The sequence below is a fragment of the Escherichia sp. E14V7 genome (assembly GCF_004212225.1).
In the GTDB taxonomy this organism is placed as follows: domain Bacteria; phylum Pseudomonadota; class Gammaproteobacteria; order Enterobacterales; family Enterobacteriaceae; genus Escherichia.
The window spans coordinates 90,263-140,830 of the sequence record NZ_RHJJ01000012.1 but is presented as its reverse complement, the minus strand read 5'-3'; the positions used below and the strand labels follow the sequence as shown (position 1 = coordinate 140,830).

37 protein-coding genes are annotated in these 50,568 nt (G+C 50.4%); 16 read left to right on the top strand and 21 right to left on the bottom strand.

Going from position 1 to position 50,568, the window contains the following annotated elements:
- The 3 genes from D9741_RS14195 to D9741_RS14185 form a co-directional block, all read right to left on the bottom strand.
- A partial coding sequence (locus D9741_RS14195) for an autotransporter-associated beta strand repeat-containing protein (RefSeq protein ID WP_205712979.1) occupies positions 1-3,036 on the bottom strand: 3,036 nt, incomplete at its 3' end.
- Positions 3,037-3,299: 263 nt separating this feature from the next.
- Positions 3,300-3,782, bottom strand: coding sequence for an ESPR-type extended signal peptide-containing protein (locus tag D9741_RS23790; RefSeq protein WP_130214569.1), 483 nt, complete (start codon positions 3,780-3,782; stop codon positions 3,300-3,302).
- 3 nt (positions 3,783-3,785) lie between these two features.
- Entirely contained in the window at positions 3,786-4,979 is a 1,194-nt protein-coding gene (locus D9741_RS14185; RefSeq protein WP_276319952.1) for an autotransporter strand-loop-strand O-heptosyltransferase, read from the bottom strand.
- A gap of 1,466 nt (positions 4,980-6,445) precedes the next feature.
- Between D9741_RS14185 and acrD the strand changes: the two genes are divergently transcribed.
- Positions 6,446-9,559: a multidrug efflux RND transporter permease AcrD gene (gene acrD, locus D9741_RS14180; protein WP_064526280.1), complete on the top strand. Its 3,114-nt coding sequence runs from the start codon at positions 6,446-6,448 to the stop codon at positions 9,557-9,559.
- A 92-nt stretch (positions 9,560-9,651) separates the two neighbouring features.
- Here the strand turns inward: acrD and ypfM are convergent, their stop codons facing one another.
- On the bottom strand, positions 9,652-9,711 hold the full coding sequence (gene ypfM, locus D9741_RS14175; RefSeq protein WP_001386977.1) for a protein YpfM: 60 nt from the start codon (positions 9,709-9,711) through the stop codon (positions 9,652-9,654).
- Between the two features lie 378 nt (positions 9,712-10,089).
- Here ypfM and D9741_RS14170 point away from each other — a divergent pair, with 378 nt between their 5' ends.
- The 3 genes from D9741_RS14170 to D9741_RS14160 are packed head-to-tail and all read left to right on the top strand — an operon-like array spanning position 10,090 to position 11,805.
- Positions 10,090-10,446, top strand: coding sequence for an ArsC family reductase (locus D9741_RS14170; protein WP_130207437.1), 357 nt, complete (start codon positions 10,090-10,092; stop codon positions 10,444-10,446).
- Positions 10,447-10,449: 3 nt separating this feature from the next.
- Entirely contained in the window at positions 10,450-11,577 is a 1,128-nt protein-coding gene (gene dapE / locus D9741_RS14165; protein ID WP_130214573.1) for a succinyl-diaminopimelate desuccinylase, read from the top strand.
- 27 nt (positions 11,578-11,604) lie between these two features.
- The gene (locus D9741_RS14160; protein WP_000383836.1) at positions 11,605-11,805 is read left to right on the top strand and encodes a YpfN family protein; all 201 of its coding nucleotides are present in this window, start codon (positions 11,605-11,607) and stop codon (positions 11,803-11,805) included.
- A gap of 97 nt (positions 11,806-11,902) precedes the next feature.
- Here the strand turns inward: D9741_RS14160 and ypfH are convergent, their stop codons facing one another.
- The 6 genes from ypfH to dapA form a co-directional block, all read right to left on the bottom strand.
- A complete protein-coding gene (gene ypfH / locus D9741_RS14155; protein ID WP_130214575.1) occupies positions 11,903-12,601 on the bottom strand; it encodes an esterase in 699 nt (232 codons plus the stop codon).
- Between the two features lie 73 nt (positions 12,602-12,674).
- A complete protein-coding gene (tmcA, locus tag D9741_RS14150; RefSeq protein ID WP_130214577.1) occupies positions 12,675-14,690 on the bottom strand; it encodes a tRNA cytosine(34) acetyltransferase TmcA in 2,016 nt (671 codons plus the stop codon).
- Positions 14,691-14,704: 14 nt separating this feature from the next.
- Positions 14,705-15,568, bottom strand: a complete 864-nt coding sequence (locus D9741_RS14145; protein WP_130214579.1) for a neutral zinc metallopeptidase — start codon at positions 15,566-15,568, stop codon at positions 14,705-14,707.
- 167 nt (positions 15,569-15,735) lie between these two features.
- The gene (gene purC, locus D9741_RS14140) at positions 15,736-16,449 is read right to left on the bottom strand and encodes a phosphoribosylaminoimidazolesuccinocarboxamide synthase (protein ID WP_001295467.1); all 714 of its coding nucleotides are present in this window, start codon (positions 16,447-16,449) and stop codon (positions 15,736-15,738) included.
- Between the two features lie 211 nt (positions 16,450-16,660).
- The gene (gene bamC, locus D9741_RS14135) at positions 16,661-17,695 is read right to left on the bottom strand and encodes an outer membrane protein assembly factor BamC (RefSeq protein WP_130207447.1); all 1,035 of its coding nucleotides are present in this window, start codon (positions 17,693-17,695) and stop codon (positions 16,661-16,663) included.
- Between the two features lie 16 nt (positions 17,696-17,711).
- Entirely contained in the window at positions 17,712-18,590 is an 879-nt protein-coding gene (gene dapA, locus D9741_RS14130) for a 4-hydroxy-tetrahydrodipicolinate synthase (protein WP_130214581.1), read from the bottom strand.
- A 146-nt stretch (positions 18,591-18,736) separates the two neighbouring features.
- Between dapA and D9741_RS14125 the strand changes: the two genes are divergently transcribed.
- Positions 18,737-19,309, top strand: coding sequence for a glycine cleavage system transcriptional repressor (locus D9741_RS14125; RefSeq protein ID WP_130207451.1), 573 nt, complete (start codon positions 18,737-18,739; stop codon positions 19,307-19,309).
- Positions 19,309-19,779: a thioredoxin-dependent thiol peroxidase gene (bcp, locus tag D9741_RS14120; protein WP_130207453.1), complete on the top strand. Its 471-nt coding sequence runs from the start codon at positions 19,309-19,311 to the stop codon at positions 19,777-19,779. Before D9741_RS14125 ends, bcp begins: the two co-directional genes overlap by 1 nt.
- 108 nt (positions 19,780-19,887) lie before the next feature.
- On the opposite strand, the gene D9741_RS14115 is transcribed toward bcp, so the two are convergent.
- Positions 19,888-20,949, bottom strand: coding sequence for an AI-2E family transporter (locus tag D9741_RS14115; protein ID WP_130214583.1), 1,062 nt, complete (start codon positions 20,947-20,949; stop codon positions 19,888-19,890).
- Positions 20,950-21,161: 212 nt separating this feature from the next.
- Between D9741_RS14115 and bepA the strand changes: the two genes are divergently transcribed.
- Positions 21,162-22,625 carry a beta-barrel assembly-enhancing protease gene (gene bepA / locus D9741_RS14110; RefSeq protein ID WP_130214585.1) on the top strand — a complete coding sequence of 488 codons (1,464 nt, stop codon included), beginning with the start codon at positions 21,162-21,164 and terminating at the stop codon, positions 22,623-22,625.
- 20 nt (positions 22,626-22,645) lie between these two features.
- Entirely contained in the window at positions 22,646-23,005 is a 360-nt protein-coding gene (arsC, locus tag D9741_RS14105; RefSeq protein WP_130214587.1) for an arsenate reductase (glutaredoxin), read from the top strand.
- A 137-nt stretch (positions 23,006-23,142) separates the two neighbouring features.
- On the opposite strand, the gene D9741_RS14100 is transcribed toward arsC, so the two are convergent.
- The 3 genes from D9741_RS14100 to upp all read right to left on the bottom strand — a co-directional run bounded on the left by D9741_RS14100 (position 23,143) and on the right by upp (position 25,944).
- A complete protein-coding gene (locus D9741_RS14100) occupies positions 23,143-23,844 on the bottom strand; it encodes a DnaA inactivator Hda (protein WP_074399451.1) in 702 nt (233 codons plus the stop codon).
- Between the two features lie 95 nt (positions 23,845-23,939).
- Entirely contained in the window at positions 23,940-25,229 is a 1,290-nt protein-coding gene (uraA, locus tag D9741_RS14095; RefSeq protein ID WP_130214589.1) for a uracil permease, read from the bottom strand.
- 88 nt (positions 25,230-25,317) lie between these two features.
- Entirely contained in the window at positions 25,318-25,944 is a 627-nt protein-coding gene (upp, locus tag D9741_RS14090; RefSeq protein WP_130207463.1) for a uracil phosphoribosyltransferase, read from the bottom strand.
- Between the two features lie 323 nt (positions 25,945-26,267).
- Between upp and purM the strand changes: the two genes are divergently transcribed.
- From purM to ppx, 4 genes are all read left to right on the top strand, one after another.
- Positions 26,268-27,305, top strand: coding sequence for a phosphoribosylformylglycinamidine cyclo-ligase (gene purM / locus D9741_RS14085; RefSeq protein ID WP_064526256.1), 1,038 nt, complete (start codon positions 26,268-26,270; stop codon positions 27,303-27,305).
- Positions 27,305-27,946 (top strand): phosphoribosylglycinamide formyltransferase, encoded by a 642-nt coding sequence (gene purN, locus D9741_RS14080; RefSeq protein WP_130214591.1) that lies wholly within the window; start codon positions 27,305-27,307, stop codon positions 27,944-27,946. Before purM ends, purN begins: the two co-directional genes overlap by 1 nt.
- 172 nt (positions 27,947-28,118) lie before the next feature.
- Positions 28,119-30,185 carry a polyphosphate kinase 1 gene (ppk1, locus tag D9741_RS14075; RefSeq protein WP_130207473.1) on the top strand — a complete coding sequence of 689 codons (2,067 nt, stop codon included), beginning with the start codon at positions 28,119-28,121 and terminating at the stop codon, positions 30,183-30,185.
- A gap of 3 nt (positions 30,186-30,188) precedes the next feature.
- Complete coding sequence (ppx, locus tag D9741_RS14070) at positions 30,189-31,730, top strand: exopolyphosphatase (RefSeq protein WP_130207475.1); 1,542 nt, start codon at positions 30,189-30,191, stop codon at positions 31,728-31,730.
- A gap of 44 nt (positions 31,731-31,774) precedes the next feature.
- Here the strand turns inward: ppx and D9741_RS14065 are convergent, their stop codons facing one another.
- On the bottom strand, positions 31,775-34,018 hold the full coding sequence (locus D9741_RS14065; protein ID WP_130214593.1) for a sensor domain-containing phosphodiesterase: 2,244 nt from the start codon (positions 34,016-34,018) through the stop codon (positions 31,775-31,777).
- 181 nt (positions 34,019-34,199) lie between these two features.
- Positions 34,200-34,340: a hypothetical protein gene (locus D9741_RS23370; protein WP_165383135.1), complete on the bottom strand. Its 141-nt coding sequence runs from the start codon at positions 34,338-34,340 to the stop codon at positions 34,200-34,202.
- Between the two features lie 28 nt (positions 34,341-34,368).
- Between D9741_RS23370 and D9741_RS14060 the strand changes: the two genes are divergently transcribed.
- From D9741_RS14060 to D9741_RS14050, 3 genes are all read left to right on the top strand, one after another.
- The gene (locus D9741_RS14060; RefSeq protein WP_165382789.1) at positions 34,369-34,560 is read left to right on the top strand and encodes a YfgG family protein; all 192 of its coding nucleotides are present in this window, start codon (positions 34,369-34,371) and stop codon (positions 34,558-34,560) included.
- 311 nt (positions 34,561-34,871) lie between these two features.
- On the top strand, positions 34,872-35,390 hold the full coding sequence (locus tag D9741_RS14055; protein ID WP_165383134.1) for a glycine zipper 2TM domain-containing protein: 519 nt from the start codon (positions 34,872-34,874) through the stop codon (positions 35,388-35,390).
- 15 nt (positions 35,391-35,405) lie between these two features.
- Complete coding sequence (locus tag D9741_RS14050; protein WP_130214597.1) at positions 35,406-35,945, top strand: DUF5384 family protein; 540 nt, start codon at positions 35,406-35,408, stop codon at positions 35,943-35,945.
- Positions 35,946-36,077: 132 nt separating this feature from the next.
- Here the strand turns inward: D9741_RS14050 and guaA are convergent, their stop codons facing one another.
- Together guaA and guaB are read right to left on the bottom strand one after the other, a co-directional pair.
- Positions 36,078-37,655 carry a glutamine-hydrolyzing GMP synthase gene (gene guaA, locus D9741_RS14045; RefSeq protein ID WP_000138266.1) on the bottom strand — a complete coding sequence of 526 codons (1,578 nt, stop codon included), beginning with the start codon at positions 37,653-37,655 and terminating at the stop codon, positions 36,078-36,080.
- 68 nt (positions 37,656-37,723) lie between these two features.
- Positions 37,724-39,190: an IMP dehydrogenase gene (guaB, locus tag D9741_RS14040; RefSeq protein WP_001296289.1), complete on the bottom strand. Its 1,467-nt coding sequence runs from the start codon at positions 39,188-39,190 to the stop codon at positions 37,724-37,726.
- A 161-nt stretch (positions 39,191-39,351) separates the two neighbouring features.
- Between guaB and xseA the strand changes: the two genes are divergently transcribed.
- Complete coding sequence (xseA, locus tag D9741_RS14035) at positions 39,352-40,728, top strand: exodeoxyribonuclease VII large subunit (RefSeq protein ID WP_130214599.1); 1,377 nt, start codon at positions 39,352-39,354, stop codon at positions 40,726-40,728.
- A gap of 119 nt (positions 40,729-40,847) precedes the next feature.
- Here xseA and D9741_RS14030 read toward each other — a convergent pair whose 3' ends face one another.
- From D9741_RS14030 to sinH, 3 genes are all read right to left on the bottom strand, one after another.
- Positions 40,848-47,324: a DUF823 domain-containing adhesin gene (locus D9741_RS14030; RefSeq protein ID WP_130214601.1), complete on the bottom strand. Its 6,477-nt coding sequence runs from the start codon at positions 47,322-47,324 to the stop codon at positions 40,848-40,850.
- A gap of 116 nt (positions 47,325-47,440) precedes the next feature.
- Positions 47,441-48,406, bottom strand: coding sequence for a SinI family autotransporter-associated protein (locus tag D9741_RS14025; RefSeq protein WP_130214603.1), 966 nt, complete (start codon positions 48,404-48,406; stop codon positions 47,441-47,443).
- A 36-nt stretch (positions 48,407-48,442) separates the two neighbouring features.
- A partial coding sequence (gene sinH / locus D9741_RS14020) for an intimin-like inverse autotransporter SinH (protein WP_130238356.1) occupies positions 48,443-50,568 on the bottom strand: 2,126 nt, incomplete at its 5' end.

Sequence of the window (50,568 nt, the reverse complement as noted above, 5' to 3'; positions counted from 1 at the left end):
GCGTCCGAGAACCAGTTCACCGCCATCAAGGTTCAGGGTGCTGCCAACATCGCTGCGCAGATAATCGGAACTCTGACTCATACCATTCAGGTCAAATGTCGCGCCTGACGCCAGCACCAGACCGCCATCTGTCCCCAGCGCATTATCGGCTCCGGCAACCAGCGTCCCGCCGTTTACGTAGGTGTCACCACTATAAGTGTTGGAGACGTTGAGGATCAGCGTACCGTCGCCTGCTTTGGTCAGTGTTTTACCATCCCAACCAGTGGAGCTGTTGGCATCCACATCCGTCAGCGCGGTATTCAGCGTGAAGCTACCATCCGGGTTGCTCAGGGTAAACGTGCCGTGCGCATCGGTAGCGGCGTTATCCACATCCGCATACCAGGAGAGTGAGGTCGTCAGTTCGTACTGTGTGTCATCCGCAGGGTTAATGCGGCTGTCAACCGTCAGGAAGTCGGTTTCTTTGGCCTCGATTCCGGCGACGGTCAGCTCTTCAAAATCACCGCTGATGGCGCTGTCGGCATCAATCAGAGTGAAGGTGTAGGGATCGTGAGTCAGTGGATCTTTAATATTGCCAATGCCGGTGATATTCAGCGTGCCGTCCAGCGAGGCACTGTCAGCGATGACCAGCGGGCTGGTCGCATCCGGCGCCAGGCTGATGTTCAGCGTACTGTCATCCTGTTGAACAAAGGCGTCAACTGCCAGCGTCGAGCCCGCCACCAGCGAGGTGGTACCAGCGCTGTATGTTGTAAAGTTCGCCAGCACGTACTGCCCGACTGCGTTCAGATTCAGCGTGGCATGATTATCCACATCGCCAGTGCCCAGAGCCGCGACATGATCAGCATTCAGCGTTCCCTTCTCAATCAGCGTACCGCCACTGTAGCTGTTAGCATTTGTAATAGTGATGGTGTTGGCATCCTGTTTCACCACTTTACCTGCGCTCGCGTCTACAAGGTTGTCGCCATCATACATGGCGTAGTCGCTAATCACGTTACCGCTGTTCAGCGCCCAGTTATCCGTACCGCCCAGATACAGGGCGCCGCCATCAACAACATTGCCTGTACCCAACGCCGGGGCGTTCATCACGGTGAGGCTGCTGTCCTTACGGATGGTCCAGGTGCCGCTAAAATCATCGTTGTCGCCGCTGACAGTGAGCGCACTCTCTGCCCAAATGCTGCCGCTGCCGCTGAGATTATTACTCAGTTCACCAGCTGGTGCGTTCATTTGTAACGTCCCGTCAACCACTATGTTCCCAGTGCCGAGAGCCGCATTCCAGCTATACACGTCGGCATACTGCTCGATATCAATTGTCGCACTCAGCCCGCTGAGATCGCTTTCCTCGTCAATATCCAGCGAGCCATAGATATCCAGCAAACCACTACCGGTAACTGTCCCTGATATTTCCGAAGTTTGATGAATGTTGCGTCCGAGAACCAGTTCACCACCATCAAGTTTCAGGGTGCTGCCAGCATCGCTGCGCAGATAATTGGAACTCTGACTCATACCATTCAGTTCAAAGGTCGCACCTGACGCCAGCACCAGACCGCCGTCTGTCCCCAGCGCGTTATCCGTTCCGGCAATCAGCGTCCCGCCGTTAACATAGGTATCGCCACTATAAGTGTTGGAGGCGTTGAGGATCAGGGTACCTTCACCTGCTTTGGTCAGTGTTTTACCGTCCCAGCCGGTGGTACTGTTGGGGACAACATCAGCCAGCGCAGTGTTCAGCTCAAAACGGTCCCCTGGACCACTGAGAGTAAAGGTGCCGTGGGCATCGGTGGAAAGATGACTGATATCCGCGTACCAGGTCAGCGTACTGGTCAGTACATACTGAGAATCATCAGTGGCGCTGATCTTTCCGCCGATCGTCATAAAATCGACCATCCCCGCATCCATCCCACCAATAGTAATATTGTCAAAATTACCGGTGATACTGTTGTCGGCATCAATCAGGGTGAAGGTATAGGGATCGTGTGACAGAGGAGCGGAGATATTGCCAATACCGGTGATATTCAGCGAACCGTCAATATTTACCGTGTCGGCGGTGATAACAGGGCTGGTGACTCCATTCCCCAGCGTGATATTCAGCGTGCTGCCATCCTGCTGGTTGAGAGAGGTTGCATCAAGCATGGTTCCGGCAGCCAGCGAGGTGACGCCACCGTTGTGTGTGGTGACATCTCCCGCCACATACGTACCGAAGGCGTTGAGGTTAAGCGTGGCGGAGTTATCAATATCACCCGAACCCAACGCTTTCAGGTCATTGGCATTGAGTGTACCGCCACTAATGACTGTGCCACCGCTGTACGTCCCTCCACGGGTCATCGTCAGCGAACCATCTCCGGTTTTCACCAGCGAACCGCTGCCCTGCAATGACCAATTCTGTGTTCCCTGCTCGCCATCCATCGTCAGGATCCCCTGATTGACCACCGCGCTATTTTGGCCCTTCAGCGTACCACCTTCGTTGATGAGTGTGTTCCCTGCCAGGACACCGCCACTGCTGACGCTAAGTGTACCCTTACGGTTTACCGTAGTGTTAGTGGCAGTCCCGCTATTATTAACGCTAAGAGAAGCACTATTTTCCAGTAACACATTACTGGCTGTGTGGCTGGCAGCGTCAATACTAAAAGCACCATTGACGTTAGTTCCCTTCACAGTGGCATCAGTACTGGTAATAAGTCCGGCCCCCACGGCCTGATTGACCTCTGTTGCGGTGCCTCCATCCAGAACAAGTAACATCCCTTTATTGGTCACCTTCGTGGCGGATCCACCTGAACTAACACGCAACTGACCACCGCTGTTATTCAGGGATTCAATTGCAATGCCACCGGCCAAAACCTGTTGATCACTGCCGTTGTTGATTGTGGTATTAATGGCGGTGCCGCCAGAGGAAACAAATTGTCTGGCATTATTTAGCGTGGTGTCTGTCGCGATACTATTTTCATAAATAAACTGAGAGCTATCCACACCATTTAACGTAGTGCCAGTTGCAGTCCCGCCATCAAAGAGATACTGATCACCACCATTTACCGTAGTATCTGCCACAGTTCCGGAAGAATACACATTCTGTTGACCGCCTTTGCTGATTGTCGTGCTTGTGGCGCTCCCCCCCGCGGCGAGATGTTGAGTTCCGCCGCTGTTTACCGTGGTATCCGTAGCAAATCCGCCTGAGGAAACGAACTGCTCACCTTTGTTGTTTATTGTCGTCCCTGTGGCGGTACCGCCGGAGTAGATTTCCTGATTACCGCCATTTATCGTGGTATCTGAGGCGATACCATTCTGTGAAATCCGCTGAAAACCATATTCGTTTATGATGGTATTCGTTGCGCTACCCCCCCCCCCGAAACGTACTGATAACCGAAGTCTTCTATCGTGGTACTCGTCGCGATACCACCTGAGAGGATAGTCTGGTGACCGCGGTCTGCCGTGGAACTGATGGCGATACCGCCTGAAGAAACATACTGCCAGCCCCCCGAATTTATCAAAGTCCCCGATGTCGTGCCACCAGAGTAAACTTTCTGAATTCCTTTAGTGTTCACCACCGTGGTGATTGCCACACCGCCGTTGTTGATATTTTGGGTGCCTTGTTCCACAACCTCACTGGTAACTGTTGCATCCGTCACTTCCGCCGTAAAGGCCGCCTGAGCGTTGATCGGGCTTAATGCCAACAGCACCATTGCCGCCACTGACCGTACCTGGGTTTTCATCTGGCTATCGCCACGTGAAAATTCAGAGGCGACAACATACATATTTCGTGCCGCACTCCAGACAATGTTATAGGTTTTATTCATGAATTAGTCCTTTAGGCTAAGGGCGGCGCGTTCGTCGCTCAGGGTTTGATGGAGCCGATGGATAATGCGGTTAACTTGCTGGCCGGTAATAAGTCGAGAACATTCGTATTGCCGGTCGGTACCCTTATGACGCGGGCACCATAAAAAATCTTCGTGGTCAAAATCGATGCTTACGTCATCCCAGCAGCCGTGGCAGCCGTGTGAGTTGAATACCCGCCACGGGGTATAGAACTCGCTTTGCGGATCGGTAAAACCACTAATCAACACCACCGGGATGTGACAACTCCATGCCAGCCAACTCAGGCCACTGCTCAGACCGACAAAAAAGTCCGCGTGACGCAGGAGATCTACCCGCTGTTGTAACGGCAGCGCACCGGTAAAATCCTCTGCACCGTGGGGAATGTGGTTCCAGACAAAACCAGAGCCGTAATGTGCTTCCTTATCAATACACAGCACCCGATAACCCAACGTTTTCAGCTCAGCCACCACCTCCGACCAGCCATGACCGTTGTTCCAGTATTTCGCCTGGCAAGAGGACTGGGTGGCGATACAAACGTAGGGTTCATCAATGACACGCGGTGCATCGAGCTTCAGCCGAGGTGGTTCTTCTTGCGGCGGAACGCCGAGGATATAGCCTGCAATGCGGGTAAAACCGACCTGACGAAAATCCAGCGGCTGATGAGTGTCGTTAGCTTCGAAGTACAACCCGATGCGGTAGCTGGCGTAGGGATTATGAGTTTTAATGGTTTCGCGCGTGGAGAACTGTATTTCAGGGTACTGTTCGTGGAGCAGTTCGATAATTTCTGCTCCCATCACACACTCCAGTTGACACTGATGCTGCTGGCGAAAACGTTCGGCATATGGAAACCAGCCAAGGAGATCGCCTAACGTTCCGGTGGGGAAATGAATAATGACCGATTTGTCTCGCAGATCCTGCTCGACATCCAGTACCGGCGTGGATTCATCCTCCTTAAAGACCTGAATACGAAAATCAACGAAGTACTTTTTACCGCTCAATACCCAGCCTTCATTGGACTGGCAGGTAAATAAAACATTACCGGAAGCGTCGTCGATTAAATTAACCAACCAGTTACCCGGAGGGAGTTTGACGCGCGCGCCATCATTGAAATCGTAGCGAATGCCGTGTAGGGATTTTTGAGTGGGGACATAAGGTGCATTAGCAAAAGATTGCAGCAACGCTTTAGTACCTACAAAGGTATCATCATTACTCACTGTAAAATTCCTTTTTAATTAAAGTTCAATAAAACGCCTTATTTTTAGGAAGAAAACAAACTCACCCATTATGATTTTTCATAACAGATAATTTTTATCTCAACACTCAGGTGATAAACATATACTGCACGCAGCATAAATTAATGAAATTAGCGCAATATATCCCCTACCCATGACAAGCATTGAAAAATAGCTAAAGCATTCATCAGAGTAAAATGTTTTTTATTTTTTGCGCTAGCACACCCCAACCATTGATATTTAACCAACGACTTAAATTCATTATCATCAACCAGTTATTGATTAGTTGTTTCTATATTAATTTTTCATCTTCCGTTCACTAACCAATAGTAAGCCACTGTTACCCGCCTGATACAATGTGTCAAAAACAGTCTTCATGACGCTTTGAAAAATGAAAAAAATCCAATAAAATCAATAAAATACAAACAATATGATTATTTTTTACATTCCTATAAAATACATGCAATACAAAAATCAATAAAAAAAAACCATTACAACCCATGCCAATACACTTTATTAGCAATAATCTACCATGAGCGACACGCCCTCCAGAAAATAGATATTAAAAATAGTGACACTTTATTTAAATAAAGTCATATAGTTTTTATAGATCGATAAATAAAAATCGATCTATAAAATAGATCGATCTATCTGAAGAATAATTCCCGTAGTGCTTATGAAGATAACTGAAATACTTAAAAAGAAAGCTAAAAACATTTACAGCATTACTTACCATATGATTTTTAACCAAAAAAAATATGCTTTCCATCTTAAAAACCACAGAGGGAGAAGATACCCGACGTTGATTCATAAGAAAGAGAGAAAGCCATTTTCGTATAAAATTATAAATATCAAGAATACTTCCACACAAACAAAACACAAGAATCATACATGGCATCAATTTAATATCTCTATATATTCATATAAATATTAGCAGGAGTCGTAAAATAGTGTTTAGTATGTTGATGGTTGTCAGAAAAAACGAGCTGCTTCCTTACCTATTGCAATGAACCAGGCAAACAAGATGTTCGCTTTTTGCAAACTCTCCGGGCAAAACGATGCCCGGAAACTATTCCGTTAAGAAGAATTTTTGTTAACATCCTGCTGTGGCTTTACATTTGTAAAAGATGCATTTTCGCTAACAGGATTCGAATGATGTTCTTTCCGGCGATGGTCAAATAAAAAATGACTATGTTTTTTTATTACAAATCAATAGATTGAGAACACTACTCATTCAGACACTGCAATGGAAAGAGATAGCTGTCGTCACTTTGCGCTTATGCAAACTTTGCTACCGAGTGCTGATAATTTACATTATCTCCTTTTTTTCTCCACGATTGGCTCGTACCTTGCCGCTACAGTGAAGCAAGGCATGCCCATAACGATACGCAGAACTACGAGGTCCTCTTTTAATGGCGAATTTCTTTATTGATCGCCCCATTTTTGCCTGGGTGCTGGCAATTCTGTTGTGTCTGACAGGAACCCTGGCCATTTTCTCATTGCCCGTTGAACAGTACCCGGATCTCGCACCACCGAATGTGCGAGTGACCGCTAACTATCCTGGTGCGTCAGCCCAGACGCTGGAAAACACCGTGACCCAGGTTATCGAGCAGAATATGACAGGCCTCGATAACCTGATGTATATGTCATCACAAAGCAGCGGTACTGGACAGGCGTCAGTAACGCTCAGTTTTAAAGCTGGCACAGATCCGGACGAAGCAGTGCAACAGGTGCAGAACCAGTTGCAGTCGGCCATGCGTAAACTACCGCAGGCGGTGCAAAATCAGGGCGTGACGGTGCGTAAAACCGGCGATACCAACATTCTGACCATTGCCTTCGTCTCAACCGATGGTTCGATGGATAAACAGGATATTGCCGATTACGTTGCCAGTAATATTCAGGACCCGTTAAGCCGCGTGAACGGCGTTGGTGATATCGACGCTTACGGTTCGCAATATTCGATGCGTATCTGGCTGGATCCGGCAAAACTGAACAGTTTCCAGATGACCGCCAAAGATGTCACTGACGCCATTGAGTCGCAGAACGCACAGATTGCGGTTGGGCAGCTTGGCGGTACACCGTCGGTCGATAACCAGGCACTCAACGCCACCATTAACGCCCAATCACTGTTGCAAACGCCAGAACAGTTCCGTGATATCACTCTGCGGGTAAATCAGGACGGTTCGGAAGTGAAACTGGGTGATGTCGCCACCGTCGAAATGGGAGCGGAGAAATACGATTATCTTAGCCGTTTCAACGGTAAACCAGCCTCGGGGCTGGGGGTAAAACTGGCCTCCGGTGCGAACGAAATGGCAACGGCAGAACTGGTGATCAACCGTCTGGATGAACTGGCGCAGTATTTCCCGCCCGGACTGGAGTACAAGGTGGCGTATGAAACCACCTCGTTTGTTAAGGCCTCCATTGAAGACGTAGTGAAAACTCTGTTAGAAGCCATCGCGCTGGTTTTCCTCGTCATGTATCTATTCCTGCAAAACTTCCGCGCTACACTGATTCCAACTATCGCTGTGCCGGTAGTGTTGATGGGAACCTTCTCGGTGCTTTATGCCTTCGGCTATAGCGTCAACACCTTAACCATGTTCGCGATGGTGCTGGCTATAGGCCTGTTGGTGGATGACGCCATCGTGGTGGTGGAAAACGTCGAACGTATTATGAGTGAGGAAGGACTCACTCCTCGCGAAGCCACACGTAAATCGATGGGGCAAATCCAGGGCGCACTGGTCGGGATTGCAATGGTGCTTTCTGCCGTATTTGTGCCAATGGCCTTCTTTGGCGGCACCACCGGGGCTATCTATCGCCAGTTCTCTATAACCATTGTTGCGGCAATGGTGCTGTCGGTTCTGGTGGCGATGATCCTGACTCCGGCATTGTGCGCCACGCTACTTAAGCCACTGAAAAAAGGTGAGCATCACGGGCAGAAAGGCTTTTTTGCCTGGTTTAACCAGATGTTCAACCGCAACGCCGAACGCTACGAAAAAGGGGTGGCGAAAATTCTCCACCGGAGCCTGCGCTGGATTTTGATTTACGTCCTGCTGTTAGGCGGCATGGTGTTCCTGTTTCTGCGTCTGCCGACGTCGTTTCTGCCTCTGGAAGACCGTGGCATGTTTACCACCTCGGTACAGTTACCCAGCGGTTCGACTCAGCAACAGACCCTGAAAGTGGTGGAACAGATCGAGAAGTATTACTTCACCCATGAGAAAGACAACATCATGTCGGTGTTTGCCACTGTCGGTTCTGGCCCAGGAGGGAACGGGCAAAACGTGGCACGAATGTTTGTCCGCCTGAAAGACTGGAGCGAACGCGACAGTAAAACAGGCACCTCGTTTGCCATTATCGAACGTGCAACAAAAGAATTTAATAAAATCAAAGAAGCTCGCGTTATCGCCAGTAGCCCGCCTGCTATCAGCGGTCTTGGCAGCTCCGCTGGATTTGATATGGAGTTGCAGGACCACGCCGGGGCTGGTCACGATGCGCTGATGGCCGCGCGTAATCAGCTGCTGGCGCTCGCGGCGGAAAACCCAGAACTTACCCGTGTGCGCCATAACGGTCTGGACGACAGCCCGCAATTGCAGATTGATATCGACCAGCGCAAAGCGCAGGCGCTGGGCGTTGCCATTGACGATATTAACGACACGCTGCAAACCGCGTGGGGCTCGAGCTATGTGAATGACTTTATGGATCGCGGTCGCGTGAAGAAAGTCTATGTGCAGGCTGCCGCGCCGTATCGCATGCTGCCAGATGACATTAACCTGTGGTATGTGCGTAACAAAGACGGCGGCATGGTGCCTTTCTCCGCCTTCGCGACCTCTCGCTGGGAAACAGGCTCGCCGCGTCTGGAACGCTATAACGGCTATTCTGCGGTAGAGATTGTCGGGGAAGCCGCCCCGGGCGTCAGTACGGGTACCGCGATGGATATTATGGAATCGTTGGTGAAGCAGTTGCCGAACGGCTTTGGACTGGAGTGGACAGCGATGTCGTACCAGGAACGACTTTCCGGTGCGCAAGCTCCGGCGCTGTATGCCATTTCATTGCTGGTGGTATTCCTGTGTCTGGCTGCACTTTATGAAAGTTGGTCAGTACCGTTCTCGGTAATGCTGGTTGTACCGCTGGGGGTTATCGGCGCACTGCTGGCAACCTGGATGCGTGGGCTGGAAAACGATGTGTACTTTCAGGTTGGCCTGCTAACAGTCATTGGTTTGTCGGCGAAAAACGCCATCCTGATTGTTGAGTTTGCCAACGAAATGAATCAAAAAGGCCACGACCTGTTTGAAGCGACGCTCTACGCCTGCCGTCAGCGTTTACGTCCGATTCTGATGACATCGCTGGCGTTTATCTTCGGCGTATTGCCGATGGCGATCAGCAGTGGTGCCGGTTCCGGTGGTCAACACGCAGTCGGTACTGGCGTAATGGGCGGGATGATTTCTGCCACCATTCTGGCGATTTACTTCGTGCCGCTATTCTTTGTGCTGGTGCGTCGTCGCTTCCCACTGAAGCCTCGACCAGAATAAGCAATAAAAAAGGCGACATACGTATGTGTCGCCTTTTTCAACTCTCTGATAAAGAACCTGACGTCAGGTTCTTTCATTTCCTGTTCTGGAAATTACTTACGAAGCATAACTTCGATAAAGTCTTTCCAGTTCCCCAGTTCACGTTCAATCATAACAACCTCTCTTATAATTATGGGTATTCTACGGAAACAATATACCGTGGTGAAGCTAATTTATTCGATTGCTGTGATTACTACCTCCGGGGCAAAGCCTACGTTAATACTATGGCCCTGTGACAGGGATTTTTATGTGATGAACAGCAACATTTCGACATATTCATACGGATTCTAATACTGAATTAATTCTGTTTAAAATACAAAAATATACCAAGAGGAACATTCTTAATAATGGCATTAAAATTGTTCACAACCATTTAATAATTGTTAAGTTAAATACCTTAATAATGTTATATTGCCTGATAATCATTTACGGGAAATATGTATCAACCGCCAAATGATTAGTTATTCTTAATAATCGCAAAAGGATTCATTATGGTTACCCTTTACGGTATCAAAAATTGTGACACCATTAAAAAAGCACGCCGTTGGCTGGAAACCAATAACATCGACTTTCGCTTTCACGATTACCGTGTTGATGGCCTGAACAGTGAATTGTTGAACTCTTTTATCAATGAATTAGGCTGGCAAGCGTTACTTAACACCCGTGGCACCACCTGGCGCAAGCTGGACGAAGCCACCCGCAACAATATCACCGATGCGGCCTCCGCTATGGCATTAATGACTGAAATGCCTGCAATCATCAAACGCCCATTGCTCTGTGCGCCAGGGAAGCCTATGCTGCTGGGTTTCAGTGAATCCAGTTATCAGCAATTTTTCCATGAGGTGTAGTCTATGTCGTGTCCGGTTATTGAGCTGACACAGCAGCTTATTCGCCGCCCATCCTTAAGTCCTGATGATGCAGGATGTCAGGCAATCATGATCGACCGTCTGCAGGCAATCGGTTTTACCATTGAACGCATGGATTTTGCGGATACGCAGAATTTTTGGGCGTGGCGCGGACAAGGAGAAACCCTGGCCTTTGCCGGACATACTGACGTAGTCCCCCCAGGCGATGCCGACCGTTGGATCAACCCACCATTTGAGCCAACCATTCGCGATGGCATGTTGTTCGGGCGCGGCGCGGCTGATATGAAAGGCTCGCTGGCGGCAATGGTAGTGGCAGCAGAACGTTTTGTCGCGCAACATCCCAACCATAAAGGCCGACTGGCGTTTCTGATCACCTCAGACGAAGAAGCCAGCGCCCACAATGGCACGGTCAAAGTCGTCGAAGCTTTAATGGCGCGTAATGAACGGCTGGATTACTGCCTGGTCGGTGAGCCGTCGAGTATCGAAGTGGTTGGCGATGTAGTGAAAAATGGCCGTCGTGGATCGTTAACCTGCAACCTTACCATTCATGGCGTGCAAGGGCATGTGGCCTACCCGCATCTGGCTGATAATCCAGTACATCGCGCAGCACCTTTCCTTAATGAATTAGTGGCTATTGAGTGGGATCAGGGCAATGAATTCTTCCCGGCGACCAGTATGCAGATTGCCAATATTCAGGCTGGAACGGGCAGTAACAACGTTATTCCGGGTGAGCTGTTTGTGCAGTTTAACTTCCGCTTCAGTACCGAACTGACTGATGAGATGATCAAAGCACAGGTGCTTGCCTTGCTGGAGAAATATCAACTGCGCTACACCGTCGACTGGTGGCTTTCCGGGCAGCCATTTTTGACCGCGCGCGGTAAACTGGTGGATGCAGTCGTTAACGCGGTTGAGCACTATAATGAAATTAAACCGCAGCTACTGACCACAGGCGGAACGTCCGACGGGCGCTTTATTGCTCGCATGGGGGCGCAGGTGGTGGAACTCGGGCCGGTCAATGCTACCATTCATAAAATTAATGAATGTGTGAATGCTGCCGACCTGCAGCTACTTGCCCGTATGTATCAACGTATCATGGAACAGCTCGTCGCCTGATGAGTCGTTCTGTAAGAGGAAATAAGCATGGACTGGCTGGCTAAATATTGGTGGATTCTGGTGATTGTCTTTTTGGTGGGCGTCCTGCTGAACGTGATTAAAGATCTCAAGCGCGTCGACCATAAGAAATTTCTCGCCAACAAGCCGGAGCTTCCCCCGCATCGTGATTTCAACGATAAGTGGGACGATGACGACGACTGGCCGAAAAAGGATCAACCGAAGAAATAAGCTGAGGGGCCGGATAAGGCGTTAACGCCGCATCCGGCAACGGAGAACAATGCCTGATGCGACGCTCACGCGTCTTATCAGGCCTACGCAGCTGTTATTACATCATTTCAATTACATCATCATCGCCAGGCTTACTGCCACTTAGCGCTTCGTCGAAATAATGTTTCGGAATGGTATAACGCAAGTGATCCAGGGCAAATTGCATACTGCGATTGTCGATCGCATGGCCTAAATCTTCCACGATATCCAGCGTCACATCACCACCGGCACTGATTAACGCTTCCTGCGCCGCAACCGCATGCGCCAAATCGATAACCGGATCTTCACCACCATGAATCAAGTGAATTGTCGTGGCCGTAGACGCGGTTTCCGGCAGGCTGGCATAGCGTCCGTTAAAAGCAATGACGCGTGAGGCAAGGCCAGGCTCGGCTTTAATACTCTCCAGCGCCATAATCGCGCCTTGTGAGAAACCGATTAGCGCCGTGGCGTTAGCCCCTACTCCGCTCTGTTTCTGCCAGTAGCGCACCGTCTCAATAAACGTCGGCATGATGGCATCCACACGCGCCTGGCGATTATCTTCCGTAATACCCTGCACCGAAAACCACTGGCGCCCCGCCGGATTACCGCTCGGCTCCGCGCCACCGACACTCACCACCAGCGCATCCGGGAACAGCGGTGCAAACCAACTGCCGATCTCCCCCATCGCTACGGGGTTATCGCCGACACCGTGAAAAAGCAGCAACAACTGTTGCGCAGGTTTATCCGGGCTTTGAACAACAAAATGGTCATGTTTCATGGCGAACTCCTTAACTGATGTCATTAATTTTACGCCGCTGACTCACAATGACCATGGGATAAAATTGAAGGAGTCAGTGAAAAAATTGCCATTGCGTTATGCGATCGCGCAGGCGTTCAGTGCGGGTATCATCAAGCGCGAATAGCGCCTGTGCCGCCTCTTCACGCTGACGGGCCAACAACGCCTTACGCCCCGAAAGTTTAAGTGTGGTACATAACTGCGCGTCGCTGACGTTTTTCTGCAAGCACCCACGCAGCGCTGGTAATGTCAGTTCGCTGATTTGCAGCAGACGCATTAAACAGCCTAATGACGTTAAAAGCGGACGATGAGCGAAAGCAAAACCAGCCAGTTCCAGCCAGTCGCCGTCAGTAACCACGATATCGTTAAGCGGATCGACTGGAATAGTTTCGCCATTCCACTGCGCGATAATTTGCGCATCGCGGCGTAAACGAAAATGCTCACGTTCTGCCAGCTGTTTACCCGCTTCGCTAATCGGTAACAACGCCATCGCCGTATAACAGCCGCTGCTGGCTTCGCGATGATTGCCCATCCGCACCAACACAAAACCACAGCGTTGCCAGAAACGCCATAATTCCTCGGTGTAGCCAAAGCTTACCGAAAGGTAGTCGAGGCCAGGTGTATATTGCAAAGCGCTGGCAATGAGCTGTTGCCCAACGCCTTCGCGCTGACGCGCCGGATGGACTGCAATCCGGCTGACCCGCCGTCCGCGCAATGTCGCCGCCTGTGGATTGCTGCCGTGCGCCGCCAGCGACTGGGCCACCAGATTACCCCGCGGGCGACGAAAACCCGCCCATACCGCCTGACTGAGTTTTTGAGATAATCCGCCCTCATCCACCAGCCACAGCGCCCCGGCAATCTCGTTGTCGCCAGCCGCCTGTAAAAAATGTTGCCCTGGTGCATCCATCATCCGGCGTAAATCCAGCGGCGAGGTCCGGTAGTGCGCACCAGACAATAGCTGATATACCTTTAACGGCGTTTCTGGTTCGCTTCGCCATAACGTCTGTTCAAAAGCAGAAATGACAATGTCACCTTGTGGTTCGTGAGTGAAGTTTTCGTCGTCAAAAACCAGTGCCTCACTGACTATTTTTTCCAGCGGGCATCCCTGCGCCCAGCGGATCGGCTGTTGCAGTTCAAAACGGTGTAAATGCGGAAAGCGAGCGCAAAATTTCAGCAAAAAACCACGTCCGGTGCCTTCATAGCCCTGTACCGTTGTAGTTAACAAAGTGCGTGAGAAACGCGATACCAGTTGATGCAACAGTGGCGCAGGTATGGCTGCGGCTTCATCGACCACCAGCCAGTCGGCTTGCTCATCGCTGGCTAACAAGGCATCCGGCGCCACAAAGCGATACTTCTCGCCCGCAAACTGAGCCAGCACATCCGTTGCAGCCTTCGCAGGTGCTGTAACAATCGCACTGCCAGAGATACGGGAAATGAGTTGCCCCGCCAGCGCCGACTTACCGCGCCCGCGCGCAGCAGTTACCGCAGCCACGCCCGGCGGCATGGTCAGCAGTTGCTGTAATATGTGCTGTTGTTCTGGTTGCGGCTCGCCAGTAGCAGGACGCCAGTCTGAATAAGGAGCAAAATGCGCCAACCTGAACGGCTGATTTTGTCGCCAGAGGATAGCGTTGTTATCCGCCGCAAGTACGCGTTTGAGATGTTGGACAAAATGCGGAGTCGCAATAGGACCAGGGCAATCACTCCAGCGCAGCGAATCGACATCAGGATAGTTTTCCCATTCTTCCCACGCGGGGAGCAACAACACCAGCCAGCTTCCCGCTTTCAGCGTTCCGCTAAGTGCCGCAAAGGCAGCGGCATCAAAACCCTGGCTAGCGTCGAATACCGCATGCCGGAACTCGCGCCCAAGTAAAGTTTGTAGCGCTGATGGCGTACAGTGGTTTTCAGAAGCTGGCTGCGGCGAAACCCACAGCCAGTCGCCCGGTAATACGTCACGCAACTTAAGCGCATACTCACCGCACCAGCGTCCTTCGCCGCTCAACACTAACAAGCGGCGAATCCCTTCGCGTTTCATTTGCGCTGTTAATGTGTGAAGCGCAGTCAGTTCAGCCATCCCTGCCCCGGAAGTTAAATGCTTTTACCAAAAGTATTGCATTGTGCCGGATCGCCGCTGTCGAAACCACGTTTAAACCAGCTGTAGCGTTGCTGAGATGTACCATGGGTAAAGCTGTCTGGCACCACCTGCCCCTGACTTTGCTGTTGTAAACGGTCATCGCCGATGGCCTGCGCCGCGTTCAGCGCCTCTTCCAGATCGCCGGTTTCCAGAACGCCTTGCTGCTGCATGCTATGCCCCCAGACACCGGCAAAGCAGTCGGCCTGGAGTTCCATACGCACAGATAAGCGGTTGACTTCCGCTTGCGTCGCGTTTTGTTGCAGTTGACGGACTTTCGGCTCGATGCCTAACAGTTTCTGCACGTGATGACCGACTTCATGGGCGATAACGTACCCTTGAGCAAAATCACCATCCGCGCCCAGTTTGTCTTTCATGTCATCATAGAAGGAGAGATCGATATAGACTGTGCCATCCGCCGGGCAATAAAACGGTCCCATAATGGACTGCCCCGCCCCGCAACCGGTGCGAGTCATTCCACGGTACATGACCAGCTTCGGTTGCTGGTATGTCTTACCCATCTTCTCGAATTGCTGTCCCCAGGTGTCTTCCGTGGTTGCCAGAATCACCGAAGTGAATTTTGCCGCTTCGTCTTCATTTGGGCTAATTGAACGCGTTGATTGCTGTTGGGAAACGGGCTGCCCGGTCATCAATCCAGTTAAATCAACACCATAGTAGCCAGCGACCAACACAACCACCAGTAAAATTAACCCACCTTTACCGGTTGGTAGGCGAAAACCGGGACCGCCCATTGACGGACCACCGGAGCTGTTTCGCCTGTCTTCAACATTGTCACTTTCACGACGCCCTTGCCAGCGCATAGATACCTCAACAATATATTCATTATAGGAATGATCGTAGGTGGTTCAGGGGAAGATTACCACAGGAAAACGGGAGGAAATGATGGAGGAATGAGCGTTCAATGCACATCTTACGAGAGCGGTTGTCTTGCCGTGCCAGCAGCACGGCAAGACGATGAACAGAAAAATCAGTCCAGCTGTACACCCAGGCGGCGGGCGACGGCTTCATAGGCTTCGATCAGGCCACCGAGGCTCTGGCGGAAACGGTCTTTGTCCATTTTCTCCAGCGTTTCTTTGTCCCACAGGCGGCTACCGTCCGGGGAGAACTCATCACCCAGTACCACTTCGCCTTTGTACAGACCAAACTCCAGCTTGAAATCGACCAGAATCAGACCGGCATCGTCGAACAGTTTTTTCAGCACGTCGTTCGCTTTGTAGGTCAGCTCTTTCATGCGCGCCAGGTTCTCTTTGCTTACCCAGCCAAAGGTTTCGCAGTAAGATTCGTTGACCATCGGATCGTGCATGGCGTCGTTTTTCAGGAACAAATCGAACAGCGGCGGGTTCAGCTCAATACCTTCTTCGATTCCAAGACGTTTCACCAGAGAGCCAGCAGCACGGTTACGTACGACACACTCAACCGGCACCATATCCAGCTTTTTCACCAGACATTCGGTATCAGAGAGCAGACGCTCCATTTGAGTCGGGATACCCGCTTCAGCCAGTTTGCTCATAATGAAGTAGTTGAACTTGTTGTTCACCATACCTTTGCGATCAAACTGCTCAATGCGCGCGCCATCCCCTGCTGACGTATCATTGCGGAATTCGAGCACCAACAGGTCCGGGTTTTCCGTGCTGTATACGGTTTTCGCTTTACCACGATACAACTCAGCTTGCTTTTGCATCTTTATCACTCCTGGGTGTGAATTAACGTTTTAAAATCTTTTGCTGTCTGGTGTGCCTGTCGTTTTGTCGGCTGTACCGTGAATACCTTAACCGACCTACGCCGACAAACAAATTTCGTGCGAATTAACGCTAAAATCGCGTTTTTCTGCTGACGCACACGTTTGCGTATCATATCAGAAAAAAGGGCCGGATAACTCCAGCCCTGTATTTTTACTTGCTAAACGCAGCCTGGAAGACTGATACCAGTGCGTCGTTTTGGCTTTGGGTCAGCGTATGACCTTTTGGATCAATAAACTGTAAGCTGCTGCGGTTATCTAAATCACCGACCTGCAATTTGTAGTCGCCGGATGCCAGTTCAGGATCACGGGCGCCCAGTTCCTGCCAGTCGCTGTCAGACAATGGCTTATAAGTTACGGCCATGCTGCCCTGTGAACGAGTGCTGTCGGTCACTTTCATGCCCACTTTTTCCAGCGCAGCAGGCAGACGTTGCCATACTACGTTGAACGGACCACGCACGACCAGCATCGGTAAACCAGTGTCGTCAGCGCCGCTTTGTACATCCATTGTTGTGGAAGCACGGTTTTGCGCCGCATTAGCCGCGTCAGTGACGGATTTATCCAGGCCAGCGGAAATGACGTTCATCATCTCAGCACTGTAACGCTGCATAGACGCCGCATCTGCAACCGGTTTGCCAGCCTGCTCCAGGTTCAGCAATTTCACCGTTACCGCCTGCTGATAACCCTGCGGTTTAACAGAGATTTGATAACGACCACGATACTGCTCGTCTTCGTCCAGACGGTTCCATTGTACCCAATCGGTGGTCAGCGTCTGACCGGCATCATCGCGTTGGGTAATGGTATAGTTTTTCGCCTGCAGCACGCTAACGACCTGCGGCCACAGAGTATTGCCACGACCATTTTCCACCAACAGCGAAGCGGTATCGCCCGTGAACTGGGTACGCGCGCCTGAAACCAGCGCCAGCGGCTGGGCTGGTGGACGAATATCTAACGCTTTGCCAACTGCGCCACTACCGTTAGTTACCGGAATCGCATAGTCGCCGGAGGTCACCGGCAAAATCATTCCTGCCGGGGCGTGAAGTTCTGCAAGCGGTGCCGCTTCCAGGTAGGCTTCATCGCCGCTCACCTGACGCTTATAACGTGAGTCCGAACTACAGGCTGCGAGTAAAAGAACAAGCGAAACACCCGCAACCTTCGCCAGGCGCGACTTTTGTACAGAGTAAGCCATCAAATCTCCCTAAACTTTACAGCAAACCGGCATGCTTAAGCGCCGCTCTGACCGTCTCACGACCACTGTCGGTGATTGGCGTCATTGGCAGGCGTAGCGTATCGGTCGCCACAAGACCCAGTTCCTTACATGCCCATTTCACCGGGATTGGATTGGGTTCGACAAATAGTTTGTTGTGTAATGGCATCAGACGCTGATTAATAACGCGTGCCTCGGCAAAATGCCCTTCTGCCGCCAGTTTGCACATCTGGGCCATATCTCGCGCTGCGACGTTAGCCGTAACGGAAATTACGCCATGACCGCCTAACTGCATGAAGTCCAGCGCGCTCGCATCATCGCCGCTCAGCAGAACAAAATCGTCTGAAACCAGCTCTTTGATCTGGTTTACCCGCGTTAAGTTCCCTGTTGCTTCTTTGATTCCGACAATATTTTTTACTTTCGCCAGACGGCCCACCGTTTCTGGTAGCAGATCGCAACCAGTACGGGACGGCACATTATACAGAATTTGCGGCAGGTCAGTATGTTCAGCGATGGCTTTGAAATGCTGATACAGACCTTCTTGCGATGGGCGGTTGTAATAAGGGGTTACCGTCAGGCAGCCAACAATACCGCTGTCGTTGAAGCGCTGCGTCAGGTTAATGGCTTCTGTGGTGGCGTTAGCACCGGTCCCGGCAATCACCGGAATGCGCCCATCAGCCAGCTCCAGCGTCATCATCACGACATCGACATGCTCGTCATGGTTCAGAGTGGCGGACTCACCAGTAGTACCAACAGAAACGATCGCCGAAGTACCGCTGGCGACATGATAATCAATCAGTTTTTTTAAGCTAGCCCGACAGACATTACCTTTTTCATCCATCGGAGTAACAATCGCGACAATACTTCCCGTGAACATGGGCCATCCTCTGTGCAAACAAGTGTCTCAATGGTACGTTTGGTATGGCATTAAAAGCAAGCAAACAGAACCGTTCTGATTGTTGTATGCATGTTTTTTTTATGCTTTCCTTAGGAACATCTCACCCCCTTAAAGGAATAACCAGTTTGACACTGTCATCGCAACATTATCTGGTGATCACTGCGCTGGGTGCCGATCGCCCAGGAATTGTGAATACCATCACCCGTCATGTCAGTAGTTGCGGCTGTAATATCGAAGACAGTCGCCTGGCGATGTTGGGAGAAGAGTTCACGTTTATCATGCTGCTTTCCGGTTCATGGAACGCCATCACCTTGATTGAATCAACGTTACCGTTGAAAGGCGCCGAGCTGGATCTTTTAATCGTGATGAAACGAACGACCGCTCGCCCACGTCCACCAATGCCCGCATCTGTCTGGGTTCAGGTCGATGTGGCGGACTCCCCGCATTTAATTGAGCGCTTCACAGCACTTTTCGACGCGCACCATATGAACATTGCAGAACTGGTGTCACGCACGCAACCTGCTGAAAATGAAAGGGCTGCGCAGCTACATATTCAGATCACCGCCCACAGCCCGGCGTCTGCGGACTCAGCAAATATTGAGCAAGCGTTCAAAGCACTATGTACAGAACTCAATGCGCAAGGCAGTATTAACGTCGTCAACTATTCCCAACATGATGAACAGGATGGAGTTAATTAATGAATCCACTGAAAGCCGGTGACATCGCACCGAAATTTAGCTTGCCGGACCAAGACGGAGAACAAGTTAATTTGACCGACTTCCAGGGACAGCGTGTTCTGGTTTATTTCTACCCGAAAGCCATGACCCCCGGCTGTACCGTACAGGCCTGCGGCTTACGCGATAACATGGAAGAGTTAAAAAAAGCGGGCGTTGATGTGCTCGGTATCAGCACCGATAAACCTGAAAAACTTTCCCGTTTCGCAGATAAAGAACTGCTTAACTTTACGCTTCTGTCCGATGAAGACCACCAGGTATGCGAACAATTCGGCGTCTGGGGCGAGAAGTCTTTCATGGGCAAAACCTACGATGGTATTCACCGTATCAGCTTCCTGATCGATGCCAACGGCAAAATCGAACACGTATTTGACGATTTCAAAACCAGCAATCACCACGACGTAGTGCTTAACTGGCTAAAAGAACACGCCTGATTACTTTGCTCCATTCCGTGCTGGCTGCGCTTGCGGCCAGCACATTTCACATCCGGTGATGTAAATCACGCCCTGCGACACTCGTTTCAAAACCCTTTTCGCTGAAGATTACTCTTGCGGGATTTGACCATCCGGCCAGGCATGGATTACTGCTTTGATTAGCGTTGCCAGTGGGATAGCGAAGAATACGCCCCAGAATCCCCACAGCCCGCCGAAAATCACCACCGATAAAATAATCACCAGCGGATGCAGGTTCACGGCTTCAGAGAACAACACCGGTACGAGTAAGTTGCCGTCCAGCGCCTGGATAATCAGATACACCGCGAAGCAGCTCCAGAACTCGGTGCCAGCGCCAAACTGGAATAGCGCCACGCCGACCACCGGAATGGTCACCACAAATGCGCCAATGTACGGAATAAGCACCGAGAAACCGACCAGCACCGCCAGCAGCAGCGAATAGTTCAGCCCGAAGAGTAAGAATCCCAGCCAGGTGGCGATCCCCACCACGATCATCTCCAGTACCTTGCCACGGATGTAGTTGGTGATTTGCTGGTTCATCTCCTTCCACACCTGCCCTGCCAGTCCACGGTTGCGCGGCAGCACCCGACGAACGGCATTCAGCATTTGCTCTTTGTCTTTCAGCAGGAAGAAGACCATCAATGGCACCAGCACCAGATAGACGGCAATGGTCAGCAAACCGACCAACGAGGCGAGGGAGATTTTCACCACTGAATCGCCCATAGTAAGCATCCGGCTACGCATATTGTCAGCCATCGCATCAATAATGCCCGCGTCCATCAACGCCGGATAGCGGCGCGGCAACGTGGCGGCAAAATCAGAAAGCTTATTGAGCATACCCGGCATATCGCGGATTAAATAAATGCCCTGTTGCCAGGCGATAGGCATGACCACAAATGCCATCAGTAGCAGGATGCCAACAAACAGGACCAACACAATCGACGTCGCCCAACGGCGGGAACAGCCAATAGATTGCAGGCGCACAGTGGGCCATTCCAGCAAATAGGCCAGCACAATAGCCACCAGTAACGGCGCGAGTAATCCACTAAAGAAAAAGATAATGCCAAAACCGGCAACTAAAATAACCAGCAAGGCAATCGCTTCCGGGTCGCTAAAACGGCGGCGATACCATTGCATCAACATTTCGAGCATAAAGACCTTCCCTGAACCTCAAGAGGGGGATTGCGATCCGCAATTGTATCGAAATGTCACAAAAAAGACTTCGCTTTTTATGACGGATTAAGGAAACTGAAAAGCCATTTGAGTGAGCTAATCTTCGTCGTTACACTCAAAGGCGGCGCGGTGGGAACGATATTTCACAGTATCGGTCAAATGACTATCTCCAGAAATACAGGACAGAGGTTATGTTCAGGCAGTTGAAAAAAAACCTGGTTGCTACCCTCATTGCTGCTGTGACCCTCGGTCAGGTAGCCCCGGCGTTTGCCGATAGCGCAGACACCTTGCCGGATATGGGAACCTCCGCAGGAAGCACGCTTTCCATTGGTCAGGAAATGCAGATGGGCGACTATTATGTTCGCCAGTTACGCGGCAGCGCGCCGTTAATTAATGATCCGCTATTAACGCAATACATTAACTCGCTGGGGATGCGTCTGGTTTCGCATGCCAATTCAGTTAAGACGCCATTCCATTTCTTTCTGATCAATAACGACGAAATTAACGCCTTTGCTTTCTTTGGCGGCAACGTAGTGCTGCATTCTGCCCTGTTCCGTTATTCCGATAACGAAAGCCAACTGGCTTCGGTTATGGCGCATGAAATCTCCCACGTCACCCAGCGCCACCTGGCGCGAGCGATGGAAGATCAGCAACGTAGCGCACCACTCACCTGGGTCGGGGCGTTAGGTTCTATTTTACTGGCGATGGCCAGCCCGCAGGCGGGAATGGCAGCGCTGACCGGTACGCTGGCGGGAACACGCCAGGGGATGATCAGCTTCACCCAGCAAAACGAACAGGAAGCAGACCGCATTGGGATTCAGGTGCTGCAACGCTCGGGGTTCGATCCGCAGGCGATGCCGACCTTCCTCGAAAAATTGCTCGATCAGGCGCGTTACTCTTCGCGTCCGCCGGAAATTTTGCTGACTCACCCGTTGCCGGAAAGCCGTCTGGCTGATGCTCGTAACCGTGCTAATCAGATGCGCCCGATGGTGGTGCAATCGTCAGAAGATTTCTATCTGGCGAAAGCGCGTACTCTAGGGATGTACAATTCCGGACGTAATCAGCTCACCAGCGACTTACTGGATGAATGGGCGAAAGGCAATGTTCGTCAGCAACGGGCGGCGCAATATGGTCGTGCTTTACAGGCGATGGAAGCCAATAAATACGACGAGGCGCGTAAAACGCTGCAACCGTTACTGGCGGCAGAACCTGGCAACGCATGGTATCTCGATCTGGCTACCGATATCGATCTTGGGCAAAACAAAGCCAATGAGGCAATCAATCGCCTGAAAAATGCCCGTGATTTACGCACCAGTCCTGTGTTGCAGCTCAACCTGGCGAACGCTTATCTGCAAGGCGGTCAACCACAAGAAGCGGCCAATATTCTGAATCGCTACACCTTTAATAATAAAGATGACAGCAATGGCTGGGATTTGCTGGCACAGGCGGAGGCCGCGTTAAATAACCGCGATCAGGAACTGGCTGCGCGAGCAGAAGGTTATGCGCTGGCCGGGCGACTCGACCAGGCCATTTCTCTGTTAAGTAGCGCAAGTTCGCAGGTGAAATTAGGCAGCCTACAACAAGCGCGTTACGATGCGCGCATCGACCAGTTGCGCCAGTTGCAGGAACGCTTTAAGCCTTATACCAAGATGTAATTCGCATTAAAGGAAGAACAATGACCAAACAGGTAAAAATCTACCACAACCCACGCTGCTCAAAGAGCCGTGAAACGCTGAACCTGCTGAAGGAAAATGGTGTGGAGCCGGAAGTGGTGCTCTATCTTGAGACACCCGCCGATGCGGCAACGCTACGTAATTTGCTGAAAATGTTGGGGATGAATAGCGCCCGTGAACTGATGCGCCAGAAAGAGGATCTTTATAAAGAGTTGAATCTTGCAGACAGTTCGCTTAGCGAAGAAGTGCTGATTCAGGCGATGGTGGATAATCCGAAGCTGATGGAACGCCCGATTGTGGTCGCGAATGGCAAAGCGCGGATTGGTCGTCCACCGGAGCAGGTACTGGAAATCGTGGGTTAAGATGTGCTCCATCGCTAGTTGAAACACATTGCCGGATACGACGCTTGCCGCGTCTTATCCGGCTTACGAATACTATGGATTAACTTCGCGTAGGTCGGATAAGGCGTTCGCGCCGCATCCGACAATAAACACCTTATCTACAACTTCAGAATTTCTTTCACAAACGGAATGGTCAGCTTACGTTGCGCGGTAATCGACGCACGATCCAACTGATCCAGCGTCATAAACAACGTGCGCATTTCTCTGTCGAGCCGCTTCAGCAAGAAACGCCCCACATCTTCCGGCAGTTCAAAACCACGCAAACGGGCGCGTAACTGTAATGCCTGCAATTTGTCTTCATCAGAAAGTGGCTGCAACTTGTAGATCTGCCCCCAGTCGAGACGTGACGCAAGATCCGGTAACCCCAGATTCAACTGACGAGGTGGACGATCACCAGTGATCAGCAACCGTGTTTTACCTGACTCCAGAATCCGATTGTAGAGATCAAAAATCGCCATCTCCCACAACTCATCGCCAGCAATACACTCAATATTGTCGATGCAAACCAGTGACAGTTGCTCCATACCATCGAGCACTTCCGGAACAAACCAGGTGCGTTTATCCAGCGGGACATAACCTACCGCATCGCCACGCTGCGACAATTCCGCGCAAGCCGCGTGCAGCAGATGGCTGCGCCCCGCGCCTTCGCGTGCCCAGAGATAGATGTAACCGCTATGTTCCTGACGCAGCACGTTTTTCATCGCGGCCAGTAAAGAGGAGTTATCCCCCGGCCAGAAACTTGCAAAGGTTTCGTCGTCAGGAAGATAAAGTGGCAAAGAGAGCTGTGCCGGTGTGTTCAGAGATACCTCAACCAGGGATTTCACAAAATCACGAGAAGTTTACCACAGAATTCCATCATGTTTGAACCGGGCAGCATTACTGCCCGGTCGCTACATTATTTTTCTGTTATATCGGCGTCTTCTGCATCCAACACCACTTCTTCCGGACGGATCACGCTAATCAATTTAAAGATCAGGCTTAAGCCAATGCCGACGATGGTCGCCAACGCCATACCTTTCAGCTCTGCCGCACCGATGTTTACCTTCGCGCCGCTGACGCCGATGATCAGGATCACGGAAGTCAGGATCAAGTTCTGTGCTTTGTTGTAGTCCACTTTCGATTCAATAAGTACGCGAATACCAGAAGCGCCGATGACACCGTAAAGCAGCAGCGAAACGCCGCCCATCACCGGCAGTGGGATCATCTGGATAGCAGCAGCCAGTTTACCAACACAGGAGAGCAGAATGGCGAAGATCGCCGCACCACCGATTACCCAGGTACTGTAGACGCGGGTGATCGCCATAACGCCGATGTTTTCCCCGTAGGTAGTGTTTGGCGTGGAACCAAAGAACCCGGAGATAACGGTCGACAGGCCGTTAGCGAACATGGAACGGTGCAGGCCAGGATCGCGCAGCAGATCTTTTTTCACGATGTTAGCCGTTACCACCAGATGCCCCACGTGTTCGGCAATAACCACCAGCGCCGCAGGCAGAATGGTCAAAATGGCAAACCACTCAAAGCGCGGCGTGTACAAGGTCGGCAGAGCAAACCAGTGAGCATTAATAATCGGCGTGGTATCGACAATACCCATTGCGAAGGAGAGCGCGTACCCCACCAACACGCCAATCAAAATCGGGATAATCGCCAGGAAACCGCGGAACAGAACGGAACCTAAAACCGTAACCGCAAGGGTAGTAATGGAGATAATGATGGTTTTGGAATCAGGCGTTTGCCCTTCAGCCGGGAGTAAGCCAGCCATGCCAGCAGCCACGCCCGCCAGCTCCAGACCGATGACAGCAACGATTGCCCCCATTGCCGCTGGAGGAAACAGCACATCCAGCCAGCCAGTCCCTGCTTTCTTCACAATAAAAGAAACCAGACAGAACAGCACGCCGCACATAATAAAGCCGCCCAGCGCGACTTCATAACCCAACGGCAACAGCAATAACACCGGAGAAATAAAGGCAAAGCTCGAACCAAGATAAGCCGGAATTTTCCCTTTACAGATGAAGAGATACAGCAGCGTTCCGATACCGTTAAATAACAGTACGGTCGCCGGGTTGATATGAAATAAGACGGGCACCAGGACGGTTGCACCAAACATGGCGAACAAATGTTGTAAACTAAGCGGGATTGTCTGTAAAAGTGGCGGTCTTTCACTCACCCCGATAGCACGGCGCGTCATAGTATTATCCTCTGTATATTATGTGTTATAGGCGCTTTACTCAAAAAAAAGCCGACTCTTAAAGTCGGCTTTAATTATTTTTTATTCGTTATTTCGTACCAAAGATTTTATCACCAGCATCGCCGAGGCCCGGGATAATGTATCCGTGCTCATTCAGCCCCTGGTCAATCGATGCGGTATACAGCTCGACGTCCGGGTGCGCTTTTTCCAGCGCAGCGATACCTTCTGGCGCAGCTACCAGCACCAGAACTTTGATGCTGCTGCAGCCCGCTTTTTTCAGCAGGTCGATGGTCGCGATAACGGAACCACCGGTTGCCAGCATTGGGTCAACGATCAGCGCCATACGCTCATCGATGTTAGAAACCAGTTTCTGGAAGTACGGTACCGGCTCCAGTGTTTCTTCATCACGGTACATACCGACTACGCTGATACGCGCGCTCGGAACGTTTTCCAGAACACCGTCCATCATCCCCAGACCCGCACGCAGAATTGGCACCACGGTAATTTTCTTACCTTTGATCTGGTCGATTTCTACCGGGCCGTTCCAACCTTCGATAGTGACTTTTTCCGTTTCGAGGTCAGCGGTCGCTTCGTAAGTCAGCAGGCTACCCACTTCGGAAGCGAGTTCGCGAAAGCGCTTGGTGCTGATATCTTGCTCACGCATCAGTCCCAGCTTGTGTTTGACGAGTGGGTGTTTGACTTCCACGATCTTCATACTCTTTCTCCTTTGAGGGCAGCCACAAAAAAAATCGACGGATTATACCGCCTTTTTTTAAGGCGGCAATATAATTTTCGTTGACTTTAGTCAAATCAACAACTGTTTGATAAAAAATCATTTCACATTCAAATGGTTATTTATTTCCATTATCTCACAATACAATCATTCAATACGTTTATTTATGCGCTACTACGCTGCCTGGTAGGCTAAAAAAGGCAGAAAAAGGTTGTGTAAAGCAGTCTCGCAAACGTTTGCTTTCCCTGTTAGAATTGCGCCGAATTTTATTTTTCTACCGCAAGTAACGCGTGGGGACCCAAGCAGTGACCGATAAAACCTCTCTTAGCTACAAAGATGCCGGTGTTGATATTGACGCGGGTAATGCTCTGGTTGGAAGAATCAAAGGCGTAGTGAAGAAAACGCGTCGTCCGGAAGTCATGGGCGGTCTGGGCGGCTTCGGTGCGCTGTGTGCATTGCCGCAAAAATATCGTGAACCCGTACTGGTTTCCGGCACTGACGGTGTAGGCACCAAGCTGCGTCTGGCGATGGACTTAAAACGTCACGACACCATTGGTATTGATCTGGTCGCCATGTGCGTTAATGACCTGGTGGTGCAAGGCGCAGAACCGCTGTTCTTCCTCGACTATTACGCAACCGGAAAACTGGATGTTGATACCGCTTCAGCGGTGATTAGCGGCATCGCGGAAGGTTGTCTGCAATCGGGCTGTTCGCTGGTGGGCGGCGAAACAGCGGAAATGCCGGGGATGTATCACGGCGAAGATTACGATGTTGCTGGTTTCTGTGTTGGGGTGGTAGAAAAATCAGAAATCATCGACGGTTCTAAAGTTAGCGACGGCGATGTGCTCATTGCGCTCGGCTCCAGCGGCCCGCACTCGAACGGTTACTCGCTGGTACGCAAAATTCTCGAAGTCAGCGGTTGCGACCCGCAAACTACAGAGCTGGACGGAAAACCTTTAGCCGATCATCTGCTGGCGCCAACCCGTATTTATGTGAAGTCAGTGCTGGAATTGATTGAAAAGGTTGATGTTCACGCCATTGCGCACCTGACCGGCGGCGGTTTCTGGGAAAACATTCCTCGCGTATTACCAGAAAACACTCAGGCAGTGATTGATGAATCCTCCTGGCAGTGGCCGGAAGTGTTCAACTGGCTGCAAACGGCAGGTAACGTCAGCCGCCATGAAATGTATCGTACCTTCAACTGCGGCGTCGGGATGGTTATCGCCCTGCCTGCTCCGGAAGTGGACAAAGCTCTCGCCCTGCTCAATGCCAACGGTGAAAACGCGTGGAAAATCGGTATCATCAAAGCTTCTGATTCCGAACAACGCGTGGTTATCGAATAATGAATATTGTGGTGCTTATTTCCGGCAACGGAAGTAATTTGCAGGCAATTATTGATGCCTGTAAAACCAACAAAATTAAAGGCACCCTACGGGCAGTTTTCAGCAATAAGGCCGACGCGTTCGGCCTTGAGCGCGCCCGCAAAGCAGGTATCGCAACGCATACGCTTATTGCCAGCCAATTTGACAGTCGGGAAGACTATGATCGGGAGTTGATGCACGAAATCGACGTGTACACCCCCGAAGTAGTCGTTCTGGCCGGTTTTATGCGCATTCTCAGCCCAGCGTTTGTTTCCCACTACGCCGGGCGTTTGCTGAACATTCACCCTTCCCTGCTACCGAAATATCCCGGTTTGCATACCCATCGTCAGGCGCTGGAAAATGGCGATGAAGAACACGGTACATCAGTGCATTTCGTCACCGATGAGCTGGACGGCGGCCCGGTGATTTTGCAGGCTAAAGTTCCGGTTTTTGCCGGTGATACGGAAGATGAAATCACCGCTCGCGTGCAAACTCAGGAACATGCTATTTACCCGCTGGTCATTAGCTGGTTTGTTGATGGTCGTCTGAAGATGCATGAAAACGCCGCGTGGCTGGATGGTCAGCGTCTTCCACCGCAGGGCTACGCCGCCGACGACGAGTAATCTTCCGCATATTTAAAGCGCCAGCGCTACTGCTGGCGCATCTCATTTCTCCTGTAAATCGCAGGCTTCAGCAGTTTTTTTCCCCCTTTTCTGGCATAGTTGGACATCTGCCAACATTGCTCGCCATAATATCCAGGCAGTGTCCCGTGAATAAAACGGAGTAAAAGTGGTAATGGGTCAGGAAAAGCTATACATCGAGAAAGAGCTCAGTTGGTTATCGTTCAATGAACGCGTGCTTCAGGAAGCGGCGGACAAATCTAACCCGCTGATTGAAAGGATGCGTTTTCTTGGGATCTATTCCAATAACCTTGATGAGTTCTATAAAGTTCGCTTCGCTGAACTGAAGCGACGGATCATTATTAGCGAAGAACAAGGTTCTAACTCTCATTCCCGCCATTTGCTGGGCAAAATTCAATCCCGCGTGCTGAAAGCCGATCAGGAATTTGACGGCCTTTACAATGAACTGCTACTGGAGATGGCGCGTAACCAGATCTTCCTGATTAATGAACGCCAACTCTCCGTTAATCAACAAAACTGGCTGCGTCATTATTTTAAGCAGTATCTGCGTCAGCACATTACGCCGATTTTAATCAATCCTGACACTGACTTAGTGCAGTTTCTGAAAGATGATTATACCTATCTGGCAGTGGAGATTATTCGTGGCGATACCATCCGTTACGCGCTGCTGGAGATCCCATCGGATAAAGTTCCGCGCTTTGTGAATTTGCCGCCGGAAGCACCGCGCCGACGCAAACCAATGATTTTATTGGATAACATTCTGCGTTACTGCCTTGATGATATCTTCAAAGGCTTTTTTGATTATGACGCGCTGAATGCTTATTCGATGAAGATGACCCGCGACGCCGAATACGATTTAGTACACGAGATGGAAGCCAGCCTGATGGAGCTGATGTCTTCCAGTCTGAAGCAGCGTCTAACCGCAGAACCCGTACGTTTTGTTTATCAGCGTGATATGCCTAACGCGCTGGTTGAAGTGTTGCGTGAAAAACTGACTATTTCCCGTTACGACTCTATCGTCCCTGGCGGTCGTTACCACAATTTTAAAGACTTTATTAATTTCCCTAATGTCGGCAAAGCGAATCTGGTTAACAAACCACTGCCGCGTTTACGCCATATCTGGTTTGATAAAGCCCAGTTCCGCAACGGTTTTGATGCCATTCGCGAACGCGATGTTCTGCTCTATTACCCTTATCACACCTTTGAGCACGTACTGGAACTGTTGCGTCAGGCCTCGTTCGATCCGAGCGTGCTGGCGATTAAAATCAACATTTACCGTGTGGCAAAAGATTCACGCATCATCGACTCGATGATCCACGCTGCGCACAACGGCAAGAAAGTGACCGTGGTGGTTGAACTACAGGCACGTTTTGACGAAGAAGCTAACATTCATTGGGCGAAGCGACTAACCGAAGCTGGCGTGCACGTTATCTTCTCTGCGCCGGGGCTGAAAATTCACGCCAAACTGTTCCTGATTTCACGTAAAGAAAACGGTGAAGTCGTCCGTTACGCGCATATCGGGACCGGGAACTTTAACGAAAAAACCGCACGTCTTTATACCGACTATTCGCTGCTGACCGCCGATGCGCGCATCACCAACGAAGTGCGGCGGGTGTTCAACTTTATTGAAAACCCATACCGTCCGGTGACATTTGATTATTTAATGGTGTCGCCGCAAAACTCCCGCCGTCTGTTGTATGAAATGGTGGATCGCGAGATCGCCAACGCACAACAAGGACTGCCCAGCGGTATTACTCTGAAACTGAATAACCTGGTCGATAAAGGACTGGTCGATCGTCTGTATGCGGCATCCAGTTCCGGCGTGCCGGTAAATCTGCTGGTACGCGGGATGTGTTCGCTGATCCCCAATCTGGAAGGCATTAGCGACAATATTCGTGCTATCAGCATTGTTGACCGTTACCTTGAACATGATCGGGTATATATTTTTGAAAATGGTGGCGATAAAAAGGTTTACCTTTCTTCCGCCGACTGGATGACGCGCAACATTGATTATCGTATTGAAGTGGCTACGCCGCTGCTCGACCCGCGCCTGAAGCAGCGGGTACTGGATATCGTAGATATTCTGTTCAGCGATACGGTGAAAGCACGTTATATCGATAAAGAACTCAGTAATCGCTACGTTCCCCGCGGTAATCGCCGGAAAGTTCGGGCGCAGTTGGCGATCTACGACTACATAAAATCACTCGAACAACCAGAATAACCTATGCCAATACACGACAAATCCCCTCGCCCGCAGGAGTTTGCTGCGGTCGATCTTGGTTCAAACAGTTTCCACATGGTTATTGCCCGTGTGGTGGATGGCGCCATGCAGATTATTGGCCGCCTGAAACAACGGGTACACCTGGCAGATGGTCTGGGGCCAGATAATATGTTGAGTGAGGAGGCGATGACGCGCGGTTTAAGCTGTCTGTCACTGTTTGCCGAACGCTTGCAAGGTTTCTCTCCCTCTAGTGTTTGCATTGTCGGGACACATACACTGCGTCAGGCACTGAACGCTACTGATTTTCTGAAACGCGCCGAAAAGGTTATTCCCTATCCGATTGAAATTATTTCCGGCAACGAAGAAGCTCGTCTGATTTTTATGGGTGTGGAACATACCCAGCCGGAAAAAGGTCGCAAACTGGTTATTGATATTGGCGGCGGCTCAACGGAGCTGGTAATTGGAGAAAATTTCGAACCGATTCTCGTCGAAAGCCGCCGGATGGGTTGCGTTAGCTTTGCCCAGCTTTATTTCCCTGGTGGGGTCATCAATAAAGAGAATTTTCAGCGTGCACGCATGGCGGCTGCACAAAAACTGGAAACATTAACCTGGCAATTCCGTATTCAGGGCTGGAACGTTGCAATGGGGGCTTCAGGTACGATTAAAGCCGCCCATGAAGTGTTGCTGGAAATGGGCGAGAAAGACGGCATCATTACACCAGAGCGCCTCGATAAACTGGTGAAAGAAGTATTGCGTCATCGTAATTTCTCGGCGTTAAGTTTGCCGGGTCTGTCGGAAGAACGGAAAACGGTTTTTGTTCCTGGTCTGGCTATTTTGTGTGGTGTATTTGATGCCTTAGCCATTCGTGAACTACGGCTTTCTGACGGGGCGCTGCGTGAAGGCGTTTTGTATGAAATGGAAGGACGTTTCCGCCATCAGGATGTGCGTAGCCGCACCGCCAGCAGCCTGGCCAACCAGTATCACATTGACAGTGAACAGGCCCGACGGGTACTCGACACAACTATGCAAATGTACGAACAATGGCGGGAACAGCAACCGAAGCTGGCGCATCCACAACTGGAAGCATTACTGCGCTGGGCCGCCATGCTGCATGAAGTCGGACTAAGCATTAATCATAGCGGCCTTCATCGCCATTCGGCGTATATCCTGCAAAACAGCGACTTGCCAGGATTTAATCAGGAACAGCAACTGATGATGGCGACGCTGGTGCGTTATCATCGTAAAGCGATTAAGCTCGACGATCTGCCGCGCTTTACGCTGTTTAAGAAAAAACAGTTCCTGCCGTTAATTCAACTGTTGCGCCTTGGCGTATTACTTAACAATCAACGTCAGGCAACCACGACACCGCCGACATTGACTCTGATTACTGATGACAGCCACTGGACGCTACGTTTTCCACATGACTGGTTTAGCCAGAACGCGCTGGTATTGCTTGATCTGGAAAAGGAGCAAGAATACTGGGAAGGAGTGAGTGGCTGGCGGTTAAAAATTGAAGAAGAAAGCACGCCGGAAATCGCAGCTTAATATGAAATGAAAACGGGCCAACCTGTTGCGTTGGCCCAAATGAATTACGCGCTTTCTCGAACAGGTTCTCTTTCAGCCGTAATCGCAATTAACGGCTGCGGTTCACCAATCAAAGAGCCTTGCAGGTAATCAATACCCAAAGAGTGTACGGCTTTGCGAATCTCTTCATTTTCAACATACTCCGCAACCACTTGCATTTTCTTCATTCGTGCCAGATGACAAATCGATGCCACTATCTGGTAATCCAGGCTATTCGAGGCAATATTACGGATGAAGCTGCCATCAATTTTTAATAAATTGGCATTCACATTTTTTAGCCGTGCATAGCTTGCGTATCCGGTACCGAAATCATCAATAGCAATCTGGCATCCTAACTCCTGCAGATGTTGTAACGTGTTTTGTGCCTGCTTAACATTGGTAAGGGCATTACTTTCGGTGACTTCAAAGATAAGCTGCCACGCCTCTATTTGGTATTTCGCCAATAACTTACTCATTTTAACAGGAAAGCGAGCCTGACAAACTGAAGTTGGCGACAAATTAATCGCAAATCGTTGGGCGGGCATTTTCTCTTTATTTTCCCCCATAAACTGCAATGTATGTTCGATGACCCACATGTCGATACTGGACGATAAGCCAAATTCATGCGCAACCGGCAAGAAATTATCAGGATTGATGAGTTCATCATTCTCCCCTCTCATACGCAGCAAAATTTCATGATAGACATCGCCGCGCACTCCAATAATTGGCTGGGCCATAAGGCAAAAATCGTCGTGCTCAAGCGCCTGCTGTAGCCGATTCATCATTGCCACTTTGTCTTTTAATTCTCGTTGCAGATACATTGCTCCGCGACGCTGCATATTTTCCGGGGCATTAGTCACTATAGAGAGTTCAGCAACCGTACTTAGCTCACCTAACAGCAAATAAATATGATTCACTGGCGAACGGACATAGCAATAGCTGACACCAATCTGTGGTTGCAATGGCATATCATCCCAAAAGAAACGAAACTGCTTAAGATGGTTATCCAATGCGATAATGCGCTCCTGGTGAGACTCTGTATTCAGTCGCAGCGCGAGATCATTGCCAGAAAGCTGATAAACGTCTTCTCCGGGTTCCAGTAAAGGTGCCAGCCAATGTGAAAGCTTTTGTTTGTATTGGATACGCAACATGATGCCATAGTTCTTTACCAGCATTTCCATACCGGGAATGCGTAAATAACATAGCGCGGACCAGGGCGCATCACGCAGCGCGCGATTCAAAGCGCGGATATTCGGCAGATGAACAACCGGGTCCACGTAAGCCAGTCGCTGAATGCGTCTGGTCACCGCTCGTTGACGCGTTGCCAGAACAGCCATGTAATTGACGATAAAAGAAAATACCAGATAGCTGGAGGAGGTTATGGTGAGTTGAGTGGTATACCCATGATAAAGGGGAATATAATTCTGGTAGCTATGAATACTGATCATCAGCACTATTGCCCAGAGCAACGAGATCAGCTTGTAGCCATAACGCATCGCTCCCCACATCATCAGCGGCAGCAATAACGACAAGGTATAGTTGGTGCTGAAAATTGTGCTTTTTTCATTTAAAGGCATACATAGCAGAAATAACAATGCGCCCAGAGCAAGCAACCACAGCGCGAACTCTTTTTTTGTAACTTTACTGTCAATCTGTTGTTTTAATTGAGAATAATAACTTCGTAAATAAAATGGATTTCGTACAGAACGAATGATGAAGTAGCAAAGCGGGACGCCTATCAGATTACCCACCAGCAAGGCCTGGTAATTGATTAAGGTTCCCAGATTTAAGGGCATGACGCCAACCAGATTTGTTCTGCTCGCCAGTAAACCTACAAACGCAGCAAACTGGAAGAGCACCAGAAACAACGTTGCAGGGAAAACAATCTGCCAAAAAATGCGCTGGGAAATTAAGCGGGTATCACCATGTGAAACGTTGTTACGCCGGGGCGTAAACACCTTATAGCCCCCCCAACAAAGAATAATAATGATAATGAAATTAACCGTTAACGAGAGCGTTTCATAAAAACCAAGTTCGGCATACTTACGAACAAAAATCCCTAAAGCAATACCTGGTAATGCTGCCCAGCTAAAAAACATCATCATGCTGATCATCAGCGCAAGCGGCAGATAAAAGAGAAAAACTTCACCAGAAGAAATATGTGCGAAAGTATTTATATGGGCGAAAACAGGCAAGATTATAGACGGCAGGATCAGCGGAAGCCCCCACCATTTATCACGTATATTTATATAAGTTGCATTCAATTTCATAGATGCTCAGCAGAACCCCCTACATCCTGAAAGGGTGTATTCAGACAGGCATCCCACCTGACTTCGATGGATGATTATTCATCGCTATTAAGGAGCATTGATTTTAAGTGTCATATGAAAGTTCCAATTGATATATATCAAACAAAATTACCCTAATTAATGAATTATTACGTTTATAATGTTAGCTCGTCATTATTACATCATTGTTGTAAATAATTAAATTAACTTCCATAACATTAAAACATGTATCAGCTAACGCTTTTTTACATAATGAACAATTGACCATTGCGTCTGGGTATGCCTTAATGTAAGTACCGTCCATGATATGGACATACCTTGAGGAACCCTTTGTGAGTCAGCCAACCAGTATGCGAAAACGACACCGATTTAACAGTCGCATGACTCGTATCGTATTGCTTATCAGCTTTCTCTTCTTCTTTGGCCGCTTTATCTACTCGTCCGTTGGCGCCTGGCAGCATCATCAGAGCAAAAAAGAAGCTCAGCAATCCACACTCTCTATCGAATCCCCGGTACAACGTTAGCGATTACCTTCGTCACCTTTACTGAACAAGACAGCTCAATACTGTCAGACACGGTTGCTCTTTGTTGTTATCAAAGCGGCAGGCATTTATTTATCTAAATTTTACCTCTTTGTCCTGATTTCGAATCATTCTGCAATAAGATGCAATGTATATTAGACATAATATATATGTTTTTATTATGCGTTAACGCGTATTTATTTACTCAATGAATTCAAATAAATTTAATCTATTCCTCCATAGTCTATACATTTACTTTCCTCTTTCGATGATCTTAAATGTCTTGTTTTTCGTAAAGTCTATAACAAGGAATAGTGATGAAATTTAAAAAATGTCTTCTGCCTGTGGCAATTTTAGCGTCATCCATGTTGGCAGGATGCCAATCAAATGCTGACGATCATGCCGCCGATGTTTATCAAACTGATCAACTGAATACCAAACAAGAAACCAAAACCGTTAATATCATTTCCATTCTACCTGCAAAAGTAGCGGTAGATAATTCGGAAAATAAAAGGGCAGCACAGACGTTTGGCGCACTGATTGGTGCTGTCGCTGGCGGTGTGATTGGACATAACGTAGGGTCTGGCAGCAATTCAGGTACTACTGCGGGTGCAGTTGGCGGCGGTGCCGTAGGTGCGGCTGCAGGTTCTATGGTGAATGATAAGACGTTAGTGGAAGGGGTTTCGTTAACCTATAAAGAAGGGACCAAGGTGTATACCTCTACTCAAGTGGGTAAAGAGTGCCAGTTCACAACGGGTTTAGCCGTTGTCATTACCACTACGTATAACGAAACACGCATTCAGCCAAACACAAAATGTCCTGAAAAAAGATAGCAATCAGGAGGACTCATGAAGAAAGTTTTTCTTTGCGCCATTTTAGCCGCTGTTAGTAGCTCGGCTTTCGCCTCTTCATTACAGGATCAACTTTCAGCTGTCGCTGAAGCTGAACAGCAAGGTAAAAATGAAGAGCAAAGACAGCATGACGAATGGGTAGCAGAGCGCAACAGGGAAATTCAGCAAGAGAAACAACGGCGCGCAAACGCTCAGGCCGCCGCCAATAAAAGAGCGGCGGCAGCAGCAGCGGATAAGAAAGCTCGCCAGGATAAACTCGACGCCGAAGTCACTGCGGATAAAAAACGCGATCAAAGTTATGAAGATGAGCTGCGCAGTTTAGAGATTCAGAAACAAAAACTGGCGCTGGCGAAAGAAGAAGCCCGCGTTAAGCGCGAGAACGAATTTATCGATCAGGAGCTGAAGCACAAAGCCGCGCAAACTGATGTCGTGCAATCTGAAGCTGACGCTAACAGGAATGTGACAGAAGGTGGTCGCGATTTGATGAAAAGCGTGGGTAAAGCAGAAGAGAATAAATCGGACAGTTGGTTTAATTAATCGATGTCAGTCACTTCAAGCCTATGATTCGTGAGGATTATAGGCTTTTTTATATTGCTGACTTTAGTCATCAATATAAAAAACCCTCTGTAGCAACAGAGGGTTTTGTTCATTCATAGTGCAGGAATTAAATCATTCCCACTCAATAGTCGCTGGCGGCTTGCCGCTGATGTCATACACCACGCGGGAAATACCGTTCACTTCATTGATAATGCGGTTGGAAACACGCCCCAGGAAGTCGTACGGCAGGTGCGCCCAGTGTGCTGTCATAAAGTCGATGGTTTCGACAGCACGCAGAGAGACAACCCAGTCATACTTACGACCATCGCCCATTACGCCAACGGAACGTACTGGCAGGAAGACGGTGAACGCCTGGCTGACTTTGTCGTACAGGTCCGCTTTACGCAGTTCTTCAATGAAAATGGCATCAGCACGGCGCAGCAGGTCACAATACTCTTTCTTCACTTCGCCCAGCACACGAACGCCGAGGCCCGGTCCCGGGAACGGGTGACGGTACAGCATGTCGTATGGCAGGCCCAGCTCCAGACCAATCTTACGCACCTCGTCTTTGAACAGCTCTTTCAGCGGTTCAACCAAGCCCATCTTCATCTCTTTCGGCAGGCCGCCCACGTTGTGGTGAGATTTGATGACGTGTGCTTTACCGGTTGCAGACGCCGCAGATTCGATAACGTCAGGGTAGATGGTGCCCTGCGCCAGCCACTTCACGTCTTCCAGTTTTAGCGCTTCTTCATCGAATACTTCAACGAAAACGCGACCGATGATTTTACGTTTTGCTTCTGGATCGTTTTCGCCAGCCAGCGCTGCCAGGAAACGCTCTTCTGCCGGAACGTGAATGATGTTCAGACCGAAACGATCGCCGAACATATCCATTACCTGTTCAGCTTCATTCAGACGCAGCAGACCGTTGTCGACAAATACACAAGTCAGGTTTTTACCGATTGCACGATGCAGAAGCATCGCGGTAACGGAAGAATCCACGCCACCAGAGAGGCCGAGGATCACTTTATCGTCGCCCACCTGCTCGCGAATGCGGGCTACAGCGTCGTCGATAATTTTAGCTGGCGTCCACAGCGCTTCACACTGGCAGATATCGCGCACAAAACGCTCCAGCATACGCATACCCTGACGAGTATGAGTCACTTCCGGGTGGAACTGAACACCATAGAAACGTTTTTCTTCGTTAGCCATGATGGCAAATGGGCAGCTTTCGGTGCTGGCGACGGTAACAAAGCCTTCAGGAATTGCTGTTACCTTATCGCCGTGGCTCATCCACACATCAAGCAGCGGCTTGCCATCTGCGCTTAACGCATCTTCGATACCACGAATCAGCGCACTATCAGTTTGAACTTCAACCTGCGCATAACCAAATTCACGTTCGTTGGAGGCTTCAACATGACCGCCCAGCTGCATTGCCATGGTCTGCATGCCATAGCAAACGCCGAATACCGGTACGCCTGCTTCAAAGACATACTGCGGCGCACGCGGGCTGTTTTCTTCGGTGGTGCTTTCCGGGCCGCCGGAAAGAATAATGCCGCTTGGATTGAAGTCACGAATTTGTGCTTCTGTCACATCCCACGCCCACAGTTCGCAGTAAACGCCCAGCTCACGCACGCGGCGCGCAACCAGTTGAGTATACTGGGAACCGAAGTCCAGAATGAGGATGCGATGCTTATGAATGTTTTCCGTCATTGACGCTTATTCCGAGGCAAGTGAAACAGATAATATAAATCGCCCGACATGAAGTCGGGCGAAGAGAATCAGGAGCCCAGACGGTAGTTCGGGGACTCTTTGGTGATGGTCACGTCGTGAACGTGGCTTTCCTGAATACCCGCACCGCTGATACGTACAAACTCCGCTTTAGTACGCAGTTCGTCGATAGTACCACAGCCGGTCAGGCCCATACAGGAGCGCAGGCCGCCCATCTGCTGGTGAATGATCTCTTTCAGGCGACCTTTATAGGCTACGCGACCTTCGATACCTTCCGGAACCAGTTTGTCGGCAGCGTTGTCGCTCTGGAAGTAACGGTCAGAGGAACCTTTGGACATCGCGCCCAGAGAGCCCATCCCACGGTAAGATTTGTAAGAGCGGCCCTGGTAGAGTTCGATTTCACCCGGGGATTCTTCAGTACCTGCCAGCATGGAGCCGACCATCACCGCGCTTGCGCCAGCGGCGATAGCTTTGGCGATATCGCCGGAGAAGCGAATACCACCGTCAGCAATAACCGGAATACCGGTGCCTTCCAGCGCTTCAACTGCGTCAGCAACAGCAGTGATCTGCGGAACACCGACGCCAGTAACAATACGGGTAGTACAAATTGAACCTGGGCCGATACCGACTTTAACCGCGCTGCAACCGGCTTCTGCCAGAGCGCGAGCGCCCGCAGCTGTTGCCACGTTGCCGCCAATGATTTGCAGATCCGGATATTTAGCACGAGTTTCACGGATACGCTGCAGAACGCCTTCAGAGTGACCGTGAGAGGAGTCGATCAGCAGAACGTCAACGCCTGCGGCAACCAGCGCATCAACACGCTCTTCGTTACCCGCACCTGCGCCAACCGCAGCACCAACACGCAGACGACCTTGTTCGTCTTTACAGGCGTTCGGTTTACGTTCTGCTTTCTGGAAATCTTTCACGGTGATCATGCCGATCAGGTGGAATTCATCATCAACCACCAGCGCCTTTTCAACGCGTTTTTCGTGCATTTTTGCCAGCACAACTTCACGGGCTTCGCCTTCACGCACAGTTACCAGACGCTCTTTCGGCGTCATGTAAACGCTAACCGGCTGGCTCAGGTCGGTCACAAAACGCACGTCACGACCAGTGATGATACCGACCAGTTCGTTTTCTTCGGTAACAACCGGGTAGCCCGCAAAACCGTTACGTTCAGTCAGTTCTTTCACTTCGCGCAGCGTCGTGGTTGGCAGAACAGTCTGCGGGTCAGTCACCACACCAGATTCGTGTTTTTTCACACGGCGAACTTCTTCAGCCTGGCGTTCAATGGACATGTTTTTGTGGATAAAGCCGATACCGCCTTCCTGAGCCAGAGCAATAGCCAGGCGCGCTTCCGTTACGGTATCCATTGCTGCGGAAAGCATAGGGATATTCAGACGAATGGTTTTCGTCAGCTGGGTGCTGAGGTCAGCAGTATTCGGCAGAACGGTAGAATGAGCAGGAACGAGGAGAACGTCGTCAAACGTCAGAGCTTCTTTAGCGATACGTAGCATGGGCAATATCTCGACCAGAGTGGTTAATAAATATTGCCGCGGCATTATACAGAGCGTAACCGTTTGCATCTACCCCTTTTTGCAAATAATGCTTGCGCTCCCCGGTCAGCACGTTACTATCGATTGAATAACCTGCTGATTTAGAATTTGATCTCGCTCACATGTTACCATCTCAATCCCCCGCAATTTTTACGGTTAGTCGCCTGAATCAGACCGTCCGTTTGCTGCTTGAGCAGGAGATGGGGCAAGTGTGGATCAGCGGCGAAATTTCTAATTTCACGCAACCGGCTTCCGGTCATTGGTACTTTACGCTTAAAGACGATACCGCCCAGGTACGCTGTGCGATGTTCCGCAACAGCAACCGCCGGGTGACCTTCCGCCCACAGCATGGGCAACAAGTTTTAGTTCGCGCAAATATTACGCTCTACGAGCCGCGCGGCGACTACCAGATAATCGTCGAGAGTATGCAGCCTGCCGGTGAAGGGTTGCTGCAACAGAAGTATGAACAGCTCAAAGCGAAATTGCAGGCTGAAGGTTTGTTCGATCTGCAATACAAAAAATCACTCCCCTCCCCTGCGCATTGCGTTGGTGTGATCACCTCAAAAACCGGTGCTGCGCTACATGATATTTTGCATGTGTTAAAACGTCGCGATCCGTCTCTGCCGGTGATCATCTACCCCACTGCCGTTCAGGGCGATGATGCACCGGGGCAAATTGTTCGCGCCATTGAACTGGCGAATAAGCGCAACGAGTGTGACGTATTGATCGTCGGGCGCGGTGGCGGTTCGCTGGAAGATTTATGGAGCTTTAACGACGAACGCGTTGCGCGGGCGATTTTTGCCAGCCGCATTCCGGTAGTCAGCGCCGTCGGGCATGAAACCGATGTGACGATTGCCGACTTTGTTGCTGATCTGCGTGCGCCAACGCCGTCAGCCGCCGCTGAAGTGGTGAGCCGCAATCAACAAGAGTTACTGCGCCAGGTGCAATCGGCCCGTCAACGGCTGGAGATGGCGATGGATTATTATCTCGCCAACCGCACGCGTCGCTTTACGCAGATTCATCACCGATTACAGCAACAGCATCCGCAGCTCCGGCTGGCACGCCAGCAAACCATGCTTGAGCGCCTGCAAAAACGGATGAGCTTTGCGCTGGAAAATCAGCTTAAACGTGCCGGACAGCAACAGGTGCGATTAACACAGCGGCTGAATCAGCAAAATCCACAGACGAAGATTCATCGCTTGCAAACGCGCATTCAACAACTGGAATACCGTTTAGCAGAAACCCTGCGCGCACAGCTTAGCGCCACGCGTGAACGTTTCGGTAATGCGGTGACGCATCTGGAAGCGGTTAGCCCACTGTCAACGCTGGCGCGCGGCTATAGCGTCACCAGCGCCGCAGATGGCGCGGTGTTAAAGCAGGTGAAACAGGTAAAAGCGGGCGATACGATGACCACGCGTTTAAATGATGGCATTGTGGTAAGCGTAGTGAGCAACGTGACGAAAACCCGCAAACCACGCAAAAAAACGGCTAATCCGTAAGACCTCGTAGGCCGGATAAGATGCGTAAGCATCGCATCCGGCGCTGGCTCCCGGCACATACCTGATGCGGCGTAAACACCTTATCCGGCCGACTCACTAACGCCATACCCGCATGATCGTCACTGGAAACAGGTAGCAAACCCCGGTGTTTTACTCGCCTCAATACCGCAATCCTGGGTACCATTTTGTTCAAACATACCACAATACAACACCCCGGCTCGATCGGTTGAAAAATATGGGAAGTCTTTAGGAGACGAGGGCCACCCTAACGAATTAAAACTGTCAGATAACGCGCCTAGCTCGTTATATGTCGGCGCACTGTTCATACTACCGCACTGTTTCTGAATATCCCATTTTACTGAATCCACAACATGAGCCAGCCCCCACGTTTCGTTATTGATATTAGGTGTTCCAGCGGCCTGTGCACCTGTAGGTAACTCAGTCAACAGCAATGGTCGATGTAATGTTTTACCTTTCACCACTACCGTGTCTGCCATGTGTCCCCAGAAGTGCGCAGAAGAAACATTGGGACTGGTTAATACGGTGAAAATAGTGTCCATCGTTGCTGTCAATGTTGGGTACTCATCCAGTGTTACCGTTAGTGGTGTTTTATAACCTGGCGTATTATCCTGGCGAACCGTAAAGCTTGCCGTGCCGTCTGCCCCCGTCACGCCACTGATCTTGTCCCCACTGGCAGCTAACAGGGTAGCCGCTCCTGATGATGACTGAATGGTAATATCATCCATTGCTGCCACATTACCATACAACGTCGCCCCCGTATTACGCGGCGAAGCATCGCCGCGTTTCAGGGTAAAGGCCACGTTCGGCACCGGTTTCCCGGCGCCGTCTTTGACCGCCACGGTCAACGGCATCGCCTCGCCTTTTTTCACGACCGCCGCCTGATAAGCGGCATCAAACGCCGTCGATGTGAGCGTCACGTTCGATACGGAAACGTGCGGATGCACCAGGCACGCCTGGAAGGCGCGAGATTTATTCGTAGGCAATTGCTCCGTATACAGATCAATTGACTCGCAAGCATTCGTACCTGGCTTCGGAGGACAGGTGGCGTTGGTCCACCACGCATAGCCACCCTGTTTCACCGGCCAGCCAATCGCGTCCACGATGCTGCCATTCGGATAGCGATCGTATAACGATTCAAGTTCATCCAGCGACGGATGGCGCGCATCTTCACACGGGTCAACATCGGGGTTACTTCTTTGTCCTATCGAATAGAGCGCAGGCCAGTCTTCATTATTATATTTCACCGCACTGACATTCATACCTCCGCCAGTGGTTGCGCCTAATTCAGCCAACAGTTTTGGCCGCTCAAACTCTGTACCGTCTGCGCCGCTCACCGTTTCCGGCATATGGCCCCACATGTTTGCCTTCGGAGTATCCGGGCTGGTGACGACGCTGAAAATCACGTCAACCGAGGCGGTTGGCCTCGCACTGCTACCCATTGCCGTGGCGCTTATCGGCGTTTTCAACCCGTTCGAGTTGTCCTGGTGGAGATTCAGCGTTGCCTGCCCCTGTGCATCAGTCTGAATAAACAAATAACTGTCATTGCTCTGCCCGTTCATGGTGGCATTCTGCATAGACTGCGCCGGGGCGAAGGTATCAAATACTAAATCATCGGTGTTAGCGCTACTGGTGGCATCCGCCCCCTGGCGGTTTTTACTGACGCCGCGCATAATGCCCACCGACTCATATGGCGCAGGCGATCCATCGGCGAGCGTAACCTTGATTGTCAGAGAAATCGGCATCCCCTTATGCGCCTTTCCGGCAGACTGCGCGCTGTCCCAATTTTCCGGGGCGACGGACAGGGTAATATTACCCACCGATTCAGCTTCGTTCAGACAGGTCTGAGAATACGTCTCAGAAGAGGTGTAACTTATCAGCCCAACGAGCCCTGCCCTGAGATCGATAAAGTTATAGGAAGGACTGGTCGAGCTTGCACTCGAAGAGACCGTACGCGACCAGAAAAACGGTTTCGAAGGCGCGGATTTATCCAGCGGCCAGCCCTGTTCTGACTCTATCGCTCCTGAGGGATATGCTTCATATAATGATTGCAAATCGTTGATAGTAGGAAGCTTATCTTTACATCCGCCCTGTGCGCCACTCAGCGCATTGTTAATAGTGAGCCGCTGCCAACTCTCGTTATTGATGAGTAAGGAAACCGAAGAACCGGCTTCAGCTCTTAACAACGGTCGATGAAAGACCTTCCCATTTTTCGCGGTTAAGGTTTCCGGCATATGTCCCCAGAAGTTCGCGTCTGGCGTATCCGGGCTGGTCACGGTAGTGAAAATAGCACTCAGGGTGTTTGATGTGATTCCCCGACCGTCATCGATTTCTGCTGTTAGTGGGATACGCGTCCCCTGGCCTTGATACTGCTGCCAGAAAGTCAGAGTGAGCGTACCCTCGCCGTCGGTCATGCTGTAGTACTTCTCACCGTTGTCGAGATAGATACTGGGATTATTGTAGCTATCGTGTATATAAATCAGTGATCCCTGATTGGTGATTTTGCTTTTATTAGTCGAATTAGAAATACGAGGCTCCGTGATAGCATGATTCAGGGTAATCGGCACATCACCTTTAGGATTCCCCTGGGCATCGCGCGTTGTCACCGTCATGGTGATCAGATCGCCAGTCTTTGTGTAGTTGGTTCTGACTTTTACTGCTTCAAAACCATCATATTTCGCCGTCTGGGCTGAACTCAATTCGATGGCGCTCGCCACTGAATTGGCCGTCGTCTGACAGGTCAGATACCCCATATCGGCTGACGCCAGGCTACTACTGGTGCCGTCATTCAGTTTCACGCTTTTATATTTACGATCGCTGTTGCTCTTCTCATCCGGTGTGCTGGAATCATAATTTTTCAGCACTGGCCAGCCATCAACTTCATGTCCATGCCAACTGCCGGAGAGCGCAACCAGTGCGGAATGAGAAGGAATATAGTCAACGCCGCAGCCATTATTTTTGGTATTTCCTGCCTGAGCTTCGGTAAACATGGCCCAGAATTCATTATCTTCTTCAGGCGATTTGCGTTTTGCCGCAGGGCTACCAGTTAACTCAGCGAACAACAGTGGGCGTTTAAAGGTTAACCCTCCAGCCTCCAGCGTTTCTGGCATATGCCCCCACATTTTGGCTTTTGCGCTATCCGGGCTGGTGACCACGGTGAAGATGGTATCTAGCGTCGCTTTTTTGGTCGGTTCGGAGTAGAGCGCGGCGGTGAGCGTCGTTTTGGTACCGTGAGTATCCGGGCGAGTAATATTGAGAATTTTGCTGCCGTCGCTGCCAGTCATACCGGTATAAACGGTAGTGGTATCGTTTAGCGTCACTTCATCAGGCTGACCGCCATCGACAACCACGGAAGAAACGATGCCATCGCCACTGCCTGCCGTATGGCGCTCGCCGGAACGGGTATAGCCATCGCCGCGCCCGAGGGTAAACGGCATATCCGGCATCGGGTTGCCTGCCGAATCTTTTATCGTCACCCTCACCTGTAGCGTTTCGCCTTTTTTCAGTTTCGCGGCACTCAGAGCGCTGGTCCATTGCGCCTGATCTACTGCCTCCAGAGTAATACTGCTGGCTGAAGGGTTCGCCGTGGTCAGGCAGCTCAGATAAATGGGCAACTCGTTGTTATTCACCACCCTGCCGTCATTCAACCAGTTGGCGTAGAGATGCGGCACTTTATCAGCGGGCGTGCTGCTCCAGTACTCTTCGTCCTGAGTTGGCCATCCGTGAACGGTCTGAATCGCGTTGTTGCTGTTGGCTGCATACAGCGCAGCCAGTTGCGTCCTACGCGGAACTTTATTTATTTCACAACCTCCGGCAGCGGAGTTTTCGATATCCGTCTGCGCCACGCGCACCCACTCTTCGTTATTTTCAGCCTGCGATCTCTGCCCGCCGCTCACTTCCGAGATTAATTTCGGGCGAGTAAAAGTCATAGAGTCAACTTTTATCGTGTCATCCATATGTCCCCACATTTTCGCCCCTGTTACATCGGGGCTGGTAGGTACAGTAAAAATCACATAGTAGTTTACCGTGTTTGGCAGTGCGGAATTGGTGGGGGTAACGATGAGTTTGGTTTTTAAGCCTACTCCCTGTGGCTGCTCAATAATGACCGTCGCCACGCCCCGTGCGTCTGTAATACCGGAGTAAACCATTGAAGACTGCGCAGTGCCATATTGCATACCGTTCAGCGTAATTGCCCCAGAGGTAGGATCGGTATAGCCGGTTGATAGCTCTTCACGGTTCAGACTAATATCTTTGGTAATCGTAAAAGCGGCATAAGGAACAGGGGCATTATTATTAACCCCATTGACGGTATGTACCGTCATGGTGATTTTCTCCCCCACTTTCGCTTTAGCAAGCTGCGAATCCGGCGAAATATCTCTGTCAGTATTCACTACCACGTGTGCCACCAGTTCGTTCGCCGAACAGGTAAGATAATTTGGTTTAAAACCCGAATAGGTGTCGACGTTCCCCGTCGCCAGATCAACAGATGTGTGTGTATCGGGCAACTGTGCCGCAGAGAGATAATCGTAGTTTACCGTTGGCCATCCGAACTCCGTGCCGATAGTGTTACCCTGGTGGCCTGCATATAAACTCTCCAGCGAGATTTGCGACGGAATATGTCCCACGCCACATTCCGCTTGCATGCTGGTTTTCTGGTCAAATAGCGCCCAGTCTTCGTTATTTTCACGCACCGAACCGATTTCATGGGTCGTTTCATCCGCTAACCGCGGACGTTTGTAGAGATTACCAGCTTCGATAATACCTTTACTCATATGTCCCCACATGCGGGCATACTCACTGTCCGGGCTGGTGACAACAGTGAAGATGACATCTTTGGCATCCGTTGCGCTGTAATTACTGCGCATAGCCGCCGTAAGATGCGTTTTTACGCCAACACCATCGGGCTGGCTTAGCGTCAGTGTGGCCTGGCCATTGGCATCTGTAATGCCTTCATAATTATGCGCATCGACCTGTCGCAAATTTGCACCACCAGCTATTTGTACCGGATGCGCTTCCCAGGCAGGATCAGATTGATTCTTACGGTTAATACCATCATCCAGATGCAGGGAAAAATAGTAATAGGCTAACGGCTGATCGTTATTTTTACTGTCAGTGATGGTCAGACGCATGACTGCGTTCTCGCCAACATGTGCTTTCATCGCCTGCGCCGTATCGTCAAAATTTGCAGGCGTCAGGACAATTTTCGGCTCCACATCAGGCGCTTCTTTATCGACACAACTGACCAGAAACCGGGCACTGTCTGACATTTGCGACTCGCTGCGATTAGAGACATCTGCCGCATGGTGCTGCCCGGTTATCCCCGCCAGCGACGACCAGTAATAATCCCCCTGCATTGGCCAGCCGGCAACCTCCTGGATTGAAGTCGGAACCACCGTTGCCATCGCGCCAAACTGGCGCATTCCCGGCAGAATCTCGCAATGGTTATCGGCCCCACTCCAGCTGAAGGTTGACCAGGTTTCGTTATGGTCACCAACTGTGCCATCCTCATTACTCACTTCCGCTGCCAGTTTCGGGCGACTGAAGGTGTATTGCTGGGCTTTCAGCGTATCCGCCATATGCCCCCACATATTGGCCTGCGGTACGTCAGGGCTGGTGAATACGGTAAAAATAACTGCCGTTTCGCTGGTTTGAGTAATTCCCGGCAGGCTGACCACCAGCGGCGTTTTCACCCCCGGCCCCGCAGGCTGAGTTACGGTGATGGTCGCAGTACCGTTGAAATCCGTCGTACCGCGATACTCCGTCGACGTAGTGGTAAGTTCCGTGCTGTCCAGGATGACCGGATCGTTATTATTTGTCGCCCCCTGTCGGTTTAAGGCGTCTTTCCGTTTAATAACAAAGGGAATCTTTCCTGCCAGGTTACCCTCACAGTTTTTAGTGGTGACTGTTAAGGTTATTGAACTGCCGACGGTGGTTTTTGCTGCCTTTAGCGAATCATCAAAATCGCTGGCGTTCACCGTCACTAAATCACCCTGGGCTGGGGCAATATTGAGCGTAACCTGCTTTTCATTGAGCAATACCGCGCCCTGATTCGGCACGCCGGTAAAGGTAAAGAGATTCAGCGTCGGGAGCGTTTCTTTAGGGTCAAACTGCGGGATCGCCACCAGCTTATGTCCCGCAAGGTTTTGTGCGCAGAAGGAGCGATCGGGGCGAGGTTGTGGATTAAGTGGCACATCAGGTGTGGCAGCCTCTGCCCAGACCAGCGAGACGGCAGGCAACGTCTGGTTTTGCCAGCGCAGCAATGGCGGGTTATTGAACATGTCGCCTTCGGTGTCGCTCGGGTTAATTAACATCATACTGGTCGCGCTGGCGTCAACGCTGAAGCTACTCGGGGTCGCAGCACTGGCGACATCATGCTCTTTGGCGGGATCAAGCTGGACGCTGCCCTGATAAACGGGCACGCTGGCGCTGTCTGCTATGGGAGGAGTACCGTTAATAGCATCGGTTGAAGCATCTGATTGTTGCCACTGCCCGCCTTTTAAGGCCGCCACTGCAGGCGCAATCAGAGATAGCATTAAAACCGCCGTTATCGCTTTTATCAGTTTCAAAGTCCCACCCATGATTGAAACCTGCCCGTTTAAAGTTTCGTTTTCACCTCAACCCACTTTGCTTAACGCTGGCTAAGCAAAGTGCGCGGAAAAACACCATTCCCTTACGGGAATGGTGCTGGAAACGATTATTTTCTCTGGTAGTCGATAGATAAGCCGTAGCCCTGGACACCATCGTTGCCGAGGACAACGCCACTTCCGGCAAAATCGAACGCGGTTTTCGCTTCCGCATTGGTAACAGGGATAACCAGGTCGCTGTTGTTATAAGTCGGATTAACAAGACCACCGGCTGTGCCCAACTGGAGGCTGGTTCCGGTAAAGCGCCAGCGATAGTTGTACTGGCTGGTAACCTCTTCGCCTGCATCATAAGTACTGTTGTTGTTTTTATCTTTCCACAACATGACTTGATAGGTGGTATTCGTTTTGAGTTTCGTCGCTTTACCCAATAGATTCGTATTGATGTCTTTTTCGTGAATTACGACATGAACTGCATCATCGAACACCGGACCTTCAGGAATATCATCGCTGTCAGAACCACCGCCTGCATTGGTGGAGAGGTCAAGCATCACAACCTGGTCCGCAACGTTCGGATCACCGGTTGTCGTGGTTGGCGTGATCTTCAAGCCTATGTATCGATCAGCATCCGCAGCCGCGATGGTATATGTATCGCTCCCTACGGTACCAATCTCTTTAGGATCCGCTCCTGACTGGTCGCTATAACTCATCCACTGGAGGGTTGCTTTAGTCGCTGTGTTATTGTCATCAAGGTCCCCCTGGGTATCACCAATCGCCCAGCTGGCTGTCAGTGTGTCACCCACATGAAACTGCTTATCACCGTCCGTTGTGACCGTGCGGCTGCCACGATCAATAGCAATAACGACATGTGATTTATCAGCGTCGCTCGTTTCTGATGCGCTACGAGTGATCCACGGCACGGTCCCCTGAATGGTGCCGGTACTTTGTGATTCTGATTGCCACTGACCCGCCCTGAGATTACCCTGCCCTTCAGCCATCGCGGCAGGGACTGCACAGTATCCCGCTAAAGCCAGCACCAGCGCGACTTTCGTCATCGGCCGCGTTAAATGATTGTTCATTCAATTCTCTCCTTGATTAATATCCAGCACGCCGATCTAATGCTTGCTGTAAACCACACGTAATCCATACCCCTGCACGCCATCTTCTTTTTGGGCGCCAAATTTCTGTACGGCCTCTTCGTTAGTGGCAGGGATGACAATATCTTCATTACTGGTATTCGATTGCGCTCCGGTGTAGCCATTGACGCTGTGCCCGGTAAACTCCCACTGGTAGTCGTATTGCGCCATTTCCTCTTCCGTCAGTTTTTCCGACTGCTGGAAAACGCCATCGTTGTTGGCATCGCGCCACAAGACAAAGCGATAGGCATTATCAACAGGCAAATGCTCTTTCTCATTGCCGACAAGATTGACAGGGTTAGTTGCAGATACACGGTAGATAAAGGCATTTACATCATTGCCCCCCGCGCCGAGGAAAGTCACATCTACATAGTTACTGTCGTCATACGGCGCGGCTCTCGCTTTCCAGCGGAAAGTACCGGGTAACGTACTGGAGAGCGTAACGGTGCCTTTTTCTTTATCCTGCTTAGCGATAAAGACGCAGGGATTCTCGGTTGAACAGGGTTTATTGGTGAGCGTAACTTTTTTATCCTGCGCATCGTAAAGCTGCGGCGAAAGGTTATCTTCTGGCAGTGCATTGCCGTTACGGTCAGTGTCATCACCAAAGCTGTCAGTGACGTCGAGATCCATCACCACACCATCGACGCCGTCTGCCTGGGCGCTGGCTTCGTGGCTGTGATTGTTCTCATCCGGCACATCTGCGATGTTGTTGACGATCAGCTCAATTTTACGATCCTGCTGCACGGTGATTTCCACCACACCGGAGTTTTGCCGGTTGCCCTTTTCATCTTCCAGCGCCAGACGCACGCGCCAGGTATTGAGTTTTTCCTGTTCGGCGGGATCGGAGCTGTACTGCCAGGCGGGCAGCACCATATTCCAGTGGTTGTTGTTACCTTCAGTGATGGTATTCGCTTTAACAACAGGCATCACCAGCGTGCGCGCAGCGTTGTTTTTCGCCTGCCACGAGGCGGCGACAATTTTGTAATGGTGGTTGATCAGCGCGTTGATGGTCCATTTACATTTTTCCAGGCCAACCGCTTCCTCTGGCGTGTCTTTAATCACGCATTCCGGGTGCTCATTGGTGGCGTCTGCTTTAAGCCACAAGGTGACATCAAGTGGGTCTTTTTCTTTGTATTCCAGCACGATAAAGTTATTACGTTCGACGAAGTCATGGCGGCTGCCCATCAGCGAATGAGCGACTTTGACGTTATCGCTATTCAGTTGATCTTTTAGCGGAACACCGAACTGATAGTTAATCGTGGCGTTAACACTAAGATCACTGTTATCTCCGGTACCTGCTTTATAGTCCGTCCCGACCGTCAGTAACGGAACGGGTTGATAGTTCACGCCGAGCGTCACTGCATAGGGATCTTTTTCTAAATTATCGGTGCCGAAGAGCGCCACTTCATCACCATAATATTGCTCGAAAACAATTTTGCCCCCCAGCTGCGGATAAGAAGGTAACCAGGCTTCCGCCCGGATATCCCAGCCACGTGCGGGTCGTTCTAAATAGAAATCAAAATCTTTTGAATCTTTCCAGTCTGAAAGCGGATGATAATAGTTACCAGAAAATTTTAAATAATCCGTCCAGGCTTCTGTTCCTAAGCCTAAACGGCGATGTCCGCGGGTGAAATCATAATCATAAAATATATTCCCCCCCAGAAGCCATTTATCAAAATTATGTCTTACGCCTAAACCTATATTACCTATCGTGCGCTCTTCTTTTCGTTGCGCAGAAAACTGACTGAAATAGACCGTGCTCTGATTATCATACCAGGGGACAAAATAGTCGATTGAACTGCCGTCCAGATCGCCATCCTGACCGATGGAAAGGTTAGAACGAACTTTACCATAAGGAGAAAGCGCACCTTCGATATAAGACTGTGCGGATGATGTGATTTGCCCTTGCAGATAGCTTCTCGCCAGGGATTCAAGCGCTTCTGGAGTCAGGTTCTCGAAGCCCTGCTGGGCGGACTCGGTAACGTAATTGGCACCACGTTCCTTGACGGATTTGCCTTTGTTACTTTGTTCTTCTTGTTGAGCAGCTTCGCTTGCCAGATCAGGTAATGAAGATTCGCTTTGCTTAATATTTATCTCCGGTGCTG

Bases quoted from the DNA above. Each gene is read 5' to 3' on its own strand.
- xseA (WP_130214599.1), top strand. From the start codon at position 39,352: ATGTTACCATCTCAATCCCCCGCAATTTTTACGGTTAGTCGCCTGAAT.
- guaA (WP_000138266.1), bottom strand. From the start codon at position 37,655: ATGACGGAAAACATTCATAAGCATCGCATCCTCATTCTGGACTTCGGT.
- acrD (WP_064526280.1), top strand. From the start codon at position 6,446: ATGGCGAATTTCTTTATTGATCGCCCCATTTTTGCCTGGGTGCTGGCA.
- D9741_RS14025 (WP_130214603.1), bottom strand. From the start codon at position 48,406: ATGAACAATCATTTAACGCGGCCGATGACGAAAGTCGCGCTGGTGCTG.
- D9741_RS23370 (WP_165383135.1), bottom strand. From the start codon at position 34,340: ATGGACGGTACTTACATTAAGGCATACCCAGACGCAATGGTCAATTGT.
- D9741_RS14065 (WP_130214593.1), bottom strand. From the start codon at position 34,018: ATGAAATTGAATGCAACTTATATAAATATACGTGATAAATGGTGGGGG.
- purC (WP_001295467.1), bottom strand. From the start codon at position 16,449: ATGCAAAAGCAAGCTGAGTTGTATCGTGGTAAAGCGAAAACCGTATAC.
- D9741_RS14115 (WP_130214583.1), bottom strand. From the start codon at position 20,949: ATGCTCGAAATGTTGATGCAATGGTATCGCCGCCGTTTTAGCGACCCG.
- D9741_RS14030 (WP_130214601.1), bottom strand. From the start codon at position 47,324: ATGGGTGGGACTTTGAAACTGATAAAAGCGATAACGGCGGTTTTAATG.
- D9741_RS23790 (WP_130214569.1), bottom strand. From the start codon at position 3,782: ATGAATAAAACCTATAACATTGTCTGGAGTGCGGCACGAAATATGTAT.
- arsC (WP_130214587.1), top strand. From the start codon at position 22,646: ATGACCAAACAGGTAAAAATCTACCACAACCCACGCTGCTCAAAGAGC.
- ppx (WP_130207475.1), top strand. From the start codon at position 30,189: ATGCCAATACACGACAAATCCCCTCGCCCGCAGGAGTTTGCTGCGGTC.
- ypfH (WP_130214575.1), bottom strand. From the start codon at position 12,601: ATGAAACATGACCATTTTGTTGTTCAAAGCCCGGATAAACCTGCGCAA.
- D9741_RS14170 (WP_130207437.1), top strand. From the start codon at position 10,090: ATGGTTACCCTTTACGGTATCAAAAATTGTGACACCATTAAAAAAGCA.
- bamC (WP_130207447.1), bottom strand. From the start codon at position 17,695: ATGGCTTACTCTGTACAAAAGTCGCGCCTGGCGAAGGTTGCGGGTGTT.
- dapE (WP_130214573.1), top strand. From the start codon at position 10,450: ATGTCGTGTCCGGTTATTGAGCTGACACAGCAGCTTATTCGCCGCCCA.
- tmcA (WP_130214577.1), bottom strand. From the start codon at position 14,690: ATGGCTGAACTGACTGCGCTTCACACATTAACAGCGCAAATGAAACGC.
- D9741_RS14145 (WP_130214579.1), bottom strand. From the start codon at position 15,568: ATGCGCTGGCAAGGGCGTCGTGAAAGTGACAATGTTGAAGACAGGCGA.
- upp (WP_130207463.1), bottom strand. From the start codon at position 25,944: ATGAAGATCGTGGAAGTCAAACACCCACTCGTCAAACACAAGCTGGGA.
- ppk1 (WP_130207473.1), top strand. From the start codon at position 28,119: ATGGGTCAGGAAAAGCTATACATCGAGAAAGAGCTCAGTTGGTTATCG.
- bcp (WP_130207453.1), top strand. From the start codon at position 19,309: ATGAATCCACTGAAAGCCGGTGACATCGCACCGAAATTTAGCTTGCCG.
- D9741_RS14160 (WP_000383836.1), top strand. From the start codon at position 11,605: ATGGACTGGCTGGCTAAATATTGGTGGATTCTGGTGATTGTCTTTTTG.
- uraA (WP_130214589.1), bottom strand. From the start codon at position 25,229: ATGACGCGCCGTGCTATCGGGGTGAGTGAAAGACCGCCACTTTTACAG.
- guaB (WP_001296289.1), bottom strand. From the start codon at position 39,190: ATGCTACGTATCGCTAAAGAAGCTCTGACGTTTGACGACGTTCTCCTC.
- D9741_RS14050 (WP_130214597.1), top strand. From the start codon at position 35,406: ATGAAGAAAGTTTTTCTTTGCGCCATTTTAGCCGCTGTTAGTAGCTCG.
- purN (WP_130214591.1), top strand. From the start codon at position 27,305: ATGAATATTGTGGTGCTTATTTCCGGCAACGGAAGTAATTTGCAGGCA.
- bepA (WP_130214585.1), top strand. From the start codon at position 21,162: ATGTTCAGGCAGTTGAAAAAAAACCTGGTTGCTACCCTCATTGCTGCT.
- dapA (WP_130214581.1), bottom strand. From the start codon at position 18,590: ATGTTCACGGGAAGTATTGTCGCGATTGTTACTCCGATGGATGAAAAA.